Source organism: Rhizobium sp. MHM7A (genome assembly GCF_005862215.1).
In the GTDB taxonomy this organism is placed as follows: Bacteria; Pseudomonadota; Alphaproteobacteria; order Rhizobiales; family Rhizobiaceae; genus Rhizobium; species Rhizobium bangladeshense.
Window position 1 is genome coordinate 1 of sequence record NZ_VCHT01000021.1, and the last position, 56,323, is coordinate 56,323.

55 protein-coding genes, 1 tRNA gene and 2 pseudogenes (1 of these 58 cut by a window edge) are annotated in these 56,323 nt (G+C 60.1%); 36 read left to right on the forward strand and 22 right to left on the reverse strand.

Annotated elements, in window-relative coordinates:
* Window positions 1–616 precede the first annotated feature (616 nt).
* From FFR93_RS36275 to FFR93_RS36285, 3 genes are all read right to left on the reverse strand, one after another.
* Window positions 617–820 carry a CsbD family protein gene (locus tag FFR93_RS36275; RefSeq protein WP_011425094.1) on the reverse strand — a complete coding sequence of 68 codons (204 nt, stop codon included), beginning with the start codon at window positions 818–820 and terminating at the stop codon, window positions 617–619.
* A 200-nt stretch (window positions 821–1,020) separates the two neighbouring features.
* Window positions 1,021–1,200 carry a hypothetical protein gene (locus FFR93_RS41695; protein ID WP_082930577.1) on the reverse strand — a complete coding sequence of 60 codons (180 nt, stop codon included), beginning with the start codon at window positions 1,198–1,200 and terminating at the stop codon, window positions 1,021–1,023.
* Between the two features lie 295 nt (window positions 1,201–1,495).
* Window positions 1,496–1,837, reverse strand: a complete 342-nt coding sequence (locus FFR93_RS36285; protein WP_138396732.1) for an oxidoreductase — start codon at window positions 1,835–1,837, stop codon at window positions 1,496–1,498.
* Window positions 1,838–1,957: 120 nt separating this feature from the next.
* On the opposite strand from FFR93_RS36285, the gene FFR93_RS36290 reads away from it, so the two are divergent.
* Window positions 1,958–2,266: a hypothetical protein gene (locus FFR93_RS36290; RefSeq protein ID WP_246661391.1), complete on the forward strand. Its 309-nt coding sequence runs from the start codon at window positions 1,958–1,960 to the stop codon at window positions 2,264–2,266.
* Window positions 2,267–2,350: 84 nt separating this feature from the next.
* Here FFR93_RS36290 and FFR93_RS42095 read toward each other — a convergent pair whose 3' ends face one another.
* Window positions 2,351–2,623 (reverse strand): hypothetical protein, encoded by a 273-nt coding sequence (locus tag FFR93_RS42095; RefSeq protein ID WP_171049323.1) that lies wholly within the window; start codon window positions 2,621–2,623, stop codon window positions 2,351–2,353.
* Window positions 2,624–2,739: 116 nt separating this feature from the next.
* Here FFR93_RS42095 and FFR93_RS36305 point away from each other — a divergent pair, with 116 nt between their 5' ends.
* The gene (locus FFR93_RS36305; RefSeq protein ID WP_138396735.1) at window positions 2,740–3,660 is read left to right on the forward strand and encodes a hypothetical protein; all 921 of its coding nucleotides are present in this window, start codon (window positions 2,740–2,742) and stop codon (window positions 3,658–3,660) included.
* A 405-nt stretch (window positions 3,661–4,065) separates the two neighbouring features.
* On the opposite strand, the gene FFR93_RS36310 is transcribed toward FFR93_RS36305, so the two are convergent.
* Window positions 4,066–4,365 (reverse strand): DUF6074 family protein, encoded by a 300-nt coding sequence (locus tag FFR93_RS36310; RefSeq protein ID WP_138396736.1) that lies wholly within the window; start codon window positions 4,363–4,365, stop codon window positions 4,066–4,068.
* A gap of 193 nt (window positions 4,366–4,558) precedes the next feature.
* Between FFR93_RS36310 and FFR93_RS36315 the strand changes: the two genes are divergently transcribed.
* Entirely contained in the window at window positions 4,559–5,821 is a 1,263-nt protein-coding gene (locus tag FFR93_RS36315) for a glycerate kinase (RefSeq protein WP_138396737.1), read from the forward strand.
* 25 nt (window positions 5,822–5,846) lie between these two features.
* On the opposite strand, the gene FFR93_RS36320 is transcribed toward FFR93_RS36315, so the two are convergent.
* From FFR93_RS36320 to FFR93_RS36330, 3 genes are all read right to left on the reverse strand, one after another.
* Entirely contained in the window at window positions 5,847–6,800 is a 954-nt protein-coding gene (locus tag FFR93_RS36320; protein WP_138396738.1) for an NAD-dependent epimerase/dehydratase family protein, read from the reverse strand.
* A gap of 92 nt (window positions 6,801–6,892) precedes the next feature.
* Window positions 6,893–7,849: a lytic transglycosylase domain-containing protein gene (locus tag FFR93_RS36325; RefSeq protein WP_138396739.1), complete on the reverse strand. Its 957-nt coding sequence runs from the start codon at window positions 7,847–7,849 to the stop codon at window positions 6,893–6,895.
* A gap of 147 nt (window positions 7,850–7,996) precedes the next feature.
* Window positions 7,997–8,656, reverse strand: a complete 660-nt coding sequence (locus FFR93_RS36330; protein ID WP_064709148.1) for a peroxiredoxin — start codon at window positions 8,654–8,656, stop codon at window positions 7,997–7,999.
* Window positions 8,657–9,063: 407 nt separating this feature from the next.
* Here FFR93_RS36330 and FFR93_RS36335 point away from each other — a divergent pair, with 407 nt between their 5' ends.
* The 6 genes from FFR93_RS36335 to FFR93_RS36360 all read left to right on the forward strand — a co-directional run bounded on the left by FFR93_RS36335 (window position 9,064) and on the right by FFR93_RS36360 (window position 18,174).
* The gene (locus tag FFR93_RS36335) at window positions 9,064–9,651 is read left to right on the forward strand and encodes an ANTAR domain-containing response regulator (protein WP_064709196.1); all 588 of its coding nucleotides are present in this window, start codon (window positions 9,064–9,066) and stop codon (window positions 9,649–9,651) included.
* 34 nt (window positions 9,652–9,685) lie between these two features.
* On the forward strand, window positions 9,686–10,969 hold the full coding sequence (locus FFR93_RS36340) for a CmpA/NrtA family ABC transporter substrate-binding protein (protein WP_138396740.1): 1,284 nt from the start codon (window positions 9,686–9,688) through the stop codon (window positions 10,967–10,969).
* Between the two features lie 483 nt (window positions 10,970–11,452).
* Window positions 11,453–12,694: a nitrate/nitrite transporter gene (locus FFR93_RS36345; RefSeq protein ID WP_138396741.1), complete on the forward strand. Its 1,242-nt coding sequence runs from the start codon at window positions 11,453–11,455 to the stop codon at window positions 12,692–12,694.
* 16 nt (window positions 12,695–12,710) lie between these two features.
* A complete protein-coding gene (gene nirB, locus FFR93_RS36350; RefSeq protein ID WP_064709150.1) occupies window positions 12,711–15,161 on the forward strand; it encodes a nitrite reductase large subunit NirB in 2,451 nt (816 codons plus the stop codon).
* A 4-nt stretch (window positions 15,162–15,165) separates the two neighbouring features.
* The gene (nirD, locus tag FFR93_RS36355) at window positions 15,166–15,516 is read left to right on the forward strand and encodes a nitrite reductase small subunit NirD (RefSeq protein ID WP_138396742.1); all 351 of its coding nucleotides are present in this window, start codon (window positions 15,166–15,168) and stop codon (window positions 15,514–15,516) included.
* Window positions 15,517–18,174 carry a nitrate reductase gene (locus FFR93_RS36360; RefSeq protein ID WP_138396743.1) on the forward strand — a complete coding sequence of 886 codons (2,658 nt, stop codon included), beginning with the start codon at window positions 15,517–15,519 and terminating at the stop codon, window positions 18,172–18,174.
* Between the two features lie 30 nt (window positions 18,175–18,204).
* Here FFR93_RS36360 and FFR93_RS36365 read toward each other — a convergent pair whose 3' ends face one another.
* Window positions 18,205–18,882, reverse strand: a complete 678-nt coding sequence (locus FFR93_RS36365) for an HAD family hydrolase (protein ID WP_138396744.1) — start codon at window positions 18,880–18,882, stop codon at window positions 18,205–18,207.
* A gap of 219 nt (window positions 18,883–19,101) precedes the next feature.
* A pseudogene (locus FFR93_RS42100) lies at window positions 19,102–19,303 on the reverse strand (hypothetical protein); the annotation flags it as partial.
* A gap of 179 nt (window positions 19,304–19,482) precedes the next feature.
* Here FFR93_RS42100 and FFR93_RS36375 point away from each other — a divergent pair.
* Window positions 19,483–19,809, forward strand: coding sequence for a hypothetical protein (locus tag FFR93_RS36375; protein WP_064709154.1), 327 nt, complete (start codon window positions 19,483–19,485; stop codon window positions 19,807–19,809).
* Window positions 19,810–19,972: 163 nt separating this feature from the next.
* A complete protein-coding gene (locus FFR93_RS36380; RefSeq protein ID WP_138396745.1) occupies window positions 19,973–21,424 on the forward strand; it encodes a deoxyribodipyrimidine photo-lyase in 1,452 nt (483 codons plus the stop codon).
* Window positions 21,425–21,499: 75 nt separating this feature from the next.
* On the opposite strand, the gene FFR93_RS36385 is transcribed toward FFR93_RS36380, so the two are convergent.
* On the reverse strand, window positions 21,500–22,336 hold the full coding sequence (locus tag FFR93_RS36385) for an SDR family NAD(P)-dependent oxidoreductase (protein WP_138396746.1): 837 nt from the start codon (window positions 22,334–22,336) through the stop codon (window positions 21,500–21,502).
* Window positions 22,337–22,434: 98 nt separating this feature from the next.
* Window positions 22,435–23,094 (reverse strand): ChrR family anti-sigma-E factor, encoded by a 660-nt coding sequence (locus FFR93_RS36390; protein WP_171049325.1) that lies wholly within the window; start codon window positions 23,092–23,094, stop codon window positions 22,435–22,437.
* 222 nt (window positions 23,095–23,316) lie between these two features.
* Between FFR93_RS36390 and FFR93_RS36395 the strand changes: the two genes are divergently transcribed.
* From FFR93_RS36395 to FFR93_RS36415, 5 genes are all read left to right on the forward strand, one after another.
* Complete coding sequence (locus FFR93_RS36395; protein ID WP_138396747.1) at window positions 23,317–24,354, forward strand: cysteine synthase A; 1,038 nt, start codon at window positions 23,317–23,319, stop codon at window positions 24,352–24,354.
* Window positions 24,355–24,360: 6 nt separating this feature from the next.
* Window positions 24,361–25,098: an alanyl-tRNA editing protein gene (locus FFR93_RS36400; protein WP_138396748.1), complete on the forward strand. Its 738-nt coding sequence runs from the start codon at window positions 24,361–24,363 to the stop codon at window positions 25,096–25,098.
* A 14-nt stretch (window positions 25,099–25,112) separates the two neighbouring features.
* The gene (gene sseA / locus FFR93_RS36405; RefSeq protein WP_138396749.1) at window positions 25,113–25,982 is read left to right on the forward strand and encodes a 3-mercaptopyruvate sulfurtransferase; all 870 of its coding nucleotides are present in this window, start codon (window positions 25,113–25,115) and stop codon (window positions 25,980–25,982) included.
* Window positions 25,983–25,987: 5 nt separating this feature from the next.
* Entirely contained in the window at window positions 25,988–26,548 is a 561-nt protein-coding gene (locus FFR93_RS36410; protein WP_064709159.1) for a GNAT family N-acetyltransferase, read from the forward strand.
* A 162-nt stretch (window positions 26,549–26,710) separates the two neighbouring features.
* A complete protein-coding gene (locus FFR93_RS36415; protein WP_064709200.1) occupies window positions 26,711–27,886 on the forward strand; it encodes an MFS transporter in 1,176 nt (391 codons plus the stop codon).
* Between the two features lie 46 nt (window positions 27,887–27,932).
* Here the strand turns inward: FFR93_RS36415 and FFR93_RS41155 are convergent, their stop codons facing one another.
* A complete protein-coding gene (locus tag FFR93_RS41155; protein WP_171049326.1) occupies window positions 27,933–28,100 on the reverse strand; it encodes a hypothetical protein in 168 nt (55 codons plus the stop codon).
* A gap of 93 nt (window positions 28,101–28,193) precedes the next feature.
* On the opposite strand from FFR93_RS41155, the gene FFR93_RS36420 reads away from it, so the two are divergent.
* Window positions 28,194–28,706, forward strand: a complete 513-nt coding sequence (locus FFR93_RS36420; protein ID WP_138396750.1) for a DUF1203 domain-containing protein — start codon at window positions 28,194–28,196, stop codon at window positions 28,704–28,706.
* A 16-nt stretch (window positions 28,707–28,722) separates the two neighbouring features.
* Here FFR93_RS36420 and ald read toward each other — a convergent pair whose 3' ends face one another.
* Window positions 28,723–29,841, reverse strand: coding sequence for an alanine dehydrogenase (gene ald / locus FFR93_RS36425; RefSeq protein WP_138396751.1), 1,119 nt, complete (start codon window positions 29,839–29,841; stop codon window positions 28,723–28,725).
* A gap of 157 nt (window positions 29,842–29,998) precedes the next feature.
* On the opposite strand from ald, the gene FFR93_RS36430 reads away from it, so the two are divergent.
* From FFR93_RS36430 to FFR93_RS36445, 4 genes are all read left to right on the forward strand, one after another.
* Window positions 29,999–30,460 carry an Lrp/AsnC family transcriptional regulator gene (locus FFR93_RS36430; RefSeq protein WP_064709162.1) on the forward strand — a complete coding sequence of 154 codons (462 nt, stop codon included), beginning with the start codon at window positions 29,999–30,001 and terminating at the stop codon, window positions 30,458–30,460.
* A gap of 72 nt (window positions 30,461–30,532) precedes the next feature.
* Window positions 30,533–31,444 (forward strand): DMT family transporter, encoded by a 912-nt coding sequence (locus FFR93_RS36435; protein ID WP_138396752.1) that lies wholly within the window; start codon window positions 30,533–30,535, stop codon window positions 31,442–31,444.
* A 147-nt stretch (window positions 31,445–31,591) separates the two neighbouring features.
* Window positions 31,592–31,996 carry a PilZ domain-containing protein gene (locus FFR93_RS36440; RefSeq protein WP_138396753.1) on the forward strand — a complete coding sequence of 135 codons (405 nt, stop codon included), beginning with the start codon at window positions 31,592–31,594 and terminating at the stop codon, window positions 31,994–31,996.
* 307 nt (window positions 31,997–32,303) lie between these two features.
* Window positions 32,304–34,292: a bifunctional 2',3'-cyclic-nucleotide 2'-phosphodiesterase/3'-nucleotidase gene (locus tag FFR93_RS36445; protein ID WP_138396754.1), complete on the forward strand. Its 1,989-nt coding sequence runs from the start codon at window positions 32,304–32,306 to the stop codon at window positions 34,290–34,292.
* A 40-nt stretch (window positions 34,293–34,332) separates the two neighbouring features.
* Here FFR93_RS36445 and FFR93_RS36450 read toward each other — a convergent pair whose 3' ends face one another.
* Window positions 34,333–35,301, reverse strand: coding sequence for a LysR family transcriptional regulator (locus FFR93_RS36450; protein WP_138396755.1), 969 nt, complete (start codon window positions 35,299–35,301; stop codon window positions 34,333–34,335).
* 139 nt (window positions 35,302–35,440) lie between these two features.
* Here FFR93_RS36450 and FFR93_RS36455 point away from each other — a divergent pair, with 139 nt between their 5' ends.
* Window positions 35,441–36,055 (forward strand): FMN-dependent NADH-azoreductase, encoded by a 615-nt coding sequence (locus FFR93_RS36455; protein WP_064709167.1) that lies wholly within the window; start codon window positions 35,441–35,443, stop codon window positions 36,053–36,055.
* A gap of 49 nt (window positions 36,056–36,104) precedes the next feature.
* On the opposite strand, the gene FFR93_RS36460 is transcribed toward FFR93_RS36455, so the two are convergent.
* Window positions 36,105–36,680, reverse strand: coding sequence for a TetR/AcrR family transcriptional regulator (locus tag FFR93_RS36460; RefSeq protein WP_138396756.1), 576 nt, complete (start codon window positions 36,678–36,680; stop codon window positions 36,105–36,107).
* 101 nt (window positions 36,681–36,781) lie between these two features.
* Here FFR93_RS36460 and FFR93_RS36465 point away from each other — a divergent pair, with 101 nt between their 5' ends.
* Window positions 36,782–37,558 (forward strand): SDR family oxidoreductase, encoded by a 777-nt coding sequence (locus FFR93_RS36465; RefSeq protein WP_138396757.1) that lies wholly within the window; start codon window positions 36,782–36,784, stop codon window positions 37,556–37,558.
* 11 nt (window positions 37,559–37,569) lie between these two features.
* On the opposite strand, the gene FFR93_RS36470 is transcribed toward FFR93_RS36465, so the two are convergent.
* The 3 genes from FFR93_RS36470 to ilvA form a co-directional block, all read right to left on the reverse strand.
* Window positions 37,570–38,841: a GGDEF domain-containing protein gene (locus FFR93_RS36470; RefSeq protein ID WP_171049327.1), complete on the reverse strand. Its 1,272-nt coding sequence runs from the start codon at window positions 38,839–38,841 to the stop codon at window positions 37,570–37,572.
* A 241-nt stretch (window positions 38,842–39,082) separates the two neighbouring features.
* Window positions 39,083–39,409 (reverse strand): HlyU family transcriptional regulator, encoded by a 327-nt coding sequence (locus tag FFR93_RS36475; RefSeq protein ID WP_138396759.1) that lies wholly within the window; start codon window positions 39,407–39,409, stop codon window positions 39,083–39,085.
* 37 nt (window positions 39,410–39,446) lie between these two features.
* Entirely contained in the window at window positions 39,447–40,697 is a 1,251-nt protein-coding gene (gene ilvA / locus FFR93_RS36480) for a threonine ammonia-lyase (protein ID WP_138396760.1), read from the reverse strand.
* 214 nt (window positions 40,698–40,911) lie between these two features.
* Between ilvA and FFR93_RS36485 the strand changes: the two genes are divergently transcribed.
* The gene (locus FFR93_RS36485) at window positions 40,912–41,286 is read left to right on the forward strand and encodes a VanZ family protein (RefSeq protein ID WP_138396761.1); all 375 of its coding nucleotides are present in this window, start codon (window positions 40,912–40,914) and stop codon (window positions 41,284–41,286) included.
* Between the two features lie 260 nt (window positions 41,287–41,546).
* Here FFR93_RS36485 and FFR93_RS36490 read toward each other — a convergent pair.
* Window positions 41,547–41,632, reverse strand: a tRNA-Leu gene (locus FFR93_RS36490).
* A 400-nt stretch (window positions 41,633–42,032) separates the two neighbouring features.
* Between FFR93_RS36490 and FFR93_RS36495 the strand changes: the two genes are divergently transcribed.
* From FFR93_RS36495 to FFR93_RS36510, 4 genes are all read left to right on the forward strand, one after another.
* Window positions 42,033–42,809 carry a competence/damage-inducible protein A gene (locus tag FFR93_RS36495; RefSeq protein ID WP_138396762.1) on the forward strand — a complete coding sequence of 259 codons (777 nt, stop codon included), beginning with the start codon at window positions 42,033–42,035 and terminating at the stop codon, window positions 42,807–42,809.
* A 92-nt stretch (window positions 42,810–42,901) separates the two neighbouring features.
* Window positions 42,902–43,744, forward strand: coding sequence for a universal stress protein (locus tag FFR93_RS36500; protein WP_138396763.1), 843 nt, complete (start codon window positions 42,902–42,904; stop codon window positions 43,742–43,744).
* Window positions 43,745–43,941: 197 nt separating this feature from the next.
* Window positions 43,942–44,436, forward strand: a complete 495-nt coding sequence (gpt, locus tag FFR93_RS36505) for a xanthine phosphoribosyltransferase (RefSeq protein ID WP_138396764.1) — start codon at window positions 43,942–43,944, stop codon at window positions 44,434–44,436.
* A 621-nt stretch (window positions 44,437–45,057) separates the two neighbouring features.
* The gene (locus FFR93_RS36510; RefSeq protein ID WP_138396765.1) at window positions 45,058–48,870 is read left to right on the forward strand and encodes a vitamin B12-dependent ribonucleotide reductase; all 3,813 of its coding nucleotides are present in this window, start codon (window positions 45,058–45,060) and stop codon (window positions 48,868–48,870) included.
* Between the two features lie 606 nt (window positions 48,871–49,476).
* Here FFR93_RS36510 and FFR93_RS36515 read toward each other — a convergent pair.
* Window positions 49,477–50,391, reverse strand: coding sequence for a LysR family transcriptional regulator (locus FFR93_RS36515; protein ID WP_138396766.1), 915 nt, complete (start codon window positions 50,389–50,391; stop codon window positions 49,477–49,479).
* Between the two features lie 99 nt (window positions 50,392–50,490).
* On the opposite strand from FFR93_RS36515, the gene FFR93_RS36520 reads away from it, so the two are divergent.
* From FFR93_RS36520 to FFR93_RS36540, 5 genes are all read left to right on the forward strand, one after another.
* On the forward strand, window positions 50,491–51,387 hold the full coding sequence (locus FFR93_RS36520) for a pirin family protein (RefSeq protein ID WP_138396767.1): 897 nt from the start codon (window positions 50,491–50,493) through the stop codon (window positions 51,385–51,387).
* 6 nt (window positions 51,388–51,393) lie between these two features.
* Window positions 51,394–52,011: an NADPH-dependent F420 reductase gene (locus FFR93_RS36525; RefSeq protein WP_311044395.1), complete on the forward strand. Its 618-nt coding sequence runs from the start codon at window positions 51,394–51,396 to the stop codon at window positions 52,009–52,011.
* Between the two features lie 200 nt (window positions 52,012–52,211).
* The gene (locus FFR93_RS36530; protein WP_138396769.1) at window positions 52,212–53,111 is read left to right on the forward strand and encodes an AraC family transcriptional regulator; all 900 of its coding nucleotides are present in this window, start codon (window positions 52,212–52,214) and stop codon (window positions 53,109–53,111) included.
* Between the two features lie 164 nt (window positions 53,112–53,275).
* On the forward strand, window positions 53,276–53,590 hold the full coding sequence (locus FFR93_RS36535) for a putative quinol monooxygenase (RefSeq protein ID WP_138396770.1): 315 nt from the start codon (window positions 53,276–53,278) through the stop codon (window positions 53,588–53,590).
* Window positions 53,591–53,693: 103 nt separating this feature from the next.
* Window positions 53,694–53,957: an Atu4866 domain-containing protein gene (locus FFR93_RS36540; protein ID WP_138396771.1), complete on the forward strand. Its 264-nt coding sequence runs from the start codon at window positions 53,694–53,696 to the stop codon at window positions 53,955–53,957.
* Between the two features lie 27 nt (window positions 53,958–53,984).
* Here the strand turns inward: FFR93_RS36540 and FFR93_RS36545 are convergent, their stop codons facing one another.
* A complete protein-coding gene (locus tag FFR93_RS36545) occupies window positions 53,985–54,902 on the reverse strand; it encodes an AraC family transcriptional regulator N-terminal domain-containing protein (protein ID WP_171049328.1) in 918 nt (305 codons plus the stop codon).
* Window positions 54,903–55,150: 248 nt separating this feature from the next.
* On the opposite strand from FFR93_RS36545, the pseudogene FFR93_RS36550 reads away from it, so the two are divergent.
* From FFR93_RS36550 to FFR93_RS36560, 3 genes and pseudogenes are all read left to right on the forward strand, one after another.
* Window positions 55,151–55,270, forward strand: a pseudogene (locus FFR93_RS36550) (SDR family oxidoreductase); the annotation flags it as partial.
* A gap of 25 nt (window positions 55,271–55,295) precedes the next feature.
* Complete coding sequence (locus tag FFR93_RS36555) at window positions 55,296–55,769, forward strand: ester cyclase (RefSeq protein ID WP_138396773.1); 474 nt, start codon at window positions 55,296–55,298, stop codon at window positions 55,767–55,769.
* Window positions 55,766–56,323, forward strand: partial view of an SDR family oxidoreductase gene (locus tag FFR93_RS36560; RefSeq protein WP_138396774.1) — the 5' portion only. It continues 219 nt past the right edge of the window; the window shows 558 of its 777 coding nt (coding positions 1–558); it begins with the start codon at window positions 55,766–55,768; its stop codon lies off the right edge, out of view. The genes FFR93_RS36555 and FFR93_RS36560 overlap by 4 nt, the downstream gene beginning before the upstream one ends.

A 56,323-nucleotide genomic window follows, 5' to 3' on the forward strand; every position in this document is an offset into this window, starting at 1 on the left:
GCAGCAAGCTGACACTCATCCGGCCCTCTGGGATGAGCCGTGGTCGTCTAAGCTACACCACGTCCTGGGACATGATCCGTTCAAAGAACGATCTCTGCGCTCGATATGAATGAATATTTTGCCGATGCGGGTGCTCGTGCCGCAACAGTAGCACCCTTTATGACACGTATCCGACAAATCCTCGCTTAGATCGGAGTTTTTTTGGATTCGCAGGACGAGTTGAGCGAGAAGTCCGAGGTGCTCGGGTACTAAATTTTAGCTACGAAGGGTACTAAGCGTACGGGTTGAACAGAGAGTTGCCTTTCTCATAAGCGTTTGATTGGTTTGGAGCTTTATGGAATTTTTTATGCGGTTCGATCTGGATTTTCTCTCCGGCCCGGGGAGCCATTTTTCAAGATCTTCAGTGTTGTTGCAGCTCCCAGAGCGTGCGCTTGCAACGACGGCTCGACCGGTGTCGGCTTTCAGTAAGGTTCGCGGCACTCAATGGGTTAAAACTCCAGTGCACCGATTCACGTCTTCCGGCAGCGGGAGGCTGACGAACGAGAAATGTCTAGGTGACAGGCCCTCAGATTGGGCGTGTCATCCGAAGACAGCGTCCCCTGCCCGATGATGCAAATTACCAGGTCTGGCGATTATACCAATCGTCGATGTCCTTCCGAGTTCGGTCTTTCTCGTAGCCGTAGCGCTCCTGGATCTTGCCTTCGAGCTGATCGCGCTTACCATTGATGACGTCAAGATCGTCGTCCGTCAGCTTGCCCCACTGCTCCTTGACCTTGCCTTTCATCTGCTTCCAGTTACCTTCGACGCGGTTCCAATCCATGGCTTATTCCTCCTGTCGTTAGGATAGAGGAACGGAGACGAGCGATAAGGGTTCCGCTTCGGCAAGCCGCCAATCATTGCAGAATCAAAATTCTTCATGTTGGCAGCGAATGACAAGACTCGGCGTCGATCGCTCATGCCGCCTGAGGGTTCGATATGGGTGTTCTGGGTGCCGGCATCGGATTTTGAAGCACGTCGCTCCTAATAGCTGCACGAACGCCCGTCGCCAGGTCGGAAGCCGTCGGCGCAGGCCCGATTCATGGAATCGCCCGGCTGATATCCGGATGCCGAGCCATATGAATTTGGCGGCGTTGAGCAGGCTGAGGCAATGACCGCCAGAGTAATTGCTCCGGCTGTTAAAGATGCTCGAAATTTATTCATGCATACGTCTCCCATTTCCACTGCACTCGGTAGCGAGAGCCTCTCCATCGAGAACAACGGGAGCGTTTCCCGAGCTCATCTCCTCCGAAATCAACCTGCGCCTGAAGATATAGGCGCTCCTATCGACGGACATCAGCTCCAGCCGCGAAAAATTTTTGCCAACCTTCATAAATTCTGCGTGCAAGATAGGCAGATATCGCCAGGCGTTCCCGCGGCATTGCCGGAAAGCACCCAACGCAGGTGTCCCGGAAGTGACTCTGACTTCCGGGACAAGTTGATGAAGCGGCGCGAGCTTTTACTGGCACGCATTTGCCGCATCAGGTTGTGTCGAGCTGTTGCCGGAGGTGGGAGCCGGATTACCGGTGCCGCCGGCCTGTTGGCGCTGGCAGTCATTCGGATCGCCGCCGGAGTTGTTGGCACCGGCCGCACCGGCGCCGATCGTCGTATTTCCCCCCGCACCGCCGGAGTTGGTGTTGCCGGAACCGGTAGCCTCCGTACCGGACGTGGTGCCGTTGCCGGACCCTGAAGCTCCGCCGCCGCTGCCGCTACCGGATCCCGAACCGCCACCCGACTGTGCCATTGCCGACATTGCCAGGCCAATCGACATTGCTGTTACTGCCATCATTCTCAGAAGCATTGGGTATCCTCCTCGTTGCTTCATTGCGATAGGCAGCAAACAAAAGCCTCCGGAGATTGTTTCAGTCCGAAAGCGTACAGGAACTTCCCGGCGTCTCGCGCCGCCTCGGATGATGATCAAATGATGCGCTATCGCTTCATTCTTGACACGAGGAGCAATGGGAACATAATAGGAACATCAACAAAGCGGCAGGTGATATTCAGATTGGAAGCTCCAAAGGAGATTGAGGTCGTGCGTCCGCAGACAACCGAGAAATTGGCAGAAGAAGCGTTGAGGGGAGAAGTCGACGCGGTTGTCGCTTTTCACCAAGGAGACGCCCGTGCCGCTATCACGACGCTGTTGCTGGATTGCCATCATCTCAGACTCCAGCTTGCCCAGAGAGATAAGGGCGTGAGCCGCGGCATGGCGCGAACGGACAACAAGTTTTGAAGGGCTATGAGACATCGTCCCGGTATCGGCCTCGCGCCCCCTGATCGCCACGCCGTCGAAATCGAAAAAGCAACATTGTCGACGTTACCGGAGTGGTTCGTCATTTATGCCCGTTGCCGCGCATGTGGCCGCCAGATGTTTATCGACCGGCGGGATATTGCCCGGCGCTGCGGCCAAAACCTGTCTCTTGCCAGCCTGGGCAGACGCCTCCGATGCCACGAATGCGGCAACCGCTCCGGCAATCTGCTGCTCTTGCAAATGCTGCCACGGGATTGAAAGGAAACCGCTCATTTCGAGACAACCGTTCCACCGGTCGGGAACAAACACCGTGCTTAAAAGTTGTGTGGCATCAACCACGTAACGTCACCTTTGACAGGAGGTCTCTCATGGGTCGCGGTATTCTACTTTGGCTGCTCGGCGTTCCACTGCCTATCATCATTCTTCTGGCTCTGTTTATGCGATAGGAACGGATCATGTCGGTCTCAGTCACAGGTCCCGGAGAGGTTGCCACTCCGGTCGAATCCTCCAAATCCGCTATGACATGGGGACCCATCTTCGGTGGCGCAGCCGCCGCCATCGGAGTGACCCTCATCCTTCTGCTTCTAGGATCCGGGCTTGGGCTGACCATGGTGTCGCCCTGGTCAGGTCAAAGCAGTTCGCTCGGCACGCTCGGCATCACAGCGGCGATCTGGCTCGTTCTCGTGCAATGGCTTTCCTCCGCGCTCGGAGGCTATGTAACCGGCCGCCTGCGCACAAAATGGGCGGCTGTCCACACCGATGAGGTTTTCTTCCGCGACACCGCGCATGGTTTCATAAGCTGGGCTCTGGCGACAATCTTCGTCGCCGGATTCCTTGCATCGTCGCTGACATCGCTCGCCGGTGCCGGTGCACAGGCAGTGGGATCGGCCGCGCAAGCCGTGGGTTCAACTGCCGTCACTGCCGGTACGGCAGCGGCATCGTCGCCAACCTCGCCGCTGGATCTTTCCACCGCCTATTTTACCGACGCCTTGCTGCGTCCCGACCAGGCGCGTGCGGCAGGGACATCCAACGATGCTGCGGCCACATCGGAAGTCTCCCGCATCCTCCTCAATGGCGCTGCGGAAGGGCAAATTCCAGATGAGGACAAGGCCTATCTTGCCACCATCGTCTCTGCGCGGACCGGTCTTTCCGAAGCCGATGCCCGCACCCGTGTCGATACGGTGCTGAAGCGTATCGACGACGCCAAGGTCGCTACCCAGGAAGCTGCTGACGAGGCACGCAAAACCGCCTCGACCACGGCATTGCTCGGATCCTTGTCGCTTTTGGTCGGCGCCTTCATCGCTGCTGCGGCCGCGGCTCTCGGAGGATCGCAACGCGACGAAGAGGAAGATCTCGTCGTCACGTCCCGGGTCTGACGATGAATGAACGGGGCGCAAGCGAATGCTGCGCCCCTTTGGTTGAATACGCCGTCGTCCCAGGGTGGTTTATCGGCCATCCACAAGACATGAAGGCGCTACATGCCAAGCTGGACGAATCTGATCTAGCGAGGCGGGAAACCATTGGATCGCGGCGAAGAAGAAAGCTACCGACGCAATTGAAGAGATGCGTCAGCAACATCTAGACCAAACTTTGGAGAAGCGAGCGTAAACGAATGCGACAAGTCTCAGACGTGTCGCTATCCTCTCAGATTCGCTGATCACACTTTAGGTCTTTGTTTTCGGCATGCCCCGCCAAACCTCTGCACGCCTTTGCGAGACATGCTCTAGGCGGATGTGCATGCGCGGCAGATTTCTCTTCCGCTTTCTTCCGGGTGATATGCATCAGCGTTTCTGAGATCTGGCAATGGCCTGCTTCTGATGGCTGAGCACCAGTTCGAGCTGGACATCTTGTTGAAACTCCATCACACGCTGACCGACATCACTCTCCGGCATCCCCGCGGCTAAAAGCTGATCGGCAAGCCTGCGGCACTCGGCTTTCCAGAATTCGATCGCGTCCGCGCCATGCCGCCGCCCGAGTTCTCGGGCGCAACGCTCGACATTGGCAATTCCGGATGCGGAGGGAAAGGCAATAATCTTGCCTTCATGAGAGGCGGCGGGGCGGCGGGTCGTTTCAGTAGCCATCGAACACAGGTTTCCTTTGATCCTATGTGTTGTCTACGGGAGGATGGTTAATGCTTTCTATTCGTTCGGCTCTTTCAATTGCGAGAGTCTGCGTCAGAGCCGCCAAGTCACCCCATCTTCGGCCTTGACGCCGCCACGCCGATGCGTCGACAGTCCCCATCATGACCGACACCCAAGGCAGCAGAGACCAACGATGATAACCGCCCCCCGTGATTTCCTGAAAAGTCTGTTCGACGCGGCGGTTCGTGCCGCCGATCCGCTGACCGGCATCAAGTCGCACCTGCCGGAAAAACCGAAGGGAAGAACCGTGGTTGTCGGCGCCGGCAAAGGTGCGGCGCAGATGGCGCAGGCGCTCGAACGCGCCTGGGACGAACCGCTCGAGGGACTGGTGGTGACCCGATACGGCTATGGCTGCGAAACGCGCTTTATCCAAATCGTCGAAGCAGCCCATCCGGTACCCGACGCTAAAGGGCTCGCTGCGGCCAGGCGGTTGATTGAAACCGTAAACCAGCTGTCGGAAGACGATTTGGTGATCGCGCTGATCTGCGGCGGCGGTTCGGCGCTGCTGCCAGCTCCGCCGGAGGGACTGACCCTCGAAGACGAGATCGCGCTCAACGAAATGCTGCTTGCTTCGGGCGCGCCGATCTCTGCCATGAATGTCGTGCGCAAACATCTCTCCACCATCAAGGGCGGGAGGCTGGCGGCAGCGACGAAAGCCAGAGTCGTCAGCCTTATTGTTTCCGACATTCCCGGCGACAACCCGGCCCATGTAGCATCCGGACCGACGGTTCCTGACGGTTCGACACGGCACGAGGCGCTCGAGATTATCAAGCAGTACGGCTTGCAGCTGCCGCAGACCGCACTCGACCATCTGAACTCGCCGAATGCTGATGCGCCGCGGCCGGACGATCCGGTATTCCTGAGGCACGAGCATCACATCATCGCCTCTGCCGGCGTCTCGCTGGCGGCGGCCGCCGCCGAGGCGAAGACGCAAGGGATCACTCCGGCAATCCTGTCAGATGCCGTCGAAGGTGAATCGCGTGACGTGGCGCTGGTGCATGCGGCCATCGCCCGCGAGGTCGTGGGGCGAAACAGGCCATTTCCAAAGCCGGTCGTCATTCTATCCGGCGGCGAGACGACAGTGACGCTGAGGGCCAAGGGAGGCAAGGGCGGGCGCAATGGCGAATTCGCCCTTGCGATGGCGCTGGCAATCGACGGACAGGACGGCATTGATGTCCTGGCTGCCGACACGGATGGGATCGACGGCTCGGAGGCCAATGCCGGCGCTTTTGCGGATGGCGCCACGGTCAAGCGCCTGCGCGCAGCCGGGCTCGATCCGCGCCGGTTGCTCGACGGCAATAACAGCTATTCTGCGTTCGAGGCTGTCGGCGATCTCTTCGAGACCGGCCCAACCGGAACCAACGTCAATGATTTCAGGGCGATCTTCATCCGTTAGGGCGGCACGAACGACTACCCAGCGATCAGGTCTTTATCCGCCCCTGCCCGACAAGCCAGCCGACCGATTCCTGCACGGCCTGCAGGGACGTATATCTCGGGCTGTAGCCCAACAGACGCCGGGCTTTGGCGATCGAGCAGTTGGGGCTGCGGGCAATATGCTCCCATGTCGCCTTCGCGTCCTCGTCCGTCTGGCCCTCCGCCCAGACATCGAACGGCGCGAAGGTGAGCTTCGGGTCCCTCCCGAACCATAGCGACATGGATTCGGCGTAACCGCGAAGTGTCAGCGCCTGCTCCGATACCGCATGGAAGCTTTCACCTGTGGCTGCATTCCAATTGGAGATCGCATCCATAAACATCGCCGCCACGTCGTCTGCATGGACGTGGTGGACGGTTTCCAGGCCGAAATTGGGCAGCGCAAGTGCCTCTCCGCGGGCAAGGGTCGAAAAGACGTTCAGGTTAAAATTGCCGGCCGGATTGAGCGGCGCCCATCCCTCGCCGACAATGTGGCCGGGATGGATGATGGTCGCTGGAAACCCCCGGAGCTTTGCCTGCTGCAGCAGATAGGCTTCGATCGCAGCCTTTTGGATTCCATAGTCTCCGAAGGGAGACTTCGGCGCCTCCTCCCGCGTTGGCACAGCCACCGGGTATCCATGTGTCCAGATCGTACCGGTATGGAGGAAATGGCCGACATGCCCTGATAGGGCCGTCACCAGCTGCTCGGCGCTTTCCAGCGTGAAGCAGATCATGTCGATGACGATATCGGCATTCAAAGCCCGCACGGCCGGACCGAAATCACCCTTCCGTTCCATCTCTACCCGGTCCATCTGTCGCTGATCCACGAAGGCCCAGGCGCGGTTTGCCGTATAAGGCGTTGCAGCACCGCGGCTGATCGTCACGACGTCGTGACCCGCCTCCACCAGACGAGGAACGAGGTAGGTTCCGATATGGCCCGTTGCTCCAATGACCAAAACGCGCATTGTCTCCCCTCCCGATGACATGATCCGCCACGACTATGCTGCGGCGTCGGGCGATCCTGCAAGCAGACTTTTCGCCGCGGGGGGCAAGCCCATTACTGGTTTTTGAAAACGAGGCAAGTGCCGCCATGCTTGCGGATCTGGTTGCAGACGTCGTTGGCCTCTATGCGGGTTTGCCGGGCGATGCGGGCGGCATAACGCGGGCGAAACCCGAAGCTGCGATCGCGCTGCCGCAAGATCAGCGGCTGCTCCGCATTCAATGGCGCAGGCAGATCCTGCACGGCATCGCGAAACATGCGCCGGGCCACTGCGACATCGCCATTCGCCGCCAGCTGAACGCCCCAGGGCGCCCAGACGCCCTCCTGACGCCAAGGCGTCTCCTTCAGTCTTCGGCTATCTGCAAGCGCCACGCAGCCGTCGAGGAAGGGCTTGTCCTTTTCAAGCGGGACAGCCGCGTCCTCGGGCGGATTGTCTTTCCACTCCTCGACCGTGTGCGCGGTGATCGCCATCACGTAACTGCGCGTCTCGGATGGTAACCTGCCTGACGTAAGGTAAGTCGCCAGGCCGTTTTCGCCGGCATTATAGGCGGCGGCGGCGAGGCCGAGATTGCCGAAACGATTGCGCAGTTCGTCAAGATATTGCGCCGATTTCCTCAATGCTTCCAGCGCCTGATAGCTGTCTTCGAGACCGCGAAGTTTCGCCGTTCCCGGCATGAACTGTGCAATCCCCTGCGCACCCTTGATGCTGACTGCGTCGGGGCGAAAGGTGCTCTCCCGCCAGATGAGACGGGCGAAATAAGCCGGCGGCAACCGATTGGCCTCGGCGAAATGTCCGATCGCAAGGCAGAGGTCACGATTGAAACTCTCTTTGCGAATGCAGAGCGTTTCGCCCGTTCCCGACGCACTGAGCCCGGAATAGAGACAGGCCGACTCGGCAGCGCTCTCTTCCGGCTGGGCTTTTGCCGCTTCCAGGACGGCGAGCAGAAAACAGACCGAAAGCAGGGCGTTCGCCGATCTCCTGCTAACGCCGGACTGACACTTTCGCACTATCATCTGATCTCGGCAGGTTCCAACTTCCATCGCGACGTGAATTCTAGATAGCATCAATTATGGCGCGAAGCTTCCCACATTTCTGGAATGGCGCATGAAAAAGCCGCCGGGCCATTGGCCGCGACGGCTCGGAAGAGCTTGAAAGCTGGATCAGGCTGACGGCTGCTTCGTCTTCCTGAGATAGGGCAGAACCGTATCGAAGGAGCCAAAACGCGTGATTGCGTCTTCGTTGGAAACGGCAGCGGTGATGATGACATCTTCGCCTTGATTCCAGTTTGCAGGCGTCGCCACCTGGTGCTTGGCCGTCAGTTGAATGGAGTCGATGGCGCGCAGGATCTCGTTGAAATTGCGGCCCGTCGTCATCGGATAGGTCAGGATCAGCTTGATCTTCTTATCGGGACCGATGATGAAGACCGAGCGCACCGTCGCGTTGTCGGCTGGTGTGCGACCTTCAGAGGTCTCACCGGCGCCGGCCGGCAGCATGTCGTAGAGCTTGGCGACCTTCAGGTCCTTATCTCCGATCAGGGGATAATCGACATCGAAGCCAGTAGCGGTCTTGATGTCACCTTTCCACTTGGCATGGCTTTCGACCGGATCGACGGAGATGCCGATAATCTTGACGCCGCGCTTCTCAAACTCGCCGGCAAGACCGGCCATGGCGCCGAGTTCGGTCGTGCAGACAGGCGTAAAATTCTTCGGATGCGAAAACAGCACGGCCCAACCGTTGCCGATCCAGTCATGGAAGCTGATCGGTCCCTGCGTCGTGTCGGCGGTAAAGTCAGGGGCAATATCGTTGATACGTAAGCTCATGGTCGGCCCTCCAAGCCTGGTGTTCAATTTTTCATCTCAAATCGAGGACATGGGATCATCCGCCAGAAACGGACGCGAAATTGCGATTACCAGCTCGCATCGGTCGATGGTAAAATTCCCAGCCCACGATTTTAACTAAGTCATATACCATGATAACCGAAGGCATGCTCTTTCGATTTCCGGCCTGCTGCGGCATTATTTTTGCGGTGGCTAAGCAAGGAAGAGGCCCGGTCTTGCACGTAGCATCGCCGCCAAGCTCGGGGCCAGCCAAGGCGCAGCGATAGACATCAGTTTTTCTGCGCGCCTGAAACTGCGGCAATTTGACTAATGTTTAGGCACTCCTATTTTTGCACAGTTTTCAGGCGAACACCTTGCCAAAATTGCTGCAGCGCGTCATAAATATCGGCATGACGCATCGCGATCTGACAATTCTGGTAATCGACGAAAATGCCATACGCGCCTCCATCATCGAGGAAGGGCTGCGCGAGGCAGGGCACGCGCGCGTCACCGTGGTCCATGAGGTCAATGGCATCGCCCGAATCATCGAAACTCTGATGCCCGACGTGATCATCATCGATATCGAGAACCCCAACCGCGACATGATGGAACACCTGTTCCAGCTGACGCGCACCGTCAGCCGCCCGATCGCCATGTTCGTCGATCGCTCCGATACCGCCTCCATCGAGGCCGCCGTCGATGCCGGCGTGTCAGCCTATATCGTTGACGGACTGAAGAAGGAGCGCGTCAAACCGATCCTCGACATGGCCGTCAGCCGCTTCAATGCCTTCAGCCGGTTGCGGCGGGAACTTGCCGACGCCCGCTCGGCGCTTGAGGAACGCAAGCTCATCGAGCGTGCAAAGGGCATTCTCATGAAGATGCGTGGCCTATCCGAGGAAGAGGCCTTCGCGCTGCTGCGTCAGACGGCAATGAACGAAAAGAAGAAGATGTCGGAAATCGCTCAGAGCGTCGTCACCGCAGCGGGACTTTTGATGTGATGGCCGATTTGGCGAATATCCGGAGGAAACCGGAGTGAACATGATGACGATGACCGCCAAATCGGGCGGCGGGCTGCCCTCGCCGGCGCGCGCGAATAACGAAGGACCGAAGGTACTCAGGGCCGGTTTCATTCCGCTCGTCGATGCGTCGGTGCTGATTGCGGCAGCAGAATTCGGCTTTGCCCAGAGGGAAGGCTTGACGCTCGACCTCGTCAAGGACGTCTCCTGGGCGAATATGCGCGATCGCCTGGCATTCCGCCAATTCGATATCGCCCACATGCTGTCGCCGATGCCTGTCGCCTCCATGCTCGGTCTCGGTTCCAATCCCTCGCCGACGATCACGCCGTTCTCGCTGGGTCGCGGCGGGAACGCGATCACGCTGTCGATGCGGCTCTTCGACCGGATGCGGGATGACGCCGGGCTGCCGGAAACGGGAAGCGCGCTCGACAATGCCCGCGCCCTCGCAAAATCAGTAGCGGCGATGAAAGCACGCAGCGAGCCGCTCCCGACCTTCGGGGTAACCTATCCCTTCTCTTCCCACAATTACGAATTCCGTTACTGGCTGGCGGCTGGCGGCATCGATCCAGACAAGGACGTCAAGCTCGTCGTCGTACCGCCGCCGATGACGTCGGATGCGCTGGCGGCTGGCGCGATCGATGGATTCTGCGTCGGCGCCCCGTGGAACATGGTTGCCTCGGAGCGGGGTCTCGGCCGTATCGTCGCCGCCAAACAAGATATCTGGCCTTCGGCTCCGGAAAAGGTGATCGGCATGCGGCCGGACTGGGCGGAAAGCCATCCGGAAACCGTTTCCCGGCTGATCGTGGCGCTCGATGCTGCGGCCCGCTGGTGCGACCGGCCGGACAATCACGACACGCTGGCGGCCGCGCTTGCCGACTCCCGCTATATCGCCGCACCGGTCGACATCATCCGCCGTGTGCTCGCCGGCGAATTCAGCCTAGACGCAAAGAGCAACCGGCGCGTCATTCCCGATTATTTCCAGTTCCATTCTGGCTTCGCCAATTATCCGAGACCGAGCCACGCCTTGTGGATCTACAGCCAGATGATCCGCTGGGGGCAGGCAGAAGCCAGCCTCAACAAGGCGCGGGCAGCGACCTCTGCCTATCGTCCGGATCTCTACCGTGCAGCTCTCGGCGACAATAACGCGCCCCTCGACGCCGATATCCGCGTCGAGGGTAGCGAAGAGGGAGATCGCTTCATGGATGGCAGGGTCTTCGATCCCGCAGAGCTGCCGGATTATATCGCAGGCTTCGCAGTTAGGAGAGCCCTGCCGTTTGCTCCCGGCGGCGACGAAATCTGATGCCGCGCCGGCTTTACAAAACGCCAACAAGTTCGGCATCCGCCCTACCGCGACGCACAAAACATTTGCACACCTGCCGGAGGCCTGAAAAACAGGCAGCGTGCGAATCGCCGGAAAATTGTTTTCGTTCAGTACCTTGCCGATTATATCTGGAGTTGGCACGGCGCTTGCTTCCTAGATATCGCACGGATCAACGGCGATCGGCGCAGAATGGGCACACGCAGGCGCTCATAAAAGACACGGGAGTTGGTTGCGACGCGAAATAGTCGCAGTGGATCAAATGTTCAGCAAGCCGATATTCGGAGTGCTCTGAGATAGACAGGCCAAAAGGCCAATGATTAGGCGCCCAACGGCGGGCGCCACCAGCAAAGCCGCTGATCAGGATATTTCGCGCGCCTCGTGCAAGCGCATCCTGGTCAGCGGCTTTTTGTTTTTAACCCTCAGCAATCGATCGGCACGACCTTGTCGTGCCACGGAGAAGCTATGTCTGCCATCGAGAAAGCGCCGCCCATGTCCGCCAGCGAACCAGCCAAAGCACTGTGGATTTCCACGGTGGCCTTCACCCTCTGTTTTGCCGTCTGGACGATCTTTGCGATCATCGGCATTCGCATCAAGCAGGACCTCGGCTTGAACGAGGCCGAATTCGGATTGCTCGTCGGCACCCCCGTCCTGACGGGATCGGTGGTGCGCATTGTCCTCGGCATCTGGACCGGGCGTTACGGCGGTCGGCTCGTCTATACGCTGACAATGCTTGCCGCTGCATTGGCGACTTTCCTGCTTTCCTACGCCCAAACTTATACGCAGATGCTGATCGCCGGCCTCGGTGTCGGCCTTGCCGGCGGCTCCTTCGCAGTCGGTGTCGCCTATGTCTCGCCCTTCTTCCCCGCGGACAAGCAAGGCACGGCGCTCGGCATCTTCGGCGCCGGCAATGTTGGTGCGGCAGTGACCAAATTCGCAGCACCCTTCGTGCTGATCGCGTGGGGATGGCAGGCAGTTGCGCAGATCTGGGCTGTCGGCCTCGCACTGATGGCAATCGTCTTCTGGTTCACCACGACCGATGATCCGGCTTTCCGTCTTCGTCGCGAACGCGGCGTCGCCTCCAAGAGCCTTGCCGAGGAATTCGCGCCGCTGCAGAACGTCCAGGTCTGGCGCTTCTCGCTCTACTATTTCTTCGCCTTCGGCGGCTTCGTCGCCCTGTCCCTGTGGCTGCCGCGCTATCTGGTCGGCGTCTATGACTTCAACCTGGAAACGGCCGGCATGATCGCAGCCGCCTACTCGATCCCAGGCAGCATCTTCCGCGCGTTCGGCGGCGTGCTGTCGGACAAGAAAGGCGCGCGCAGCGTCATGTATGCGATGTTTGCGGTTTCGGCCGTGGCCACGCTCGTCCTGTCACTGCCGGCCTCGGCCATCACACCAGCCATCTTTATCGTCGTCATCTTCGTGCTCGGCTTCTTCATGAGCCTCGGCAAGGCCGCCGTCTACAAGCACATTCCGGCCTACTACCCCGAAAACGTCGGCGCCGTAGGTGGCATCGTCGGGATGATGGGTGGGCTCGGGGGCTTCATTCTCCCGATCGCCTTTGGCCTTCTCAAGGACATGACCGGCCTTTGGTCCAGCTGTTTCCTGCTGCTCTTCGCGCTCGTCGCGATCTCGCTCATCTGGATGCATCTGTCCGTCAAGCAATTGTCGCGCCAGGGGCACTCTGCGCCCGTGGCTGCAACCTGATCCAAGGACTGTAAATATGACCGAAAAACTCGTTATCATCGGCAATGGCATGGCGCCGGGGCGCATGCTGGAGCACCTCTTCGAGCAGGCGCCTGGACGCTATGAAGTTACGATCTTCAACGCCGAACCACGCGTCAATTACGACCGTATCATGCTGTCGCCGGTTCTCTCCGGAGAAAAGGACTACGAGCAGATCATCATCCACGGCGACGGCTGGTATATCAAGCATGGCATCACGCTCTATAAGGGCCACAGGATCGTCAACATCGATCGCGCCGCCAAGACGGTCACCTCCGACCACGGCGTCACCGAAAGCTACGACAAGCTGGTGATTGCCACGGGTTCGGTGCCCTTCATCATCCCGGTGCCCGGCAAGGATCTGCCCGGCGTCATCACCTATCGCGACCTCGACGACGTGCAGGCCATGCTGCTTGCCGCCCAGTCCCGTGAAAAGGCCGTCGTCATCGGCGGCGGCCTGCTCGGGCTTGAAGCGGCAGCCGGCCTTGCCCAGCGCGGCATGGATGTCACCGTACTGCATGTCATGCCGACGCTGATGGAGCGCCAGCTTGACCCCGCCGCCGGCTATCTCTTGCAGAAGGCAGTCGAGGAGCGCGGTATCAAGGTCATCTGCAAGGCCAATACCAAGGCAATCATCGGCAATGGCAGGGTAGAGGGCATCGAGCTCGACGACGGTCGCATCATTCCGGCGACTCTTGTCGTCATGGCGGTCGGCATTCGCCCGAATGTCGGCCTGGCGAAGGACGCCGGCCTGGCGGTCAATCGCGGCATCGTCGTCGATGCCGGCATGCAGACTTCGGACGGCAATATTCTTGCGCTCGGCGAATGCGCCGAGGTGGGCGGCATGGTCTATGGCCTCGTTGCCCCGCTTTATGAAATGGCCCGCATCGCGGCCGCGCATCTCTCCGGCGATCGCTCGCCCGCCTTCGTTCACGCCGACACGCCGACCAAGCTGAAGGTCACCGGCATCGAGCTTTATTCTCTCGGTGACTTCGCTGATGGTGACGATCGCGAAGAGATCGTGCTGCGCGATGCCAGCGCCGGCATCTACAAGCGCCTGGTGCTGAAGGACAACAAGATCATCGGCACCGTGCTCTACGGCGAAACCGCCGACGGCGCCTGGTTCAACGACCTGAAGAAGAAGGCGACCGATATTTCGGAGATGCGTGAGACGCTGATCTTCGGTCAGGCCTATCAGGGAGGGTCACCGCTGGACCCTATGGCGGCCGTTGCAGCCTTGCCGGATGACGCGGAAATCTGTGGCTGCAACGGCGTATGCAAGGGCAAGATCACCTCGACGATCACCTCCAAGGGGCTGACGTCGCTCGACGACGTCCGCGCCCATACGAAGGCATCCGCCTCCTGCGGTTCCTGCACCGGCCTCGTCGAACAGCTGATGGCGCTGACGCTCGGAGACAGCTACAATCCGGCTGCCGTCCAGCCGATGTGCACCTGCACCGAACTTGGGCATGATGATGTCCGCCGGCTGATCAAGGCAAAGGGGCTGAAGAGCATCCCCGCCGTCATGCAGGAGCTCGAGTGGAAGACCTCCTGCGGCTGTGCCAAATGTCGCCCCGCACTCAACTATTACCTCGTCTGCGATTGGCCGGACGAATATGCGGACGACTACCAGTCGCGCTTCATCAACGAGCGCGTCCACGCCAATATCCAGAAGGACGGCACCTATTCGGTCGTTCCGCGCATGTGGGGCGGCGTCACCTCATCGACCGAGCTTCGCGCTATCGCCGATGTCGTCGACAAGTTTGCCATCCCGATGGTGAAGGTGACGGGCGGCCAGCGCATCGATCTGCTGGGCGTGGAAAAGGAAGACCTGCCCGCCGTCTGGGCCGATCTTGGCAAGGCCGGCTTCGTCTCCGGCCAGGCCTATGCCAAAGGTCTGCGCACGGTGAAGACCTGTGTTGGTTCGGACTGGTGCCGCTTCGGCACGCAGGATTCCACGGGTCTCGGCATCCGCATCGAGAAATTCATGTGGGGATCGTGGACACCGGCCAAGCTGAAGATGGCGGTTTCCGGCTGCCCGCGTAACTGCGCGGAAGCGACCTGCAAGGATATCGGCGTGATCTGCGTGGATTCCGGCTTCGAAATCCACTTCGCCGGCGCGGCCGGTCTCGACATCAAGGGTACCGAGGTGCTCGGGCTTGTGAAGACCGAGGACGAGGCACTGGAGCATATCGTTGCCCTGACGCAGATGTACCGCGAGCAGGCGCGCTATCTCGAGCGCATCTACAAGTGGGCGAAGCGTATCGGCCTGGAGGAAATCCGCCGGCAGATTCTGGGCGATGCCGAGAAGCGCAAAGCCTATTACGACCGCTTCGTCTTCTCCCAGAAATTCGCCCAGGTCGACCCCTGGTCGGAGCGCGTTTCGGGCAAGGACAAGCACGAGTTCAAGCCGATGGCGACGATCGGCTATCCGCAGGCAGCCGAGTAAGGAGATGGACATGAACTGGCCCAATGAAAACTGGCATCCAATCGGTGACATCTCCGACATCCCCTTACGCGGCGCCCGCTGCGTAAAGACGCCGCAAGGCAAGATCGCCGTCTTCCGCACGGCGGAAAACGAGGTTTTCGCCATCGAGGATCACTGCCCCCACAAGGGTGGTCCGCTCTCGCAGGGCATCGTGCATGCCAAGGCCGTTACCTGCCCGCTGCACAACTGGGTGATCTCTCTCGAAACCGGCAAGGCGCTCGGTGCCGACAAGGGTGAGGTGCGAACCATACCCGTTCGCAACGAGGACGGCGCCCTCTTCATCGCTCTGGAAAGCCTGATGATGGCGGCGGAATAGATGGCGGCTGAAACCAAGACCACCTGCCCCTATTGCGGCGTCGGCTGCGGCGTTATCGCCACGGTCGACGAGGCGGGCGCCGTCAGCGTCAAGGGCGATCCCGAGCATCCGTCGAATTTCGGCCGGCTCTGCTCGAAGGGTTCGGCGCTTGCCGAAACCATCGATCTCGACGGCCGGCTTCTTTACCCCGAAATCGAAGGCGAGCGGAGCGGCTGGGATGAGGCGCTCGATCTGGTCGCGCGGCGATTTTCCGAAACGATCGCCGAACACGGGCCGGATTCGGTTGCCTTCTACGTCTCCGGCCAATTGCTCACCGAAGACTATTACATCGCCAACAAGCTGATGAAGGGCTTCATCGGCTCCGGCAATATTGATACCAATTCCAGGCTCTGCATGTCCTCGTCCGTTGCGGGGCATCGCCGCGCCTTTGGCGCCGATACGGTGCCCGGCACCTATGAGGATTTCGAACTCGCCGATCTGGTCGTTCTGACCGGCTCCAACCTTGCCTGGTGTCACCCCGTCATTTACCAGCGGCTCGCCGCCGCTAAGACGGCGCGGCCAAACATGCGGATCGTCGTTATCGATCCGCGCCGGACGATGACATGCGACATCGCGGACCTGCATCTGGCAATCCGCCCGGACAGCGACGTTGCGCTGTTCATGGGACTGCTTGCGCATCTTGCGACGAGCCCGGCAGTCGACCAGAACTATATCGCCGCCCATACGGAAGGCTTCGGCGACGCTTTCGCGACCGCAGCCGCCCTTGATATCAACGATCTCCTGGAACGGACCGGCCTGCCGGCGATGCAGATCAGGGAGTTCTTCCGCCTGTTCGAGATGACCGAGAAAGTCGTCACCTGTTACAGCCAGGGCGTCAACCAATCCTCCTCCGGCACCGACAAGGTCAATGCCATCCTCAACTGTCACCTCGCGACCGGCCGCATCGGTCGGCCCGGCATGGGACCGTTCTCGCTGACCGGTCAGCCGAACGCCATGGGCGGGCGAGAGGTCGGCGGCCTCGCCAATATGCTTGCCGCCCATATGGCGATCGAAAGTGCGGATGACCGGGACCGCGTTCAGCGCTTCTGGAGCTCGCCGGTCATCGCCGCAAAACCCGGACTGAAGGCGGTCGACATGTTCCGTGCGGTGGCCGACGGGCGCATCAAGGCGCTCTGGGTCATGGCCACCAATCCGGTTGTCTCGATGCCGGACGCCGACAACGTCGAAAGCGCGATCGCCGCCTGTCCTTTCGTGGTCGTGTCGGACATCCTGAAGGATACGGACACGACCCGTCACGCCCATGTACTTTTGCCCTCGCTCGGCTGGGGCGAGAAGAACGGTACCGTCACCAATTCCGAACGGCGCATTTCTAGGCAGCGGCCGTTTCTCCACGTCCCGGGCGACGCCAGGGCTGACTGGTGGCAGCTTGCGGAGGTCGCACGCCGCATGGGATTTGGCGCCGCTTTCGATTTTGACGCGCCGGCCGCAATCTTTGCGGAACATGCGGCACTTTCCGCCTTCGAAAACAACGGCAGCCGCGATTTCGACATTGGTGCGCGCGCCGGCATCAGCGGCCGCGCCTATGACGAACTGTCGCCCTTTCAATGGCCGCAGCCGGCAGGAACGGCAGCCGGCGTCACCCGCTTCTTCGCCGAGGGCGGTTTCTTCCATGCCGATGGCAAGGCGCGTTTCATTGCAGTGAAACCGCTCGCGACGGATCGCACCAGTACCGATTTCCCCTTCACGCTGAACACCGGCCGCATCCGCGACCAGTGGCACACGATGACGCGAACCGGGAAGAGCGCTCGGCTGTCCGCCCATATCGCCGAACCCTTTGCCGAAATCCATCCGCGCGATGCGATCGAAGCCGGTATATCAAGCGCCGGACTCGTGGAAATCGAGAGCCCTCACGGCAAGGCGATCGTGCGGGCGCTGGTGACCGACCGCCAGGCGCGCGGCGGCATCTTCGCACCAATGCACTGGAACGACCAGTTCGCTGCAAAAGCGCGCATCGATGCCGTGGTCGCGCCGATCACCGATCCTCTTTCCGGCCAACCGGCGTCGAAGAACGTTGCCGTCGCCGTTCGGCCCTTACACGCCGCGCATTATGGTTTTGCGGTCTCGGCGACAAAACCGGCCACACCCGACGCGCCCTATTGGGCGGTGGCGAAAGCTGCCGGCGGCTGGCGGCTGGAGCTTGCCTTCACGGAGGCCGTCGAAGACTGGATCGCCTGGTGCCGGAGGGTGTTCGCCATTCCGCCCGAGATCGAACCGCTGGGGTACGCCGATCGGCAGTCCGGCGATCTCAGACTTGCCTTCTTCGATGGCGAGGTCCTGCTTGCCGCTCTGTTTCTCGCACGAGAGCCGGTTGCGGTTGCACGCAACTGGGCGATCTCGCAGCTCACCGCGGCGCATGGCGACCTCAGGAAACGTTTTGCGCTGGTCGCAGGCCGTCCGGGGGCCGGCAGAGCGGATCCCGGTGCAACCGTCTGCTCCTGCTTCAGTGTCGGGGTCAACCAGATCGCTGCTGCAGTGCGGGGCGGATGCCACAGCGTTGAAGCAGTCGGCAAAGAAACGAGCGCCGGAACCAATTGCGGCTCCTGCCGCAGCGAAATCGGAAGGATTATCGATCGCTGTCTCGCCGCAGCGGCGGAATGAACAGCAACTGAGGATACGGTCGGCTGGATGTCAAGCCGGCTTCGCACCGACGAACATTTTGTGGCCGGCCGAGATGCGAACGGCGATCTCATTGTAGGAAGAGATGCTCGGATGCGGTGTTTCCATCTTATGGTGATGGGTCGCCGTAACCACCATGACATCGGCGCCCGCCGCCTCGCCGGCCTTAATGCCGGCTGCGACATCCTCAAATACCAGACAATCCTGCGTGCTGACACCAAGGCGTTCGGCGCCGAGAATATAACATTGCGGATCGGGCTTGCCGACCGCCACATCCTCCGCCGTCACCATGAATTTCGGCAACGGCAGGCCGGCCGCTTCGAGCCGGCGGCGGGCGAGGCGCAATGGCGAAGAGGTGACGATCGCCCAGCGCTCCGGCGGTAACGAACTGAGGAAGGCGGCCGCGCCTGGAATGGCAACGACATCGCCGACATCAGCAATTTCGGCCTCGGTCACCAGCCGTGCTTCGTATTCGGGATCGACGCCTGGCAGGTTCAGCCGGGTAATCGTGTCAATGCCGCGCGATCCATGCATCTTCGGCAAGAAGGTTGCGACATCGAGTCCATGGCGTCTTGCCCAGTCGCTCCAAACCCGCTCGGCGGCGAGAATCGAATTGAGGATGGTGCCGTCCATGTCGAACAGGAAGGCGGCATAGGGCTTCTCGAAGCCATGGGGCATCGGCGGGTGCAAGGGCGGATCTCGTCAAGGAGGAGTGTCGGATGGTTGTCGCTGTCGACGATGAAACGGCAAATTGCTGCGTTTTGCAAGCCTCGGAAACACCTTGACGCGAGATCTGTTTTAGAAGGCCGTCGTACCCGAGGTGGCAATCAAATCGCAGGGAGACGCGCAAGCCTATCCGGTCTGGCACAGTTGTTTGGAGCGGTCTGGGAGTTCCTACGCCGTGAGCGGGTCAGCGCGGAGATCGGCCATTTCTGCGGGGTCGATGCGCATCGGGACTGCGGTCCATAGCGGGCGGCCGACAACAATCGCTGAGATACCCGCCTTCTCGCCACCCACGGCCGCCAATGCGACCGCTTCAGCCTGCCGTCAGGGCGAGTGCAAGCGCAATCTGCAGCCCAAGATCTGCGGCCTCGCGTGGAGCAACGAACATAGGGGCCTTGCCATGCCACCAAGGCAGGCGGCGTGGCCGATCCAGCGGCTTCGCCCGTTAAGGTTTAAGCGTGACAATGCAAGGCTCGCGTGCAGGTTTCTCAAAAATATCGGAACAATGATTCCTCCAGGTGGTTACCCAGAGGTCATCCATGATGAAAATCAAAGGAGGATATCCTCATGACCAAATCTCTTATTGCCGCTTCGTTGCTTGCGATCGGCATGGCGTCGTCAGCCTTTGCCCAGTCGAACCCTGATCCTATCGGACCGACCAATGGCGGATCGACCGATCCGAGTTCGCCTAATTATTCTTCCGATTACACTAACAGCGACAATGGTATTCGTCCTGTCCAAGTCGCACCCGTTGATCCGACCACGACACAAAGCATCCGCCAGCCGCAGACGATGGAATGCGCCGGCATGCCGCAGCAGGGTACCGGTATCGACACGCGCGGCGGTCAGAGCGGCGCCTCGATCAGCGAAGCCTGCCGCGAATACGACAACTGACCAGGTTATCACCCGGTTTAAAACACAACGCTCAGAGAGGCCGGCATATGCCGGCCTTTTTCATGTCATGGCGGAAAAAGCTCCCCGCGCATGAAACCTTTGACCCGAGCGTTGCGTACATCCGTACTCGGCTGAAACTAACGCGAGCACGGAATTGGTTTCATTGGCAAACAATGCGGAAAAACCTGTCATCCTGTGGTTTCGAAAGGATTTGCGCCTGGACGATAATCAGGCTCTCAACGCCGCCCACGTCTCCGCTCGGCCAATCATCCCTCTTTACATCAACGAGCCAAGGGCAGCAGGTACAGGTCCGCTCGGCGCAGCCCAAGCCTGGTGGCTTCATCATTCGCTGGATGCGCTCGGCAAATCGCTGCGTTCGCGGCAAGGACGGCTGGTGCTTGTAAGCGGTGAGGCGCTCGATGTGCTTCGGGCGGTTATCAGGGAAAGCGGCGCCGATGCTGTCTTCTGGAACCGCCGCTACGACCCATCTGGTCTTTCGATCGACGTCCGCATCGAGCACGAACTGGAAAAGCAGGAAATCCAGACGAGAAGCTTCGGTGGCCAGCTGCTGCATGAACCATCCAGGCTGATGAGCGGGAAGGGTGCGCCGTACCGCGTCTACGCGCCATTCTGGCGGGCACTCGAGCGAGCGGGCGAACCTGGGCCGCCACTCGACGCGCCTGCGTCGCTGCGGCTGGCATCGCGGCTTCCGACCTCTGAAAGGCTGGAGAGCTGGAAGCTACTGCCTGCGAAACCGGACTGGGCGAAGGAGTTCGCCGATGTCTGGATGCCTGGCGAGCAGGGCGCACAGGTGAGACTCGGCACCTTCATCGAAGACGCGCTCAATGGCTATAAGGAAAACCGCGACTATCCTGCGAAGCCGGCGACATCGATGCTGTCGCCGCATTTGGCGTTCGGCGAGATCTCCCCTGCCCGCATCTGGGATGCGACTCGCGGTCTGGCGGAACGGGTACCGAGGGCCGATATCGTGCATTTCCGCAAGGAGATAGCCTGGCGCGAATTCTCCTATCACCTGCTTTTCCACTTTCCCAAACTGGCATCTGAGAACTGGAACGGTCGTTTTGACGGGTTCGAATGGCACAACAGCGGCGAGGACTTCGAGGCATGGCGTCGCGGCAAGACCGGCTATCCGATCGTCGACGCCGGCATGCGCCAGCTCTGGCGCCACGGCTGGATGCACAATCGCGTGCGCATGATTGTCGCTTCCTTCCTTGTCAAGGACTTGATGATCGACTGGCGTTCCGGCGAAGCTTGGTTTCGCGATACGCTGGTCGATGCCGACCCCGCCAACAATGCCGCGGGCTGGCAATGGGTGGCGGGTTCGGGAGCCGATGCCTCGCCTTTCTTTCGCATCTTCAACCCGGTGCTGCAGGGCGAAACCTTCGATCCCGAAGGGGACTATGTCAGAACCTATGTGCCGGAGCTTCGAGAGCTCGAGGCGAAATACATCCACCGGCCCTTCGAGGCGCCGAAGCGTGTGCTCGAGGAAGCCGGCATTGTTCTTGGCGAGACCTATCCGAAACCGATCGTCGATCACGCCGGTGCCCGAAACCGAGCACTGGCCGCCTACAAGGCTATATCGAACGGGGGATAAACGCGCACATCCGTCCGCAGCTAGCCGATCTACGAAACGCCGCCTCCGGCTTCCGAATGTCAGGCGCGCCGTTGATCATTCCGCAGGGTGCGGCATCACCGGATGGTGATCATCCAGCGGCGGCCGCTGCCGCCAGCCCGTCAGGTGGTTCATCAATGGAAAATAAGCGCCATAGGGGAGCAGACGCGCCAGCTTCAGCATTGTGGCAAAGCGCCGGGGGAAAGCGATCTCGAAAGCCTGCGATTTCAGCCCGGCGGCAATCTGGCAGGCAGCTTTCTCGGAGGAGATCAGCGCCGCCCGCATCGGAAGGGCGCTCTTCCCCATCGTCGGCGTGTCAACGAAGCCCGGGCTGATGAGCTGAATGCGAATGCCCATCTTGTCGAGATCGAATTTCAGGCTTTCGGCCATGTTGATCAACGCCGCCTTGGTTGCGCCATAGGCAGCCCCCGTCGGCAGGCCGCCATAACCGGTGACGGAAGAGACGATGGCGATCTGTCCCTGCCCTTTCGCCTTCATATGGCGGATCGCCGGCAACAGACAGTTCACGACGCCGGAAAGATTGACGGCAAAGCTTTTTTCGAAAGCGGCGCGGTTCAGGTCCTCCGCGTAGACCGGCAGGTTGACACCGGCATTGAGGATTGCCATGGCGAGCGTGCCATACTCATATTCGATGGAGGCAAGGACATGTTCCATGTCCTCGGCATCGCTGACATCACCGTCGAGGACTATAATGCTGCCGGAAAGGCCCCTGGCTTCGGCCTGCAGCTCGACCAGCTTTTCGTGGCTTCTGGCGGTGACGGCGACCTTGTATCCTTCGCCGGCAAGTTTCAGCGCAAGCGCCCGGCCAATACCCGAGCTCGCGCCCGAGATCCAGACGATTCCATGTTCGGGACGGGCGATGAAATCACGCATGACATGCTCCTCCGGCTCTGCCTGACCAACACGAAAACAGGTCCGGAAGTTTTTGCGCCTCCCGGATTTATGGCTCTATCACACCATTGTGGCTGCTTTCAGCCGATGAGGTCGCCGATCATCTGACGGAAGGATCCGGTCAGTCGGACAGGTCCATCTGAAACGGCGAAAGCTATGCAAGGCCTGTCCTTTTCAGCAACAGGCCGGTGATCGACAGTCTCGTCGGCAATCGAGATGTCGCCGGGGCCGAAATGGCCGCGCTCATCGTTGAAAGCCCCATCGAGAACCAGGATCAGCTCCATGCCTTTATGAGTGTGCGCCGGCAAGGCGCGACCAGGGCGGATCCACATCAGACGGACCTCGCAGCCCTCCCTGTCGAGTGAATATTCCTTAAGGCCGGGCAGCCGCCTGCGCCAGGGAACATCCTGGAGCTCGAAGCCGACAAGATCCCACAACGCCCGGGGAAACAGCGCAGTTTCGGATCTCCCGATCGTCTGCGGCCTAAGATCGGGAGAGCTGGAGGAGAAGATTGCCGCAAGCCGCTGCTCGCGGTGGGCAATGGCGGCTTCCGGCGTGTTTTCCAGCGCCTCTCCGGCCAGTAGCTCGAGCGCGTTCACCAGGCTGCGATTGCCCGGCTTCATTTCGAGATGCGAGCATACGAGCACCCGCGCCGGCTCGGGCAAAGAGCCGGCGACATAGTGCGCCATCAATGCATCGATCGTGTCGATCTGCTCGTGAACCATGTCGGTTTCGGCCAAGCCCGCTACCGTGCTGCGTTGTCGCTTTGTCGTCATCCGTACGGGTAAAGTCAATCTTCGGATCACCACGGCACGGTAGGATCGCACTCTCGGGCCATTTCCAGCGAGGAGAGGGAAATTTTATCGTGACCGTAAGGGCCGTGGAATAGCATTTCTTGCCAACACAGCCTTGTGAAGGGAAAAGACCGTTCCTAAAGTAAGAGTTCGAAAGAGGCAGATCCCATGACCTTCCATCCCTCCGTCCTCGAAGCCATCGGCAATACGCCCCTGATCAAACTCAAGGGCGCCTCCGCGGCAACCGGCTGCGCCATTCTCGGCAAGGCGGAGTTCCTGAACCCCGGCCAGTCGGTCAAGGACCGTGCCGCCCTCTACATTATCCGCGACGCGGAGCGAAAGGGGCTGCTTCGACCTGGCGGCGTCATTGTCGAAGGCACGGCCGGCAATACCGGCATCGGGCTGACGCTGGTCGCCAAGGCGCTCGGCTACCGCACCGTCATCGTCATCCCGGAAACGCAGAGCCAGGAAAAGAAGGACGCGCTGAAACTGCTGGGCGCCGAGCTCGTCGAGGTGCCGGCCGTTCCCTACAAGAACCCGAACAACTACGTGAAAGTATCCGGCCGACTTGCCGAACAAATGGCGAAGACCGAACCGAATGGGGCGATCTGGGCGAACCAGTTTGATAACGTCGCCAACCGACAGGCTCATATCGAAACGACCGCGCCGGAAATCTGGAACGATACCGGAGGCAAGATCGACGGCTTTATCTGCTCAGTGGGCTCCGGGGGCACGCTGGCGGGTGTCGCCGCAGGACTCAAGACTTTCAAGCCGGACGTCAAGATCGGGATTGCCGATCCCGACGGCGCCGCCCTCTATGAGTTCTATCAAAACGGCACGCTGAAATCCGAGGGATCATCCATTACTGAAGGTATCGGCCAGGGCCGCATCACCGCCAATCTCGAGGGTTTTACCCCCGATTACGCCTATCGAATTTCCGATGCCGAAGCTCTTCCCTATCTTTTCGACCTCGTCGAAAACGAGGGGCTGTGCCTCGGCGGCTCGACAGCGATCAACATTGCCGGTGCGGTCAATCTCGCCCGGGATCTCGGACCCGGTCACACGGTGGTGACAATCCTCTGCGACTACGGCAACCGTTATCAGTCGAAGCTCTTCAATCCGGATTTCCTCAAGTCGAAGGGACTGCCCGTTCCGGCCTGGATGACTGCTTCGTCCGAGATACACGTTCCCTACGAGCCCGTGTGAGACCTCATGCCCGTCAATGCCCTCTATCGCGACGACTTCTATCTCTCGACGTGCGAGGCGGTCGTGACCGCCGTTCACGACGACGGGGGCATCGAGCTCAACCAGACCTGCTTTTATGCTACATCGGGCGGCCAGCCAGGCGACACTGGCCAACTTGAACGTGCCGACGGCACCAAGATCGCACTCGGCCAGACGAAACACGGCGCCGGCAAAGACGTCATCATCCATGTGCCGCTCGAAAACGAGCCGCGGCCGGAGGTTGGCGAGACGCTAGTGCTGCATGTCGATTGGCCGCGCCGCTACCGGCTGATGCGCATGCACACGGCCTGCCACCTGCTGTCGGTCATCTGCTCCTATCCGATCACCGGCGCCGCCGTCGGCGAGGAGGAAAGCCGCGTCGACTTCGACATGAGCGAGACAATCGACAAGGACGAGGTAACGGCCAAACTGATGGAGCTGGTCGGCCAGAACCATCCAGTCTATTTGCAATGGATCACCGACGACGAGCTGGCGGCCAATCCCGACATCGTCAAATCGAAGAACGTGCGCCCGCCAATGGGGCTCGGCCGGGTCAGTCTCGTCTGCATCGGCGAGAACTCCTCGATTGACAGCCAGCCCTGTGGCGGCACACATGTCTCGGAGACGCAGGAAGTCGGCCAGATCCATATCGCCAAGATTGAAAAGAAGGGCAAGGAGAACCGACGCTTCCGCATCCGCTTCGGCACGCCCGGCGAAGAAGCCTGACAAGGGAGACCATAATGACTGAGAGCAAGAGCCGTTTCGTCGTCTCGGCCGAATGGCTGCAGGCCGAGCTCGGCAAGCCGGATCTGCGCGTGCTGGACGCCTCCTTCTATCTGCCGGCGCAGAAGCGCGACGCCGATGCCGAATATTCGGCGGGCCATATTCCCGGTGCCGTCCGCTTCGATCAAGAAAAGATCGCCGACCACTCGACGGCACTGCCACACACAATCCCCTCGCCTGACTTTTTCGCCGCCGAAGTCGGCCGGCTGGGCATCAGCGAGAGTGATCGCATCGTCGTCTATGACGGTATCGGCCTGTTTGCCTCGCCGCGCGTCTGGTGGCTGTTCCGGGTGATGGGGGCAAAGAATGTCTTCGTGCTCGACGGCGGTCTAGACGGTTGGAAAGCCGAGGACCGTCCACTCGAAACCACCACACCCAATCCTGCTCCGGCGACCTTCACTCCGAACTTCGACGAGAGCCGCGTCGTGACGCTCGAGACCATGCGCGACATCGTCTCGAGCGGCGCGATGCAGATCGCCGATGCCCGCAGCGCCGGCCGCTTCGCCGCTACCGAACCGGAGCCGCGTGCCGGCATGCGCCCAGGCCATATGCCCGGCGCCCGAAGCCTGCCGTCCGGCGTCTTCGCAAACCAGGGTCGGTTCAAATCGCTGCCTGAACTCAGGCAGACGATCGAAGAGGCAGGCATTGATCTCTCCAAGCCGGTCGTCACCTCCTGCGGCTCGGGAATCACGGCCGCGATTATCACGCTGGCTTTGGAATCCCTCGGCCATCAAGACAACAAGCTTTATGACGGTTCATGGAGCGAATGGGGCAGCCGTGACGATACGCCTGTTGTCACCGGTCCGCCGACGCCGGCCAAAGCCTGACTGCCATGGGAAAGACGCCCGCTTCGCTTAAAGCCCATATCACCCGTCTCGAGATGACGGCGCCGCCGAAGGCGAGCATGCCGGTGCCCGTCAATATCCAGACGGCCATCATGCGAGCGCCAGGCATACCACTACCCTTCTACCGCTATCTTTACCGGCAGGTAGGCGCGCGCTGGCAGTGGGTCGACCGGCTGCGCATGAGCGACGCGCAGCTGGCGGAAACGCTGAACGACAAGCGCAACAATATCAGCGTCCTCTACGTAAACGGCGCACCGGCCGGCTTCTACGAATATTTCTGTGAAGACGAGGATACGATCGAACTCAGCCATTTCGGCCTGATCGAACATGCGCTCGGGCTCGGCATCGGCAAATGGTTTCTGCTGCAGGCACTCTATGCCATCTGGGCGCTCGATCCGAAGCGCGTCACCACGACCACCAATAATCTCGACCATCCGCGCGCACTGCAGCTCTATCAGATGTACGGCTTCTCCCCTGTCTCGACCGGCACCGGCATCGTGCGGCCGCTGAGTGATAAGGAGCTTCTGGAGATTGCGCGGAAAAGCTGACGTTGCTGCCGAAGGTGGGCTTCATGCTGACAGCAGCTGTCAGCAGCGGTGTAGATAATCCGGAAGCCGCCGGTTTCTGAACCTGCCGCCATCTCAACGGAAGCCTCGCTATGACGGTATCAGTTGGGCTTCAATCCATATCCGATCGGAGCAGGTCCCGAGATGAAGCCACACCACCGCATTTTCTTCATCCAGTTTGCAGTCGCCCTTTCCGTGGGTGCTTTTCTCTCGCGCCTGCCTGATCTTCAGCGCAAATTCGGCCTCACCGAGGGCGAGCTCGGGCTTTTGCTCGCTGTCATGTCATTGGGAGTTCTCTGCGGGCTGACATTTTCGGTGAGGATCATCGAGAGGCTCGGTGCGCGCACCACAGCTTTCGTCACGGTGTTCGGCGCATCCCTGTTTTTCTCGGTGATTTCCTGGATGCCTTCAGCTCTCCCGGCCATTCCATTCTTCTTCATCGCCGGTCTATTCACCGGCGCATTCGAGATCAATGCCAATATCGAAACCGACCGCCACGAGGCGCTGCTTGGATATCGCATCATGAGCCGCGCGCACGGCATGTGGAGCCTCGGCTTCTGCATGACTGCTCTTGTCGCCGCCGGCATGCGGCAGGCCGACATCTCCATCGAGCTGCACATCTTCCTCATCCTCCTGATCGTGCTGATTTCGGGCTCGATCGTGTTCTCGAAAATCGAAACCGCACCCCCACGGCTGGACGCGCACTCCGGAGAAATCCCCCTCATCGCTTTTCCGACAATGGGGCTGTTGCCGCTTTGCCTGATAGGCGCAGCACCGCTCCTGGCTGAAGGCGCGAGCGTGGATTGGTCGGCGATCTATATGCGTGACGTCTTTGCGGCCGAACCTTTCATCGGCGGGCTCAGCGTGACGATATTCTCCCTCTGCATCGCGATCGGACGGCTTGCAATGGATCCAGTCATCGACCGCTTCAATCCGCACCTGGTCGCGATAGTCCTTCTCACAATCGTCGTCTTAGGGCTTCTGATGGTCGCGACGGCGGCACACCCACTCATAGCGCTCATAGGCTTCGGCCTGACCGGTATCGGCTGCTCGTCGGTCTATCCGCTTGCCATCTCCGCTGCGGCGCGCCGCACGGACCGACCGGCTCCTGTCAACGTCGCAGCGCTTGGGCAGACAACCTTCCTCGTGTTTTTCGCCGGCCCACCCCTGCTTGGCTTCATTGCCGAATATTTCGGTATCCGCTTTTCCTATTGGGCGGTGGTCCCCGTCGTCGTCACCGCTCTTTGGATCACAAAGGCGCTTGCCGCTGCTCCCATGCCAGCCACAGGAGAGCCGCAACCTGTTCAGTCCCAAGGCTGACGTGGCTGGGCTTCAGCGTGGAAATCGGTCGCGCAAGCGGAAGCAGCTAACGCTGCGTAAGGCTGCTTGGGCGGCGTGGATCATTGCGGCGCTCGAAATCGAGCGTGCGGTCCAACTGCTCCTTCAGTTCCGCCAGTTCCCGGCGGAAAGCCCTGAGTTCATCCAATATCTGAGCATTTTGCTGCGCCAGCAGCGCCAAGTCCACCTGGGCCAAGGCACGTCTCCTTTATGATCCCGCTTCGCAAGAAACGGGTGGCTTACAGATGGATGCGGGTGCATTTCATGGCAATTACAAAGGAGATTTGTCATGACCGCCATCCGTTTTGTCGCCATGCCGACCAGTGACGCCGAGCATCTCTGGAACGGCGGACGTGACGCTTATGACAGGCTGCCCGAGACGATGGTTTCAGATGGTGACGGTAACCCTTGTCGCCATTGTTTGAAGAATATCGACGAGGGCGAGGAGTTGCTCGTCTTTGCCTATCGGCCTTTCCAAGAATTGCAGCCCTATGCCGAAACTGGACCGATCTTCCTGCATAAAAAACAGCCCTGCCGACGTTACACCGCCGAGGAGGTCCAGCCGCCGATGCTGACGATGAGCCCCGATTTCATCGTCCGCGGCTACAGTGCCAATGATCGAATCATCTATGGCACAGGTGCGGTGACCGATTTCGACCGGATCCCGGCCTATGCCGAGACACTGCTGGCACGAGGCGACATCGCCTATGTGCATGTACGTTCAGCACGCAACAATTGCTTCCAGTGCCGGATCGAAAAGGCAAAAGCGCCGATCCTTGAGGAGACCGGCGCCCTTGCCTGAACTTGGGTGAGGTATTTTACGCTACATTCAATACGCTCTCCGGGGCGAAGGCCTCATAGCCGAGCGCTTCCGCGACGGGCTTGTTGGTGATGCGGCCCTTGTGCACGTTGAGACCATTTCTCAGGTGCTTATCTTCGGCAATGGCGCGAAGGCCGCGGTCGGCAAGTGCAAGCCCGTGGACCAGCGTGGCATTGTTCAGCGCATGCGCCGAAGTGACCGGCACTGCGCCGGGCATATTAGCGACGCAATAATGCACGACCCCCTCGACCTCATAGGTAGGATCCGAATGGGTGGTCGCATGCGAGGTTTCGAAGCAGCCGCCCTGGTCGATGGCGACGTCAACGATCACGGCGCCCCTCTTCATGCCGGACAACATCTCGCGGGTGACGAGCTTCGGAGCGGCAGCACCCGGAATCAACACGGCGCCGATGATGAGATCGGCCGAAAAGACCTCCTCTTCCAGCGCCTGAATGCTGGAATAACGGGTGTGGACACGGCCTGCGAAGATGTCGTCAAGTTGACGCAGGCGCGGCAGGGACTTGTCGAGAATGCTGACGTCGGCGCCCAATCCGGCGGCCATTCTGGCGGCATGCAGGCCGACCACGCCGCCGCCGATGACTGCCACCTTGGCCGGCAGTACGCCGGGCACGCCGCCGAGCAGCACGCCGAGGCCGCCATTGGCCTTCTGCAGGGCAGTCGCTCCAGCCTGAATCGACAGGCGGCCGGCAACCTCGGACATCGGCGCCAGCAGCGGCAGACCACCGCGCTCGTCGGTCACCGTCTCATAAGCGATTGCGGTGACGCCGGAGGCGAGAAGACCCTTGGTCTGGTCGGGATCGGGCGCCAGATGCAGATAGGTGTAGAGCAGCTGACCATCGCGAAGCTGCGCCCATTCGGCGGGCTGCGGCTCCTTCACTTTCACGATCATGTCGCACTTTTCGAAGATATCCTTGGCGGAGCCGGCAATCTTCGCGCCAGCCGCGGCATAGGCGGCATCATCGGCACCGATGCCGGCGCCCGCCTTGGTCTCGACCCAGACCTCGTGGCCGTGGGCCACATATTCGCGCACCGAAGCAGGCGTCAGGCCGACGCGATATTCATGATTCTTGATTTCCTTCGGGCAACCGACACGCATTTCGGGTTCCTCTCACTTTGTCTCCGCGATCGCGGATCTCCTCTGCAACTGAATCCAACCATCAAGGTTGCGAAATGTCCTTGCAAAGACGGTTTGCGCAGACGCGGTTTTTCGGTGATTATTGCACCTTCACATATTGTTTTCGAAGGTTCTTCGAATGGCCGATCTCGATACTATTGATCTTGCGATTCTGAAGGTTTTGCAGGCCAACGCCCGTATCACCAATGCCGACCTCGCTGAAAGGATCGGGCTTTCCCCTTCGGCCTGTTCCCGGCGGCTCGATATTCTTGAAAGAAGCGGCGTTATCGACGGCTACCATGCTCGGCTTTCGCACAAGGCGCTCGACTTTAAGATGATCGCCATCGTGCATATTTCCCTTTCGGGCCAGTTCGCCAAGACGCTGGCGGAGTTCGAGTCGGCTGTGAAGCTCTGCCCGAATGTGCTCGTCTGTTACCTGATGTCGGGCGAATATGACTACATCCTCAGGGTCGCCGCCCGTGACCTCGAAGACTACGAGCGTATCCATCGCGATTGGCTGTCGGCCCTTCCCCATGTGGTCAAGATCAATTCGAGCTTCGCGCTCAGAGAAATCATCGACAGGCCGAATGTGGGGCTTTGAGGCCTTGCTTATTTTCCGAATGCCTGACCAGACTTTCGCTGCGCGCGGGCGTCTCCCGCTTATTGGCATGTGATGAAATCGAAGACCCACGGCTATATTTTCGCCCTGTTGGCGCTCACCATCTTTTCGCTGCAGGACGCCATCTCCAAACACCTGGCATCGACCTATCCGCCGATCTTCGTGACGATGATCCGCTACTGGGCCTTCGGTCTTTTCACAATCATTCTCGCTTCGAAGATGCGCGGCGGTCTCAAGGCGACCGCCCGCACCAAACGCCCCGCCCTGCAGGTGGCGCGCGGCGTGCTGCTTGCAGTCCAGGTGGTTCTGGCCATCACCTGTTTTGCTGTGATCGGCCTTGCCCGTTCACAGGCGATCTTTTCCGCGACGCCGATCCTGATCGCACTGCTGGCAATGCCGATCCTCGGCGAGCGGGTCGGTTGGCGGCGGTGGGCGGCAATAGGCGCCGGGCTTTTCGGGGTGCTGCTGATCCTGAAGCCGGAAGGTGATTTCTTCGATGTGAAGTTGCTTCTCGCTGTCCTTTCCTGCTTCAATTTCGCCTTCTACGTCATCGCTACGCGACTCGTGAGCCGAGACGATCCTTCGATGACCAGCTTCTTCTATACCGGCGTCGTCGGCGCCGTCGCGATGACGCTTATCGGGCCGTTCTACTGGAGCTGGATGTCGTCAGGCGACTGGGGCTGGATGGCGCTCGTCTGCATGACCAGCATTTCCAGCCACTATTTCCTGATCCGCGCCTACGACAGTCTCGATGCCGCCGCTGTCCAGCCGCTGACCTATCTGTCCCTCGTCTACGCTTCGATCATCGGGGTGACTATCTATGGCGAAACGCTCAGTCTCAACACGATCGTCGGCTCGGCGATCGTCGTCGCCGCCGGCATCTTTACGGTGTGGCGCGAGCATGTCGTGGGACGCATGGCTTCCAAAGCCTGCGGCACCGCGTCGGACTTAGGCGACGCCGGTTAGCCGCTCCTGCGACGTGGGTTCTGCTGCACGCATCTCACCGACACGGATTAAAGCCAATTGGCGCTTTCACTGCAATTTTAGCCACGCCACTAAAACCATTTCAATTTTCCACCGCTATGCTCCCTCACCGTATCCAAGGGAGAACATATGAGCCGCAACCTGAAAATCACGGCACGAAAGACCGACCGCAAGAACTGCCGCGTCTTCGGCAGCGTCAAGTATTTGAACAGTGAGGTGGATGTCCGCATTCTCAATCTGTCCGCGACCGGCGCCGCCTTGGAGACGAAGGAGCCTTTGCAGGCGGCTTCCGGCAGCAAGGTGCGTATCGAAGCCGAAAATCTCGGGCTGCTTGAAGGTATCATCCGTTGGAAACACAATGGCCGCATCGGCATCCAATTCGATGTGAACTCGAATGCGCGAGCGCAGATCTCCTCCTATTTCCGCTTTTTCCATAAGGAAATACGGCCGGTCCTGGCGGTACGGCAATTGGCCACCTCCAGACCCAGCGGCGAACGCTTGCCGCAGCGGGCGGCCTTGCCGGCGAAACGCTAAGGCGGCCCCCGTCTTTCGGAGCAGTCGCGGCAGCGCGCTTCCACAGCGAACCTCGATCGCCACAGGCGGCTGCGCCTTGGTGATCAGCGGGCGCGACGGCGCCTGGAGTAAAGCGGATAGCGCCCAGTCCCGCGACTCCCGCGACGGATCTCAGGCGAGCGAGTTGCATCCACCTCGCCTTCCGAGGCCATGTCCGCTTTGTGCCGGGCCGTTTAGCCATCCTGTCATTTTCGCAGTGTACTCCTCGCCAAATCGTCCTAATGCTGGGGGGCCGGACGATGCACGATCTTTCAAGGAGAGCTTTTCCATGTCTTCCATTTTCGATGTCGGCCTGATGAGCCGTCGTTCACTGCTTGGCGGCCTTGCCGCGACCTCCGCCCTTGTGCTGCTGCATCCTTTCAGCGCGCGTGCCAGCGCCAATCAGGCGCATCTTCGGCTGATGGAAACGACTGATATTCACGTCAATGTCTTCCCTTACGACTATTACGCCGACAAGCCGAACGACACGATGGGCCTTTCGCGTACCGGGACGATCATCGACAACATCCGTGCGGAAGCCGCCAACTCGCTGCTGATCGACAACGGTGATGTGCTGCAGGGCAATCCAATGGGTGACTATATGGCCTACCAACACGGCATGAAGGACGGCGACGTCCATCCCGTGATCAAGGCGATGAACACGCTTGGCTATACCGTCGGCACGCTCGGGAATCACGAGTTCAACTACGGCCTCGACTTCATGTTCAAGGTCCTGGCAGGCGCCAATTTCCCCTTCGTCTGTGCCAATCTCACCAAAGGCCAGCTTGCTTCGGACCCGAAGAAGGACGGCCTCTTCTTCAAGCCTTACGTCATTGTGGAAAAGCAGATCAAGGACGGCGCCGGCAAGGAAAGCCCCGTCAAGATCGGCTTCATCGGTTTCGTGCCGCCGCAGATCATGCTCTGGGACATCAAGAATCTCGAAGGCAAGGCACAGACGCGTGATATCGTCGAGGCCGCCAGGGCCTGGGTCCCCGCGATGAAAGAAGCCGGCGCCGATATCGTCATCGCCCTCTCGCATTCCGGCATCGATGGCAGCGCGCCCGCCGAAAAAATGGAAAACGCCTCGCTGCACCTGGCCGCCGTCGAAGGGATCGACGCGATCTTCACCGGTCACCAACATCTCGTCTTCCCCGGACCGAAGAGCTGGGACGGCATAGCCAACGCCGACCCGGTCAAAGGCATGCTGCATGGCAAGCCCGCCGTGATGGCAGGCTTCTGGGGCTCGCATCTCGGCCTTATCGACCTGCTCTTGGAAAAGGACGGCAACAGCTGGAAGATCGTCGACTTCACATCGGAAGCACGGCCGATCTATCATCGCGACGACAAGAAGAAAGTGATCGCCGATTACGCCGACAAGAAAGAGGTGGTCGAGGCCGCAAAGGCGGAACATGAGGCGACGCTCGCCTATGTCCGCACGCCCGTCGGCAAGACCTCCGCGCCGCTCTATTCCTATTTCGCTCTCGTCGCCGACGATCCTTCCGTGCAGGTCGTCAGCCAGGCCCAGACCTGGTACATCAAGCAGATGCTCGCCGATACGCAATTCAAGGATCTGCCGGTGCTTTCGGCCGCGGCTCCCTTCAAGGCCGGCGGACGCGGCGGCGCCGAATATTACACCGACGTTCCGGCCGGCGATATCGCCATCAAGAATGTCGCCGACCTCTACCTCTATCCGAACACGGTTCAGGCTGTCGCCATCACAGGCGCGCAGGTGAAGAACTGGCTCGAAATGTCTGCCGGCATGTTCAATCACATCGCAGCCGGATCGCAGGACGCGCCGCTGCTCAATACCGACTTTCCTTCTTACAATTTCGACGTAATCGACGGGGTGACCTATCAGGTCGATCTATCACAGCCGCCGAAATATGATTCCTCGGGCAAGACGATCAATCCGGACTCCAATCGGATCCAGAACCTCGCCTTTGATGGCATGCCGATCGATCCGGCTCAGAAGTTCGTCGTCGTCACCAACAATTACCGCGCCGGCGGTGGCGGCAACTTCCCGGAGATTGCTGCGGACAAGGTGATCTTCCAGGCGCCTGATACCAACCGCGACGTCATCGTCCGCTACGTCCACGAGCAGGGCACGATCAATCCGTCGGCGGATGCGAACTGGACCTTCAAGCCGCTGCCGGGCACGACCGTCACCTTCGACAGCGGCCCGAAGGCAAAGCAGTTCCTCGCCGCGGTCAAGAGCGTCAAGATCGAGGAGGCCGGCGAAGGCGCCGAGGGCTTCTCGAAATTCAGGCTCGTTCTCTAAGCAGTCAGATCCGAGCGAAGGCGTGGGCTCCGCGCCTTCGTCATTCGGCCGCGAGCGGCGGAACTGTGTCGCGTAGTTCCGCCATTTCGGCATGAAAATCGGCCTGGTTCGGGCAGTGGGATAGTCGTGTGCGGAACGCGTCGATCATCCAGGTGGCGGCCGGTCCGGGCGGGTTGGCGAGCTGGCGCATCGAATAGATGGCGTACTCGCCCTGTTCATAGGCATCGAGATCGAGATGGACGAGCGCGCCGCTACGCAGATCGTCATGCATTATGGGAGCCGGAAGACCGCCCCAGCCAAGACCGGCTTTGATAAGCTGGTGCTTCGTCGCAATATCGCTGACGCGCCACGTCTTGTAGGACAGGACGTTGAAATCCCGTCCCTTCGTGCGGCCTGAGGCGTCTGTGACGACGAGCTGCACTTCCTCGCGCACGTCGCCGAGTGTCAATGGCCGTCTGATTTGGGCAAGCGGGTGGTCGGGCGCGGCAACGGGCAGCATGAAGGAATGGCCGATCCGCTCGGTGATTATCGAATCGTCCTGCTTGAGGACCGCACCGCCGATGCCGATCGTCGCCTTGCCGCTCAGCACGAGATCCATAACCATTCCAAGCTCGCCGACATTGAGGTTCAGGGAAACGGTCGGAAACATCTCACGGAATTCGTGCAGCACGTCCACCACGGCCTGCGAGGGCACCATGACGCTGATGGCAACGGAAACCTCCGCCTCGAGCCCTTCCCTCAGGCTCTTGACCCGCGCGCGCATGACCTGCAGGTCGCCCAGGATGCGCCGCGCATCCTCGAGCATCGCCTTTCCCGCCTCGGTCAGCTTCGGCTGGCGCGCGCCGGAACGCTCGAAAAGCGGCACTTCGAGCTGCGCCTCCAGATTGGCAATCGTATAGCTGATAACCGACTGAGCCCTGTTCAATGCCCGCGAAGCGGCCGAAAAGCTGCCCGTTTCGGCAACCGTCAAAAACACCTGCAATTGATCCAGGGTCGGGTTCGGGAGCATCTTCCATCCATTCCATCGATAGTTTCGATCGACATTATCTCCGTTTTTTCGATAGCATGCCAGACTTATTTTCCTGTTCGACACCGCGGCTCTCCCTCCCAGCAACAGCCGTTCAGTTCAATTCGAAAGGAAATGATCCATGTCGTCCATTCTTCTTCTGACATCCAGCCCGCGTGCCGAATCGCTCTCGACGTCGATCGCCGTCGATCTTGCCGAGAAGCTGAAGAGCCAGAAGCCGGGCAGCGTCGTCGTCCGGCGCGATCTTGCCGCCAATCCGCTGCCGCACATCGATGACCTCTTCACCGGCGCGATCCGCAAGCCGGCGGAAGCCCGTACCGCCGAAGAAAACGCAGCCATCAAAACCTCGGACGAACTCGTCGCCGAACTCTTCGCCGCCGACACGATCGTCATCAGCACCGGCCTGATCAACTTCAACATCTACTCGTCGCTGAAGACCTGGATTGACAACGTCGCCCGCGCCGGCGTGACGTTCAAGTACACGGAAAGCGGCCCCGTCGGCCTCGTAACCGGCAAGAAGCTGTATGTCGTGCTCGCATCCGGTGGCGTCTATTCGCAGGGGCCGGCTGCCCCCCTGAACCATGCCGTTCCGTACCTGAAGTCGGTTCTTGGCTTCCTCGGCATCACCGATATCGAAACCATCTATGTCGAGGGTCTCGCCTTCGGTCCGGAAGCCGCCGAAAAGGCCATCGACGCCGCAAAGTCGCGCGTCCAGGAAATCGCGCTGGCCGCCTGATCGGCTGTCAACCACTTCTTTCGAACGGCCGGCATCCGCCGGCCGTTTGTCATTTGTCGATATCGGCAACAAAATTCCGAATCGTCTCCAGGATTTCGGCTGACAGGTCTTCGTCGGAAGAAATCCTGGCGAGGCCGACGCCGCCAGCCATCATCGCAAAAGCCATGATCGCCTTGCGCCGCCTTTCCCTTTCGTCCACTCCGGCGGCTTTGCTCGCCAGAGCTTCGAAGCTGCGTCTCAGCCGCTCCGTCGCGATCCCCCGCGCCTTCTCGCCGCTGCGCGATATGTCGGAGGTCAGTGCGGCAAAGGGGCAGCCCGTGGCGGGATTGTCGCGATGATAGGCGCTGACATAACGTTCGCCGATGTCAGCGGCCGTCATCGTCGCCGGGTCCACGCCCTCGGCCTCCAGCCCGCGTCCCCATGAATCGAAAGCGAATTCTATCGCCTCGGCGACGAGATCCTCGCGCGAGGCGAAATGCTTGTAGAAGCCGCCGACGGTCAGTCCGGCCTCCTTCATCAGATCGGCGACGCCGACGCCTTCGAGCCCTTCCTCGCGCAGCCGCTTCGACGCGATCTCGACAATCCTCTCGTGCGTCTTCTGTTTCTCCAGCTGCGAACGCCCCATCGGAATATTCCTACCGCTTGACTTATTAGGATTACGATCATAATCCTCATAGATAACGATCATAATCCAGATCGTTGTCAGTTCCAAGAGGAGCATGGATCATGCGTTTACGAAACAAGGTTGCCCTGATCACCGGCGGCAACAGCGGTATCGGTCTTGCGACCGCCAGAGTATTCATCGACGAAGGCGCCAGGGTGGTGATCACCGGCCGCAACCCGGAAACGCTCGCCGCCGCCGAAAGGGCGCTTGGGCCGGGCGTGTTTGCGCTGAAGCTCGATGTCACCGATGCGGCCGCCACCGAAAGGGCTTTTGCCGAAGCCGCCGCAAAGGTCGGCAAGTTCGACGTCGTCTTCGCCAATGCCGGCATCGGCGGCGCAACACCGCTTGGTGACACGTCGGCGGAGCAGTTCAACGGGATCATCAGCACCAACCTGACCGCGGTTTTCTTCACGGTCCAAGCGGCCCTGCCACATCTTGTCGACGGTGGCTCGGTCATCCTCAACGGTTCGGTCCATGCCGTGCTCGGCGCTCCCGGCTGGTCGGCCTATGCGGCCTCCAAGGCGGCGGTGCGCGCCATGACCCGCAACATGGCTTCGGAACTCGCGCCGCGCGGCATCCGTGTCAACCAGGTGACGCCAGGCGGCACGAAGACGCCGATCTGGTCGCCGATGGCGTCGACCCAAGATGCGATGTCGGCGCTCGAAGCCCGCCTCGGCGGCATGAGCCCACTCGGCCGCATGAGCGAAGCCGAAGAAATCGCCAAGGCAGCGCTTTATCTAGCCTCCGATGATTCCGCCAACGTCACCGGCATCGAGATCACCGTCGATGGCGGCATGACGAGCGCGCCGTCAGGCGCCAAGATCTTCCGCGCCGCCTGAGCCAGCCGGGGCTAAGCGGGTTTCATAATGCCGGAGCGGCCGACGACGCAGTTGCGGCCGCTCTTTTTTGCCGCGTAAAGCCTGCCGTCAGCCGCCGCGAGCACCGTCGTGAAACTGAGGCCGTCCTCGTCGGCCGTCGCAACACCGATGCTGACCGTCACCGGCTTCTCGTCCGGCGTCTTGACGCTGGTCTCGATCGTCCAGCGCAGGCGCTCGCCAAGCCTCAGCCCTTCTTCATGACTTGTGCCGGGGCAGACGGCCACGAATTCCTCTCCGCCGAAGCGGAAGATACGGTCGCTGGATCGCAGCGTCGTGCCGAGCCGGGCGGCGATCGCCCTTAACACTTCGTCGCCCTGCAGATGGCCATAACCGTCATTGACATCCTTGAAGTGATCGGCGTCGATAATAAGGATGGTGGCGAACAGCCCCTGCCTCAATGCCTCACGCAACATCAGCGGCGCTTCCAGCTCCATGCGCGTGCGATCGTAGACACCGGTGAGCATGTCACGGCCCGTGCGCTCCAGAAGGTCGTTGTAGCGCTCGCGGAACGTCAGATCGCCGAAGACATCACTGATGGAGCGCGCCGAGGCGTCCGCGCCGACGCGCCGGATATGATATTCGTAGATGGCGAACAGTCCTGCATACAGGCAGACGGCGAGCATCTTCGCCTTCCAGCCACCCCAGAATACGGCGATCGGCACGTCCAGGAAGTAATGCAGCGCCGCGAAAAAGCCGACCTGGTCGAAGGTCAGCATTAAGAAACCCGAGATCATGAAACGCAGGACAGTGCGCCGGCGGAAGAAATCACCGAGCTTCTCGTAAAGCAGGATAATGCCGAGCGAATCGACATAGAGCAGCGCCGTGCCCCAGACCATCAGCCAACCTATCTCCTTGAGGAAATCGACATCAGGTGTATGGCCGGGCGATATCTGCAACGGCTGATGTAGCTGCAGAATCCAGGCGATGCCGACGGTGAGCAGGTTGCCGAGGAACAGGCCATAGATCGGCTGGCGCACCGTCGCTGCATCCTCCTGCAGATAGAGCATCAGGATCATCATCAGCTTGCCGGAGAAGAAGACGGAAGAGCCAGGCGACACGTCGCCGAACGGCAGTGAGACGTAGAAGACCGCCGCCAGATAGGTTTCCATGAAATGCATGACGCCGAGTGCCGTCAGAAAAACTCCCAGGCCGAGCCGATGGCGGAAATGCAGAAGCGTCACCATCAGCACGAAATAGGCGATGGCTTCGACGACGAAGAGCGCGAGGTTGATTGTCTCCATCACGGCACCGCGGCGTCCGTAAGACGCCTTCGCGGCCGGGCGGGCGCTGCGATCACCACAGCGGATCCTTTGATCGATCGTCTGAAAAACTGAAGCACGAAGGCAGCCCTGCAAATCCTGCAGGCGACAGCTTTGGCCGCAATCCTTTAAGATTGCGTGTGCAAGATCAGTGGAGCGGGATCATAGGTTTGAATGCAAGGCGATTCCCGCCGACGTCGGAGGTCGCTCTGACTGGCTTTCAGTTTCAGACCTGACGGGTCTTCTCGCCGTCACCGAAGAGCGACGGCCCATGCTGATCGATGATCTGCTGAGCCTTGCGCACGGTGCACTCAATCGCATCGTCGGAGGATGAGAAGAGATCTGCGCGGATGAAATTGCGCACCAGCACCTCGTGGCCCACCTTCTTTTCGATGCGGCCGGCCAGGCGATATTGGCTGCCTTCCTTACGCGGCTCCGCATAGATCGTGCAATCGCCGTAGAGCTGCGGCTCGCCAGAAGGCCCCGCCGCCTGCGAAGCCGGTTTGGACCCGCCGGAGAACATTGAAAAGAGATTTGAAATGAATGAAGCCATGACGCGTCTCTAGCACGGAGGCCTTGCGATCGCCAAGTCAAATGATCAGGTTGGCAAGGATCTCGTTTTCCGTGATATCCTCGTAACCCATGCCGGAAGCTTCGAAATTTGCAATCAACCGGGCAAAATTCTCAGGCGCCTTGGTTTCGATGCCAATAAGGATCGAGCCGAAGTTGCGCGCCGATTTTTTTAAATATTCGAAGCGGGCGATATCGTCGTCGGGGCCGAGCAGATTGAGGAAATCCCTGAGCGCCCCGGGGCGCTGGGCAAGCCGCAGGATGAAGTATTTCTTCAGCCCTGCGTAACGCATTGCTCTTTCCTTTACGTCAGGCAAGCGCTCGAAATCGAAATTGCCGCCGGAGACGACGGCGACAATGGTCTTGCCGCGGATCGCCTGGCGGTCCATCGCGGCGATCGCCGTCAGCGACAGGGCACCGGCCGGCTCCAGCACGACGCCCTCGACATTCAACATTTCCTGGATAGTGACGCAGATGGCGTTTTCCGGCATCAGGTGCACCTGCTCGGCCGGAAAATCGCGAAGGGCTGCAAAATTCAGATCGCCGATACGGGCCACAGCTGCGCCATCGACGAAATTGTCGACCTTGGCAAGCGTCGTCACCCTGCCGGCCTCAATGCTGCGTCTCAGACTCGGCGCGCCGGCCGGCTCGGCGAAGACGAAAGCCGAGTTCGATACGGTGCCGTCTAGATAACCTGTGATGCCGGCGGCCAGCCCGCCGCCGCCGACCGGCAGAACGACCATGTCGGGCACCGTTCCCTCCGGCAGCTGCTGCATGATCTCGGCGGCAACGGTCGCCTGTCCCTCGATGATATCCGCATGGTCGAAAGGCGGCACCATGACGCCGCCGACCGCCTCGACATGCTCGCGCGCCGCCTGATAGCACTGGTCGAAAAAGTCGCCGAACAGCCGGATGGTGATGAATCCGGCGCCGAACATGCGGGTCTTGTCGATTTTCTGCTGCGGCGTCGTCACCGGCATGAAGACGACGCCCGGTACGCTGAAGTGACGGCAGACATAGGCAAAGCCCTGGGCGTGGTTGCCCGCCGAGGCGCAGACGAAGGTCTTGCCGGCCGCCCCCTGCCCGATTGCCTTTCGAAAGAAATTGAAGGCGCCGCGGATCTTGTAGGAGCGCACCGGCGACAGATCCTCGCGCTTCAGCCAGATGTCGGCGCCGTAGCGGGCCGAGAGATGGTCATTGAGCTGCAGCGGCGTTGCCGGAAAGAGGCTGCGCATTGCCTCTTCGGCGCTTTCGACTTCAAGTCTCGTCACGGGCATTGTCCATTCTCATGATTGGTCACCGCCGCTATGGCACAAGCCGGCGGCCGGAGGAAAGGCCGCTCCGGCCATTTCCGGTTCACTGACGGCCGCTCAGTCCCTGATGCCACCTCCGCCGTGGGAAGCCTTTCTTAAGCCAATCGTAAAATCGGCGGCAGATGAACTGATTTTAACTGTCAATGAAATGGCCTGCCGCTTATATGGAGCGATGATGATCTTAAAACTCGCAAGACCGCTCGCCTGGCTGCTGCTCGCCTTGATCCTCTTTGTCACGGTTTCGCCGATCGGCCTCAGACCGGATACGGTCACGACGGTCGACACGGACCGCGGCGGCGCCTATGTTCTGCTCGGCCTCGCCTTCGCGCTCGCCTATCCGAAGCAGTGGAAACTGGTGGCCGTGCTGCTGATCATCGGGGCGGTCGCCATCGAATACCTGCAGTACCTCACTCCGACTCGTCATCCGCGGCTGCATGACGCCGGCTTCAAAGCATTGGGCGCCGCCCTCGGACTGCTCGCCGGCTGGGTGATCAACAAGTGGCGCGAGAGCAAAGCTCCAAACAGCCTGCCGCTGGCAGAACGCTGATTATTGCGGATCAGAAACCCGGCAAATCCATCGCCCAGAAAAACAACGGTATCGCAGCCGCACCGGTTGCAAGAACAAGTGCGACGCTAGTCTTGAGGATCCGGACGCGCCGAACCCTGGTCCCGCTCCAATCGTAAACCATCGTCTTACTCCCACAAGACAACACTTACACTACCGCCGCGGCGCAATCCTTGCACCGAAAACGTCATTGTCAAGCAGTAACGCGCTTTTTGCGCGCAATATACATCAAAACGGGATCATGGTGCGGGCGACGGGGATCGAACCCGTATAGCCTAAGGCCGAGGGATTTTAAGTCCCTTGCGTCTACCAGTTTCGCCACGCCCGCTTGCGGCGTTTTCAATATCTTGCGTCATGGGCGATGGGAAGAGCCGCGGGGCGTAAAAATGATTCCGCTCTGCCGGCAGCGCCACGGGATGAACGAGCAGGCATTTCGGCGAGAAAACGACTTTCGGCAACGCTCGCCTTCATCTGCGAGTGAAATCCTGGCCGGCGGATTTCTACCAGCGCCCACGGCCGAAGGCAGCCTTGCGCGCCAGATTTCAGTGTTTGACGCCCGTAGACGAAAATTCGCCTGCGGTTCCAATTCGGCGAAAGTGACGCATCGGCCCTTTCTGAAGGCGTGCTATCGTCCGACAACAGCTTACACTTCCGGCATCGTGCTCGAGTGTTTGCAAAGCGGCCTAAGGGCGCTACCTATTGACCAGCCTCACATCACGGAACATCCCATGAGCCATGACACCGTCGTCACCGCCGCCATGCTCGCCATCGGCGACGAACTTCTTTCCGGCCGCACCAAGGACAAAAATATCGGCCACCTCGCCGATCTGCTCACCCTGTCCGGCATCGACCTCAAGGAAGTGCGCATCGTCGCTGACGACGAGGAGGCGATCGTCGAGGCGCTGAATGCGCTTCGCGCCCGTTATGATTATGTCTTCACCTCGGGCGGTATCGGGCCGACGCATGACGACATCACCGCCGATGCGATCTCAAAGGCTTTCGACCTGCCCTGCGAATACGACGAAGCGGCGATGATGCTGCTTGCCGATATGTACCGACGCCGCGAGATGGAGTTCACCGAGGCGCGCCAGCGCATGGCACGCATGCCGCGGGGAGCCGTCCACATCCCCAATCCGGTGTCGACGGCGCCTGGCTTCATCATCGGCAATGTCTATGTCATGGCCGGCGTGCCGCAGGTCTTCCAGGCGATGATCGACAAAGTGCTCCCGACACTTCGGACAGGCACGCCGGTTCTCTCGCTCGCAATCGCCTGCCCTTATGGCGAAGGTGATATCGGCACGCCTCTTGCCGCGATCCAGAAAGCGCATCCGGAGACCAGCATCGGTTCCTATCCGCGTTATATCGGCCAGAAATTCTCGACCGAGATTGTCGTGCGCGGCCGCGCGCAGGCGGCGATCGATGCTGCCGGCGCCGAAGTGCATGCGATGATCGACGCCATCCGCCGAAAGAAGGACATTACGGAAAACCATTCCGCCGAGGCTTAAGGGGCCGATCTTGATCCCCGTCAAGGAACGGGAGAACGGTCCGGTGCATTCCCTTCCCTCGCGCACGCCATTTCAGCGCAAGGAGAATTGATATGTCTTACAAAACCATTCTCGCCATTCTCGATACAGCAGACAATAGCGCCGCCGTTGCCGATTTCGCCTTTGCCATTGCCGCAGAATGCGGTGCTCACGTGATCGGCCTGCATGCCGAAATCATATCGGCCGTGCCGCTGGTGGCGCCGATGGAAATTCCCGATCCGGTCGCCGTGCAGGCGCTGCAGGATATGGCGCACGGCGAAACCGTCGCCATCGAGCGCATTTTTCAGGCGAAAGCGCAGGCGACCGGCGCCTCCTCGGAATGGCGCAGCTTTGCCACCTCCACCGGCTATGGCTCCGCACCGCTGATCGAAAGCGCCCGCAGCGCCGATCTTTTGATCGCATCGCAGGCCGACCCGGCCAAACCGTCCGACAGCCATGTCGACGTCGACAACTTCCTCTTCGAAACCGGGCGGCCGGTGCTGATGATCCCTTATGTCATCCGCCAGCCGAAGCCGATCAAGCGCGTGCTGATCGCTTGGAACGGCTCGAAGGAGGCGGCGCGCGCGACCTTCGATGCGCTGCCGATCCTGAAGGCGGCCGAGGAGGTGGAGATCTTTTCGGTCGACCCGGCCGAGACGGCCTTGCAGTCGCCGCTCACATCAGGCGCCGAGATCGCCGCCACACTTGCCCGCCATGGTGTGGAGACGACTCTTGCGACCGGCCACAGCGTGGACAGGAACGCCTCGCATGTCATCGAAAACCGGCTTTCGGACAGCAGCATCGATCTTCTTGTAATGGGTGCTTACACCCATTCCTGGCTCTGGCAGACGATCTTCGGTGGCACGACGAAGAGCCTGCTGCAATCGATGACGGCACTGACCCTGTTGTCGCGGTGAGCGGCTGCTCTTGCGTTTTACCGGCAAATTCCGCTAATTGCAGCGACCGATGCACGCTTCGAGCGCCGGCCACGCTCGCGCAGCAGCAGCTTGCGATCTCGCGCAGTTCCGGCTGCGCGATTTGCATTTTGCCGCTCCAAGCCGTCTGGTCGCCGGTAAACGGCGTGTCGTCTCTATCAATGCCGCGGAGCAGCCCGATGTCCCTTCCCGATAAAGCGTTTCCCGTTTCCTGGGATCAGTTCCACCGCGATGCGCGCGCCCTTGCCTGGCGGCTTGCCGGCCTCGATCAGACCTTCAAGGCGATCGTCTGCATCACCCGCGGCGGCCTGGTGCCGGCCGCGATCATCTCCCGTGAACTGAACATTCGGCTGATCGAGACCGTCTGCATCGCCTCCTATCATGACTATGTGAACCAGGGCGACATGGTGCTGCTCAAGGGAATTGCGCCCGAACTTGCCGAAAACGGCGGCGAAGGCGTGCTGGTCATCGACGACCTGACGGATACCGGCAAGACGGCCGCGCAGGTGCGCACGATGCTGCCGAAGGCGCATTTTGCCTGCGTCTACGCCAAACCCAAGGGCGTGCCGACTGTTGACACCTTCATCACCGAGGTGAGCCAGGATACCTGGATCTACTTCCCCTGGGACATGGGCTTCACCTACCAGGAACCGATCGCCAAGGGCGCGCGCTGATCGCCGCAACCGGAGTGCGCCGCTCTTCGGCGCACTTTGAGAGCGCTCGTTTCCTCAGCGAATCGGCATGCGCATTTGTGCCCGAAATGCCATCACAAGATTTGCCGCAGGATAGTTTTTTGCCGCTGCGGCATTTTCCTTAGCCGAGAGCGCTCGCAAGTCATTGTATTTTCAGCGCTCCCCGGCTTTCCCCAATCTCCACAGGCACATCCACAAGATGTTGTGGTTACCATTCAATTAAAAACCAGCCCTTGACGGAATCAGCGGTTTCCAACTTTACTGTTCCAGATGTTGCGGCGGCGACAGGACCGGAGGTCACGAGCCCGGTTCCCTTTGAAAAACAAGACGCAGAATCAGGCTGTTGTGCCGGAACCGGCCCAGGCCCGAGGGGATTTCTGCGCGGTTTTCTGCCTCCAAAAAAAGTGACATCGGGGCTGGCGATAATAAGCTGTTAATACTATATTTAGTGTTTGCAGCCACCATCACCACAAGATACAGGAAGGACATCTCCGGATGACACCCCTGTCACAATACGGAAACGAGACTGGCTGCACGAGGACAATGTGCCGCCGGATAGGAAATTTGCGCCCTGGGGACGGGCGCCAACGCGAGGTCAAGACTATGCGCATCGAACGTCGTTTCACGAAGGCCGGCCAAGGCGCCTATGCGGATATCGAATTCCGCAAGGCGACGAGCGAGATCAAGAACCCTGATGGGTCGATCGTTTTTCGCCTTGAGAATATCGACGTTCCCGCGCAGTTCTCGCAGGTCGCGACCGACGTTCTGGCACAGAAATATTTCCGCAAGGCCGGTGTTCCCACCCGTCTGAAGAAGGTCGAGGAAAACGACGTTCCCTCCTTCCTGTGGCGTTCCATTCCCGACGAGGCCGCGCTGAAGACCCTTCCCAAGGAGGAGCAGACCGGTTCTGAAGTCGATGCGCGCCAAGTCTTCGACCGTCTCGCCGGCACCTGGACCTATTGGGGCTGGAAGGGCGGCTATTTCTCTTCGGAAGAAGATGCGGCCGCCTTCAAGGACGAGCTTGCCTATATGCTCGCCACCCAGCGCGTCGCCCCGAACTCGCCGCAGTGGTTCAACACCGGCCTGCACTGGGCCTATGGCATCGACGGCCCCGGCCAGGGCCATTTCTACGTCGATCCCTTCACCGGGAAACTGACCAAGTCGAAGTCGGCCTACGAACATCCGCAGCCGCATGCCTGCTTCATCCAGTCGGTCGAGGACGATCTCGTCAACGAAGGCGGCATCATGGACCTCTGGGTGCGTGAAGCCCGCCTCTTCAAATACGGCTCCGGCACCGGCTCCAACTTCTCCATGCTGCGCGGCGAAGGCGAGAAGCTTTCCGGCGGCGGCCGCTCTTCCGGCCTGATGAGCTTCCTGAAGATCGGCGACCGCGCCGCCGGTGCCATCAAGTCGGGCGGCACGACGCGCCGCGCCGCCAAGATGGTGGTCGTCGACATCGATCATCCCGATATCGAGGAATACATCAACTGGAAGGTCAAGGAAGAGCAGAAGGTTGCGGCTCTCGTCACCGGCTCCAAAATCGTCGCCAAGCATCTGAAGGCGATCATGAAGGCCTGCTTCAATTGCGAAGGCGACAACGGCGATTGCTTCGATCCGGCCAAGAACCCTGCCCTGAAGCGCGAGATCCGCGCCGCCAAGAAGGACCAGGTTCCGGAGAACTATGTCCAGCGCGTCATCCAGTTCGCCCGCCAGGGCTACAAGGATCTCCAATTCAAGACCTACGACACGGATTGGGATTCGGAAGCCTACCTCACGGTATCGGGCCAGAACTCCAACAACTCCGTCTCGATCAAGGACGACTTCCTGCGCGCCGTCGAGAATGACGGAGAATGGAACCTGACCGCCCGCAAGGACGGCAAGGTCATGAAGACGCTGAAGGCGCGCGACCTCTGGGAAACGATTTCCTATGCCGCCTGGGCTTCGGCCGATCCGGGCATCCACTTCAACACGACGATGAACGACTGGCACACTTCGCCGGCCGGCGGCCCAATCCGCGGCTCGAACCCGTGCTCGGAATATATGTTCCTCGATGACACTGCCTGCAACCTCGCCTCGTTGAACCTGCTGCAGTTCAAGGACAAGGCCACCAAGCGCATCAATATCGGCGACTACGAACATGCGGTTCGCCTGTGGACCGTCGTGCTCGAAATCTCGGTCATGATGGCGCAGTTCCCGTCGAAGCGCATTGCCGAGCTCTCCTACGAATACCGCACGCTCGGCCTCGGCTACGCCAATATCGGCGGTCTCCTGATGTCGTCGGGCATTCCCTACGACTCCGCGGAAGCCCGCGCCATCGCCGGTTCGCTGACGGCGATCATGACCGGCATCTGCTATGCGACCTCGGCTGAAATGGCCGGCGAGCTCGGCCCGTTCCCGAACTTCGCGCCGAACCGCGAGAGCATGCTGCGGGTCATCCGCAACCATCGCCGCGCCGCCTATGGCGAAACCTCCGGCTATGAAGCACTGTCGATCGATCCGGTTGCGCTGATCCATTCGGAAAACCCGGACCAGGACCTCGCCGCCCATGCCAAATCGGCCTGGGACAAGGCTCTCGAGCTCGGCGAAAGGCATGGCTACCGCAATGCGCAGGTCTCTGTCATCGCGCCCACAGGCACGATCGGCCTTGTCATGGATTGCGACACGACAGGCATCGAGCCCGACTTCGCCCTGGTCAAGTTCAAGAAGCTCGCCGGCGGCGGCTATTTCAAGATCATCAACCGAGCCGTGCCGGAAGCGCTGCGCACGCTCGGCTATTCCGAAAGCCAGATCGCCGAGATCGAAGCCTACGCTGTCGGTCACGGCAACCTGAACCAGGCGCCGGCAATCAATCCGTCGACGCTGAAGGCCAAGGGCTTCACCGACGAGAAGGTAGAGGCCGTCAACGCCGCTCTGAAGAGCGCCTTCGACATCAAGTTCGTCTTCAACCAGTGGACGCTCGGCGCCGACTTCCTGAAGGGCGTGCTGAAGGTTTCGGACGAACAGCTCGCCGATATGAGCTTCAGCCTGCTCGACCATATCGGCTTCTCGAAGAAGGACATCGAAGCCGCCAATATCCATGTCTGCGGTGCGATGACGCTGGAAGGCGCCCCCTTCCTGAAGGCCGAGCATCTGCCGGTCTTCGATTGCGCCAATCCCTGCGGCAAGATCGGCAAGCGCTACCTCTCGGTGGAAAGCCATATCCGCATGATGGCGGCTGCCCAGCCCTTCATCTCCGGCGCGATCTCCAAGACGATCAACATGCCGAACGAGGCGACCGTTGAGGATTGCAAGAACGCCTACATGCTGTCCTGGAAGCTCGGCCTGAAGGCCAACGCACTCTACCGTGATGGCTCGAAGCTGTCGCAGCCGCTCAATGCATCGCTGATCGAGGACGAAAACGACGAGGATGCGCTGGAGGAGCTGTTGCAGGCGCCGATCGCCGCCCAGGCCGTTACCGTCACCGAGAAGATCATCGAACGGGTGATCGAGCGTGTTTCGCGCGAACGGGAGAAGCTGCCGAACCGCCGCCAGGGCTATACCCAGAAGGCCACCGTCGGCGGGCACAAGGTCTATCTCAGAACAGGCGAATTCGGCGACGGCCGCCTCGGCGAGATCTTCATCGACATGCACAAGGAAGGTGCCGCCTTCCGTGCGATGATGAACAATTTCGCCATCGCCATCTCGCTCGGCCTGCAATATGGCGTGCCGCTCGAGGAATATGTCGAGGCCTTCACCTTCACCAAGTTCGAGCCGGCCGGCATGGTCATAGGCAATGACGCGATCAAGAACGCCACGTCGATCCTCGACTACGTCTTCCGCGAGCTGGCCGTCTCCTATCTCGGCCGCCACGACCTCGCGCATGTCGATACATCAGACTTCTCGAACACCGCGCTCGGCAAGGGCATCCAGGAAGGCAAGACCAACCTGCTCTCCACCGGCTGGACCCGCGGCTACAAGCCGACCTTGGTACCCGGCACCGGCGGCGAACGTCAGGTCGGCGAACCCAAGGGAGCTGCCACCGCGGCCCCTGCCCGCGCCGCTTCCACCGGCACGGTAACCGCCTTTGCCGGCAGCGCCGCCCGCAAGCTGGAGCCGACAACCGCCGTCTCCACCTCCGAAATCGTCGCCTTCAAGCGCGATTATGAGGAGCGCGCCAAGGAATTGGCGGAGGAGATCGCCGAAGAGGTGCTCGAGGAAATCGCTAGCGACGCGACCGCCCTCTTCTCCGACAAGGCCGCAGCGGACGCTGCAACGGCCAAGACGGAAGCCAAGAAGATGGAAGCCGAACGCCGCCAGCGCTCGATCATGCAGGGTTACACCGGCAACATGTGCTCGGAGTGCCAGAACTTCACGATGGTGCGGAACGGCACCTGCGAGAAGTGCGACACGTGTGGTGCGACGAGCGGGTGCAGCTGAGCAGGCTTGCGGTCCTTCAGTGTGCGGTGCGGCGCCACTAGGTTTGTCACTGCGCCACTGAAATGTCATTAAATCAGCGATCTAGAACGCTGAATGAGAATTTTCCCGGCGGTTTCGGCGGCCGGGAGAAGCCAGAAAAGGATCTCGCCCTCCCCACCGTTCCTCGACGGATACTGATCGACATGTGCCGCGTCACATTGGCCACATTAGGACGGGCTAATCAACATATCTTTCTCCAGGCGCTCCGGCGCCTGGAAATGGCAAGCGGAACAAAACAAGATCGACTGGGTCATCTTTTCCTTCAAAAGGCTTGAAGATGGAAGCGGACACAGTACCTCCTGAACAAGAGAGTTCCTCCGACTGGCGGTGCAATCCGTCCACCTGCCCGGACTTCGTCGTCAGCTTCAGGGGCTACGCGCAAGGGGTTCACGATGTGCTTCTCGGTCCCCAATCAATTGCCTGGTGTTCGCCGCATCGATCAGTTTGGAGATGACCGGGTGACTGGGCTAATTCCCGACTCACCGTCCGCAGACATTCGAGTTCATCTAATAGCAATCGCCTCCTGGCGATCGAGCGGGTAGGTTGATGTTACACAGCCCCTGAGAGTCAGCCTATTGCAATTGGGTCCTCAACATCCTGGCTTTGGAAGTGATCGATCAGAAAGCGGCCAGCTGGACCAGGGGGCGTATCAGTTCGATAGACCGCCTGAAGCCTGTAGGGGCCACCCTTGCAGTCGGGAAGATCGAGCTGCACGAGCCTCCCGGCCTCGATGTCGTCGCGCACCATCGGTTCGGGCATATTGCCCCAACCAATGCCTTCCTTGAGCAGCATATGCTTTGCGCCAAGATCGGCGAGCCGCCATGTGTGATTCCCGACGACCGCGAATTCATGTCCTTGAGTGAGTGGAGACCTGTCGGTCAGCACAAGCTGAATGTGTCCACGCGCTGTCCCAGGCGGATGCGAGCCGCCGGCCAGCGGATGCTCTGGCGATGCAACAGGTATGAGCTTCACGAATCCCACGCCAATGCGCTCAAGGCCAGCGATCTCGACATCGAGCGGCCCGCTCACACCGATCGCCGCGGTGCGGTTCAAGACAAGTTGGGTCACTGCGCCCAAGGCTTCGACATACAGTCGCAGCGACACGCTGGGAAACTCCCTTCGAAACGCCTTCAGCGCATCCATCACGCGAGCCGCCGGCAGCATGACGTCGAGTGCTAGGTGAACCTCAGGCTCCACGCCCCGGAGCATGCTCTTCACCTTGGCGCGGAGATTGTCGATGCCATGCGCAACGCTCTTAGCCTCAGCAAGGACCGTTCTGCCCTCCAAAGTCAGTTGAGGTTTCTTTGTCGACAATCGATCAAAGAGCGTAACCCCCAATTGCGCTTCCAGATTGGCGATCGTGTAGCTGATCACCGAGGTTGCCCGGTTCAATTTGCGGGATGCGGCCGCGAAACTCCCCGTTTCGACAACAGTAATGAAGACTTTTAGCTGATCTAGCGTCGGCTGGCCTGGGTCTGACATTTCGAATTCCTCGATCGTTCCAGCCGAAATTATCTGAGTTTTCCGAAACGTCTAGGGGCCTTACCTTCAGCTCATCGAATTCAACCGCCGGAGCGGACAATGTCTTACTTGTCGAACGCTGACATTGAGCAGGTCATCCTGCCCTCGACCCGAGACCTCGGCGGCTTTTCCGTTCGCCGGGCACTGCCGGCGGCAATGCGTCAAATGGTCGGGCCGTTCATATTCCTTGACAGCTTCGGTCCGGTACGCTTCGGCGCTGGCGACGGTATCGATACCCGCCCTCACCCGCATATCGGTCTGTCGACCCTCACCTATCTTCTCGAAGGTGAACTTCTGCATCGTGACAGCGAGAGCTACGTGCAGTCGATCAGCCCTGGCGAGGTCAATCTGATGGTGGCCGGCTCCGGCATTGTCCACTCCGAGCGCACGCCGGAGCACATCCGCAAGTACGGTGGCGAGCTCACGGGTCTGCAGAGCTGGATCGCCCTTCCGAAACAGGTCGAGGACACAGCACCCCTCTTTCAGCACCTTGGCGCCGGCGAACTGCCGACGGTCAACGGCGAGGGCATCAACATGAAGCTTCTCGCGGGCACCCTGCACGGCCGGCGCTCACCTGCCACGACCTTTTCAGATCTCTTTTCAGCAGAGATTCAACTCGAGGCTGGGGCTCGCTACAGGATTGACGGCGAGCACACTGAGCGCGCGATCTTCGTCGTCAACGGCGCCATCGAGATCGTTGGCCAGGACGGCACCTACGGCCCGGATCGCCTCATCGTGTTCAAGCCCGACGCCGAGATCGTGGTGAAGGCAACAGAGCCAACCCGGTTTCTTGCGTTCGGAGGAGAGCCTCTTCCGGAGAAGCGGTTCATCCGCTGGAATTTCGTGGCCACGGATCAAGACCGCATTCGCCATGCGGGCAAGCTGTGGCGCGAACGGCAATTTCCCGGCGTACCGGGCGACGACGAGTTCATTCCCCTCCCCGACAACTTCAACTGAAACCCCATCAGATCAAGGAGAACTACAATGACTACTTATGCAATCATCGGCTCAGGGGCGATCGGCTCCGCACTTGCCGAACGTTTCCATGCTGCGGGCATCGAAGCTGTTATCGCCAACACGCGCGGTCCTGCTTCGCTTCAGTCGGTTACCGAAAAGTTCGGAAGCACGGTGAAGGCGGTGGAACTCGATCAGGCTCTGCAGTCCGACGTCCTCATCCTGGCTGTGCCCTATGACGCCGTTCCCGATGTCGCCAAGAGGAAGGAAGCCTGGGATGGCCGCACCGTCGTCGACGCCACGAATGCGATTGACTTCCCTGCTTTCAAACCGCGTGATCTCGGCGGCCGGCTCTCTTCGGAAATCGTTGCAGACCTCTTTCCGGGTGCACGGCTTGTCAAAGCCTTTAACACCCTGCCAGCAGCCGTGTTGGCCGCTAACCCTCAAGCAGAGGGTGGCAAGAGGGTTTTATTTCTTTCAGGCAATAACCCTGATGCAAACCAGATCGTCTCGCACCTTGCTGCTTTGCTTGGTTTCGCTCCGACCGACCTTGGAACCCTGGCTGCGTCTGGCCCAGTCCAGCAGTTCGGTCGCCCCCTCGTCGCCCTCAATCTTTTGAAGGCTTGATCGGCACAGATAGTAGTCTGCATATTGATCACGCTTGTTTCAGTTCTGGCGCATGAAGGGACGAAGGAGAGCTGGCAAACTTTCAGCTTGCACCACGTCGCGATGGCGCCACGACTCCTGGCAATTGGAGTAAGAGCTCAATCGATAGCCGCCCCCTTGGCGGCTATCGTCATGCGCTAAAGAAATTTAAGGACCAAAAAATGATCGAACGTCTCGCGCGCATCCTCAACGAAAATTCCCGGCACGATGGTGTCACAGAGACTGAGGTGCCTCGGCTTCACATCCTGCGTTCGGTGACGCCGACGGAGGCTATACCGATCCTTCACAAGCCGGCGGTCTGTTTCGTCGCGCAGGGCCGAAAGCAGACAACGCTTGCCGATCATTCCTACCTGTACGAGCCGTCAAAGTTTCTGATCGTCAGCGTCGATCTGCCGATCTCAGGGCAGATACTGGAGGCATCGCCTGACAAGCCTTACCTTTGTCTGAGGCTCGATCTGGAGCCGGCCGCAATCGCTGACGTCATCAGTGCCGCGGTGCCTGGCGGCCTGCGCAACGAAGAGCCACAGCGTGGGATCGCAGTCAGCGACGTACCCACGCAACTGCTTGACGCGGTCGTCAGGTTTGCCGAGCTGCTGGAAAGCGGACGTGAGAGCGATCGTGCCGTCCTCGCTCCCCTTGCAGAGCGCGAAATTCTGTACAGGCTTCTGTTGGGTGAACAAGGGGATCGGCTTCGGCAGATCGCCATGGCGGAAAGCAAACTCAGCCAGATCAACAAAGCTATTTCTATCATCAAGAAAAACTTCGACAAGGCTCTAAAGATCGAAGAGATAGCGGCTCAAGTGAATATGAGCGTATCGTCGTTCCACCAGCACTTCAAAACAGTCACCGCGATGAGCCCTCTCCAATATCAGAAGCAAATCCGGCTTCAGGAGGCGCGCTGGCTCATGATCGCCCAGGCATTGGATGCGGCGACCGCTGGATTCAATGTGGGATACGAAAGCCCCTCGCAATTCTCGCGCGAATATGCGCGAATGTTCGGCTTGCCGCCTAAGAAGGACATAGAGAAGATGAAGTCGATGCCAGCGACAACCTGGCAGTAGGCTCAGATTGCTTCAGGAGCCGGCGGTTTGCCTTGTGATCTCACCTTCGTAGGAATGGGCAATACCGCCGGACCTCCTTGATACCTCAACCGTCGCGCTTTGAGCCATCCTCATGGCATGGACAGCTTGGAAACGCTGATCCGCCAAGGAAGAGGAGTTCAACGATGACAAAGCTTACGAATATTGCGTTCATTCGGGCTCAAGCTGGTAAGGGCGATCTGCTCGGCGCTTGGCTGAACAAGCTCGCCACGCCCAGCCGAAACGAACCCGGCTGCATTAACTATGACGTTCACCGCTCGATCGACGATCCGGACATGTGGTTCGTATATGAGAACTGGCGCAGCAAGGCTGATCTCGATGCACATTTCGAGATGCCGCACATGAAGGAATTCGTTGCGGCCATTCCTTCGCTTGTCGATGGGCCGCCTGATTTACGCCACCTCACGATGACGACGGAGCCTGCTCATGCAGCGCCTTGAACGACAGGCATTACTGGCATCCTCAATCATCGGAGGTGCCATCATTCTTTTGGCAGTCGGACCGGCCCTTTCCACAGCCTTACGAAATGAAACGGAGAACACCATGACCCAGCAGCCCCACCCTTACGTCGGTATGTGGGTAACCGAGGACGGCTACATCCGCCACGAATTGCTTCCAAACGGCCGATACGACGAGGCTCGCGGAAAACGGAAGAGTGCCTATCAGGGGAGTTACGTCGTGACCGGCAACCATATCGACTATGTCGACGACACCGGCTTCACGGCAGATGGCGACTTTGTGGATGACGTTCTCTATCATGCCGGAATGGTGCTTCGACGGAACGTTGAGTTCAGCCAAATGGCTTGAACGGCGGCGCCTTTGCGCCGCCTTTTCTTATTCCTCCAGCTCAGCGGGGAAAAGTTGGCGCAGGCGAGCTGCATCCACCGCCGGGCTCGCGTGGAAGGTGGCCTCGTACTCGGCCTGGAACGTTCTGGCGTTTGCGAAGCCGGTAGATGCAGCAGCCGCTAGAAGGGGAGCACCAAGCGAAAGGAGGCGTCTTGCTTCCTGTAGTCGAAGATGTTTCTGGTAACCTGCGGGCTCATGGCCCGTCAGCGCGACAAAATTCGTCTTGAGGCTCCGCTCGGTCATCTGCAAACGCTCGGAAACGGTACTCAACGCCCCTGCCTCGCGCCAGTGAACGCGAAGATAGTGCGCCGCCCAGGCTGTTCTGGCTGTCGCGGTATCGGGCACGGCCAACTGCCCGAGAGCTGGCGAGCTATTGGTCGCCATGTGATAGAGGATTTCCAACTCTGCCAGCGGCCCGAGCACCTTCATCTCCTCTGGATTATCGAGAAGCCTCAGAAGCCGGTGAATTGTATTTTCCAGCCTTTGAGAGGGTCGGAAGGTGGTCAGGCCGCTTGCGGCGTGATTTCGGCGTGCTTTGCGCGGAGTGAGGGAATGGAAGCCACGCAGAAGGTCAAGATCCAGTTCGATCCGGACGCCCAGGAAAGGAGCATTCCTGCTAGCCTCTATCACCTGTCCTGTAACCGGAAGCGGCGACGCGACGGCGAGAGCCGCGCCCGCGCCATAGATCAGGCGATAGCAACCACTTTCGACCAGCTTACGGCCCTGCGCCACGAAGCAAATGCTCGGCTCGTAGACCGTGTATATCGGGCCGGTCGGTTCGGACGACCGGAGAAGAAATACACGCTCCATAGACGTCGAAAAGCTGCCGTCCACGCCCGTGCTCGCTTCTATTGACTCGGCGATCTCTTTGAGGATTGTCATTTTCAAAACGCCCTGCCGTTCCAACGGCTCATGGAGCCATCGTTGATGCACGGATGGCCAAACTCCGAGGATTTTACCTCGTAGCTGTGATCGGGCGGTATATCGCCAGTCGTGCATCCTTGCCCAATTCTACGCAAGTTTCAGCCTTCATCGCTTGGCCATCTATTCTATTTTTTCGAACATAGGCGCGCATTTTATCCGGCTTTTCCGAAATAACTGGACGCGGCATCTTGGCTCCATCGAAATAAACCACCCGACGGAGAAAGCACGGCGGCAAGCCGGAAGAAATCGCGGCAGCCGCAATCTGGCTTGCCTCCGACGCCGCCTCCTATGTCACCGGACACATGCTCACCGTCGATGGCGGCATGACGATCGGTGGCTTTGAACTCTGACAACGAAGCTCGAAAGGATCATCTCATGTCAGACCAGCATGAATCCCAACAGGAAGCATTGAAAACAGTCGTCCGTCGCAACACACTCGAAGTGCAGTCGGGCGGAAACTTTGAACTGTTCGACAAGCTCTTCGCCGACGACTTCCTTGATCACACGCCGCAGCCGGGCGGGACGCCGGATAAAGAAGGCGCGCGCCGCCTTTATCATGCCCTGCGCGAGGCCTTTCCGGACTTCCGTGCCGATATTCACTGGCAGGCGGTCGACGGCGATATCGTCACGACCTTCAAGACCTATCATGGCACCCACCAGGGCGTGGTTCTCGGGATCGAGCCTACGGGCCGCAAGATCAAGTTCGAAACCGTCGATGCCATGCGCATCCGCAACGGTCAGATCGTGGAACACTGGGGCGTCGCCAACCTCTACTATCTTCTGCAGCAACTCGACGCCCTGCCTCCTTCGGCGCCGAAAATCCCTGAAGTCCAAGGACAACCGTCATGACCAAGAGTAATATCCTCGATGGCAAAGTCGTCATCGTAACAGGGGCATCGAGCGGCATTGGCCGTGCGATCGCCATCCGGGCCGCCGAACGTGGTGCCAAGGCCATCATCGCCTCTGATGTCGTAGAAGCGCCGCGAGAAGGCGGTGAGCCAACCGTTTCGGAGATTCGTAAGCTCGGAGTGCAAGCTATTTTCGTAAAAGCTGATGTCAGTCGCAAGGCCGATAATGATGCGCTGGTCGCTACGGCCGAACAGTTCGGTGGCGTCGACGTGATGGTCGCCAACGCTGGCATCACCTTGAAGACCGACGGCCCAGAGGTTCCTGAAGAGGACTATCGCCGTCTCATGTCGGTCAATCTGGACGGATCGCTGTTTGGGGCGCAGGCCGCGGCAAGGCAGATGAAGGCTTTCGGCAAACTGGGTAGCATCGTCCTGATGGCGAGCATGGGTGGCATCTCTGGTGCCGGCATTACCGTCGCCTATTCGACCAGCAAGGGCGGTGTGGTGTTGATGGCGAAATCGCTCGCCGACGCGCTCGGTCCTGACGGCATCCGT

Coding starts and splice junctions, on each gene's coding strand:
- FFR93_RS36275 (WP_011425094.1), bottom strand. CDS start 820: ATGGATTGGAACCGCGTCGAAGGTAACTGGAAGCAGATGAAAGGCAAG.
- FFR93_RS41695 (WP_082930577.1), bottom strand. CDS start 1,200: ATGAATAAATTTCGAGCATCTTTAACAGCCGGAGCAATTACTCTGGCG.
- FFR93_RS36285 (WP_138396732.1), bottom strand. CDS start 1,837: ATGCTTCTGAGAATGATGGCAGTAACAGCAATGTCGATTGGCCTGGCA.
- FFR93_RS36290 (WP_246661391.1), top strand. CDS start 1,958: ATGATGCGCTATCGCTTCATTCTTGACACGAGGAGCAATGGGAACATA.
- FFR93_RS36305 (WP_138396735.1), top strand. CDS start 2,740: ATGTCGGTCTCAGTCACAGGTCCCGGAGAGGTTGCCACTCCGGTCGAA.
- FFR93_RS36310 (WP_138396736.1), bottom strand. CDS start 4,365: ATGGCTACTGAAACGACCCGCCGCCCCGCCGCCTCTCATGAAGGCAAG.
- FFR93_RS36315 (WP_138396737.1), top strand. CDS start 4,559: ATGATAACCGCCCCCCGTGATTTCCTGAAAAGTCTGTTCGACGCGGCG.
- FFR93_RS36320 (WP_138396738.1), bottom strand. CDS start 6,800: ATGCGCGTTTTGGTCATTGGAGCAACGGGCCATATCGGAACCTACCTC.
- FFR93_RS36325 (WP_138396739.1), bottom strand. CDS start 7,849: ATGATAGTGCGAAAGTGTCAGTCCGGCGTTAGCAGGAGATCGGCGAAC.
- FFR93_RS36330 (WP_064709148.1), bottom strand. CDS start 8,656: ATGAGCTTACGTATCAACGATATTGCCCCTGACTTTACCGCCGACACG.
- FFR93_RS36335 (WP_064709196.1), top strand. CDS start 9,064: ATGACGCATCGCGATCTGACAATTCTGGTAATCGACGAAAATGCCATA.
- FFR93_RS36345 (WP_138396741.1), top strand. CDS start 11,453: ATGTCTGCCATCGAGAAAGCGCCGCCCATGTCCGCCAGCGAACCAGCC.
- nirB (WP_064709150.1), top strand. CDS start 12,711: ATGACCGAAAAACTCGTTATCATCGGCAATGGCATGGCGCCGGGGCGC.
- nirD (WP_138396742.1), top strand. CDS start 15,166: ATGGACATGAACTGGCCCAATGAAAACTGGCATCCAATCGGTGACATC.
- FFR93_RS36360 (WP_138396743.1), top strand. CDS start 15,517: ATGGCGGCTGAAACCAAGACCACCTGCCCCTATTGCGGCGTCGGCTGC.
- FFR93_RS36375 (WP_064709154.1), top strand. CDS start 19,483: ATGACCAAATCTCTTATTGCCGCTTCGTTGCTTGCGATCGGCATGGCG.
- FFR93_RS36385 (WP_138396746.1), bottom strand. CDS start 22,336: ATGCGTGATTTCATCGCCCGTCCCGAACATGGAATCGTCTGGATCTCG.
- FFR93_RS36395 (WP_138396747.1), top strand. CDS start 23,317: ATGACCTTCCATCCCTCCGTCCTCGAAGCCATCGGCAATACGCCCCTG.
- FFR93_RS36400 (WP_138396748.1), top strand. CDS start 24,361: ATGCCCGTCAATGCCCTCTATCGCGACGACTTCTATCTCTCGACGTGC.
- sseA (WP_138396749.1), top strand. CDS start 25,113: ATGACTGAGAGCAAGAGCCGTTTCGTCGTCTCGGCCGAATGGCTGCAG.
- FFR93_RS36410 (WP_064709159.1), top strand. CDS start 25,988: ATGGGAAAGACGCCCGCTTCGCTTAAAGCCCATATCACCCGTCTCGAG.
- FFR93_RS36415 (WP_064709200.1), top strand. CDS start 26,711: ATGAAGCCACACCACCGCATTTTCTTCATCCAGTTTGCAGTCGCCCTT.
- FFR93_RS36420 (WP_138396750.1), top strand. CDS start 28,194: ATGACCGCCATCCGTTTTGTCGCCATGCCGACCAGTGACGCCGAGCAT.
- ald (WP_138396751.1), bottom strand. CDS start 29,841: ATGCGTGTCGGTTGCCCGAAGGAAATCAAGAATCATGAATATCGCGTC.
- FFR93_RS36430 (WP_064709162.1), top strand. CDS start 29,999: ATGGCCGATCTCGATACTATTGATCTTGCGATTCTGAAGGTTTTGCAG.
- FFR93_RS36435 (WP_138396752.1), top strand. CDS start 30,533: ATGAAATCGAAGACCCACGGCTATATTTTCGCCCTGTTGGCGCTCACC.
- FFR93_RS36440 (WP_138396753.1), top strand. CDS start 31,592: ATGAGCCGCAACCTGAAAATCACGGCACGAAAGACCGACCGCAAGAAC.
- FFR93_RS36445 (WP_138396754.1), top strand. CDS start 32,304: ATGTCTTCCATTTTCGATGTCGGCCTGATGAGCCGTCGTTCACTGCTT.
- FFR93_RS36450 (WP_138396755.1), bottom strand. CDS start 35,301: ATGCTCCCGAACCCGACCCTGGATCAATTGCAGGTGTTTTTGACGGTT.
- FFR93_RS36455 (WP_064709167.1), top strand. CDS start 35,441: ATGTCGTCCATTCTTCTTCTGACATCCAGCCCGCGTGCCGAATCGCTC.
- FFR93_RS36460 (WP_138396756.1), bottom strand. CDS start 36,680: ATGGGGCGTTCGCAGCTGGAGAAACAGAAGACGCACGAGAGGATTGTC.
- FFR93_RS36465 (WP_138396757.1), top strand. CDS start 36,782: ATGCGTTTACGAAACAAGGTTGCCCTGATCACCGGCGGCAACAGCGGT.
- FFR93_RS36475 (WP_138396759.1), bottom strand. CDS start 39,409: ATGGCTTCATTCATTTCAAATCTCTTTTCAATGTTCTCCGGCGGGTCC.
- FFR93_RS36485 (WP_138396761.1), top strand. CDS start 40,912: ATGATGATCTTAAAACTCGCAAGACCGCTCGCCTGGCTGCTGCTCGCC.
- FFR93_RS36495 (WP_138396762.1), top strand. CDS start 42,033: ATGAGCCATGACACCGTCGTCACCGCCGCCATGCTCGCCATCGGCGAC.
- FFR93_RS36500 (WP_138396763.1), top strand. CDS start 42,902: ATGTCTTACAAAACCATTCTCGCCATTCTCGATACAGCAGACAATAGC.
- gpt (WP_138396764.1), top strand. CDS start 43,942: ATGTCCCTTCCCGATAAAGCGTTTCCCGTTTCCTGGGATCAGTTCCAC.
- FFR93_RS36510 (WP_138396765.1), top strand. CDS start 45,058: ATGCGCATCGAACGTCGTTTCACGAAGGCCGGCCAAGGCGCCTATGCG.
- FFR93_RS36515 (WP_138396766.1), bottom strand. CDS start 50,391: ATGTCAGACCCAGGCCAGCCGACGCTAGATCAGCTAAAAGTCTTCATT.
- FFR93_RS36520 (WP_138396767.1), top strand. CDS start 50,491: ATGTCTTACTTGTCGAACGCTGACATTGAGCAGGTCATCCTGCCCTCG.
- FFR93_RS36530 (WP_138396769.1), top strand. CDS start 52,212: ATGATCGAACGTCTCGCGCGCATCCTCAACGAAAATTCCCGGCACGAT.
- FFR93_RS36535 (WP_138396770.1), top strand. CDS start 53,276: ATGACAAAGCTTACGAATATTGCGTTCATTCGGGCTCAAGCTGGTAAG.
- FFR93_RS36540 (WP_138396771.1), top strand. CDS start 53,694: ATGACCCAGCAGCCCCACCCTTACGTCGGTATGTGGGTAACCGAGGAC.
- FFR93_RS36555 (WP_138396773.1), top strand. CDS start 55,296: ATGTCAGACCAGCATGAATCCCAACAGGAAGCATTGAAAACAGTCGTC.